At 70.2% G+C, this 55,350-nt stretch carries 57 protein-coding genes and 5 tRNA genes (1 of these 62 only partly in view); 26 read left to right on the forward strand and 36 right to left on the reverse strand.

The features are described 5' to 3' along the window. Positions 1-9: 9 nt before the first annotated feature. The 7 genes from RBL05_RS13360 to RBL05_RS13390 all read right to left on the reverse strand — a co-directional run bounded on the left by RBL05_RS13360 (position 10) and on the right by RBL05_RS13390 (position 5,811). Positions 10-1,683: a formate--tetrahydrofolate ligase gene (locus RBL05_RS13360; RefSeq protein ID WP_308741169.1), complete on the reverse strand. Its 1,674-nt coding sequence runs from the start codon at positions 1,681-1,683 to the stop codon at positions 10-12. Positions 1,684-2,025: 342 nt separating this feature from the next. Further along, positions 2,026-2,658 carry a maleylpyruvate isomerase family mycothiol-dependent enzyme gene (locus tag RBL05_RS13365; protein ID WP_308739056.1) on the reverse strand — a complete coding sequence of 211 codons (633 nt, stop codon included), beginning with the start codon at positions 2,656-2,658 and terminating at the stop codon, positions 2,026-2,028. Positions 2,659-2,957: 299 nt separating this feature from the next. Then, the gene (locus RBL05_RS13370) at positions 2,958-4,046 is read right to left on the reverse strand and encodes a type I restriction endonuclease (RefSeq protein ID WP_308739055.1); all 1,089 of its coding nucleotides are present in this window, start codon (positions 4,044-4,046) and stop codon (positions 2,958-2,960) included. Positions 4,047-4,269: 223 nt separating this feature from the next. Beyond that, positions 4,270-4,345 (reverse strand) — tRNA-Phe (locus RBL05_RS13375). A 115-nt stretch (positions 4,346-4,460) separates the two neighbouring features. Next, on the reverse strand, positions 4,461-5,483 hold the full coding sequence (locus tag RBL05_RS13380) for an NADP-dependent oxidoreductase (RefSeq protein ID WP_308739054.1): 1,023 nt from the start codon (positions 5,481-5,483) through the stop codon (positions 4,461-4,463). Positions 5,484-5,557: 74 nt separating this feature from the next. Continuing rightward, positions 5,558-5,631 (reverse strand) — tRNA-Asp (locus RBL05_RS13385). A gap of 107 nt (positions 5,632-5,738) precedes the next feature. After that, a tRNA-Glu gene (locus RBL05_RS13390) sits at positions 5,739-5,811 on the reverse strand. Positions 5,812-5,955: 144 nt separating this feature from the next. Here RBL05_RS13390 and RBL05_RS13395 point away from each other — a divergent pair. Continuing rightward, positions 5,956-6,321: a metallopeptidase family protein gene (locus tag RBL05_RS13395; RefSeq protein WP_263310922.1), complete on the forward strand. Its 366-nt coding sequence runs from the start codon at positions 5,956-5,958 to the stop codon at positions 6,319-6,321. Between the two features lie 187 nt (positions 6,322-6,508). Here the strand turns inward: RBL05_RS13395 and RBL05_RS13400 are convergent, their stop codons facing one another. Further along, positions 6,509-7,192, reverse strand: coding sequence for a response regulator (locus RBL05_RS13400; RefSeq protein WP_010550476.1), 684 nt, complete (start codon positions 7,190-7,192; stop codon positions 6,509-6,511). Next, a complete protein-coding gene (locus tag RBL05_RS13405; RefSeq protein WP_263310920.1) occupies positions 7,174-8,307 on the reverse strand; it encodes a sensor histidine kinase in 1,134 nt (377 codons plus the stop codon). The genes RBL05_RS13400 and RBL05_RS13405 overlap by 19 nt, the downstream gene beginning before the upstream one ends. Before the next feature lie 156 nt (positions 8,308-8,463). Here RBL05_RS13405 and RBL05_RS13410 point away from each other — a divergent pair, with 156 nt between their 5' ends. From RBL05_RS13410 to RBL05_RS13435, 6 genes are all read left to right on the forward strand, one after another. After that, positions 8,464-9,399, forward strand: coding sequence for an ABC transporter ATP-binding protein (locus tag RBL05_RS13410; protein WP_263310919.1), 936 nt, complete (start codon positions 8,464-8,466; stop codon positions 9,397-9,399). A 30-nt stretch (positions 9,400-9,429) separates the two neighbouring features. After that, on the forward strand, positions 9,430-10,164 hold the full coding sequence (locus RBL05_RS13415; protein ID WP_308739053.1) for an ABC transporter permease: 735 nt from the start codon (positions 9,430-9,432) through the stop codon (positions 10,162-10,164). Positions 10,165-10,293: 129 nt separating this feature from the next. Next, entirely contained in the window at positions 10,294-11,931 is a 1,638-nt protein-coding gene (locus tag RBL05_RS13420) for an alpha/beta hydrolase (RefSeq protein ID WP_308739052.1), read from the forward strand. Positions 11,932-12,073: 142 nt separating this feature from the next. Continuing rightward, a tRNA-Thr gene (locus RBL05_RS13425) sits at positions 12,074-12,146 on the forward strand. Between the two features lie 124 nt (positions 12,147-12,270). Then, positions 12,271-12,705, forward strand: coding sequence for a Fur family transcriptional regulator (locus RBL05_RS13430; RefSeq protein WP_263310912.1), 435 nt, complete (start codon positions 12,271-12,273; stop codon positions 12,703-12,705). 98 nt (positions 12,706-12,803) lie between these two features. Continuing rightward, positions 12,804-14,315, forward strand: coding sequence for a catalase (locus RBL05_RS13435; protein WP_308739051.1), 1,512 nt, complete (start codon positions 12,804-12,806; stop codon positions 14,313-14,315). Positions 14,316-14,477: 162 nt separating this feature from the next. On the opposite strand, the gene RBL05_RS13440 is transcribed toward RBL05_RS13435, so the two are convergent. Together RBL05_RS13440 and RBL05_RS13445 are read right to left on the reverse strand one after the other, a co-directional pair. After that, on the reverse strand, positions 14,478-14,861 hold the full coding sequence (locus RBL05_RS13440) for a universal stress protein (protein WP_308739050.1): 384 nt from the start codon (positions 14,859-14,861) through the stop codon (positions 14,478-14,480). A 65-nt stretch (positions 14,862-14,926) separates the two neighbouring features. Then, positions 14,927-15,598: a lysophospholipid acyltransferase family protein gene (locus tag RBL05_RS13445; protein WP_308739049.1), complete on the reverse strand. Its 672-nt coding sequence runs from the start codon at positions 15,596-15,598 to the stop codon at positions 14,927-14,929. A gap of 208 nt (positions 15,599-15,806) precedes the next feature. Between RBL05_RS13445 and RBL05_RS13450 the strand changes: the two genes are divergently transcribed. The 4 genes from RBL05_RS13450 (at position 15,807) to nrdE (ending at position 20,759) form a co-directional block, all read left to right on the forward strand. Beyond that, entirely contained in the window at positions 15,807-17,306 is a 1,500-nt protein-coding gene (locus tag RBL05_RS13450) for a Gfo/Idh/MocA family oxidoreductase (RefSeq protein WP_308739048.1), read from the forward strand. Positions 17,307-17,944: 638 nt separating this feature from the next. Next, positions 17,945-18,202: a glutaredoxin-like protein NrdH gene (gene nrdH / locus RBL05_RS13455; protein ID WP_308739047.1), complete on the forward strand. Its 258-nt coding sequence runs from the start codon at positions 17,945-17,947 to the stop codon at positions 18,200-18,202. 20 nt (positions 18,203-18,222) lie between these two features. Further along, on the forward strand, positions 18,223-18,621 hold the full coding sequence (gene nrdI, locus RBL05_RS13460) for a class Ib ribonucleoside-diphosphate reductase assembly flavoprotein NrdI (RefSeq protein ID WP_308739046.1): 399 nt from the start codon (positions 18,223-18,225) through the stop codon (positions 18,619-18,621). A gap of 5 nt (positions 18,622-18,626) precedes the next feature. Beyond that, positions 18,627-20,759, forward strand: coding sequence for a class 1b ribonucleoside-diphosphate reductase subunit alpha (gene nrdE, locus RBL05_RS13465; RefSeq protein ID WP_308739045.1), 2,133 nt, complete (start codon positions 18,627-18,629; stop codon positions 20,757-20,759). 94 nt (positions 20,760-20,853) lie between these two features. On the opposite strand, the gene RBL05_RS13470 is transcribed toward nrdE, so the two are convergent. From RBL05_RS13470 to RBL05_RS13490, 5 genes are all read right to left on the reverse strand, one after another. Then, complete coding sequence (locus RBL05_RS13470; RefSeq protein ID WP_308739044.1) at positions 20,854-21,528, reverse strand: hypothetical protein; 675 nt, start codon at positions 21,526-21,528, stop codon at positions 20,854-20,856. After that, a complete protein-coding gene (locus RBL05_RS13475; RefSeq protein WP_308739043.1) occupies positions 21,515-22,048 on the reverse strand; it encodes a hypothetical protein in 534 nt (177 codons plus the stop codon). The genes RBL05_RS13470 and RBL05_RS13475 overlap by 14 nt, the downstream gene beginning before the upstream one ends. Before the next feature lie 9 nt (positions 22,049-22,057). Next, a complete protein-coding gene (locus RBL05_RS13480) occupies positions 22,058-23,026 on the reverse strand; it encodes an IS481 family transposase (protein ID WP_308739042.1) in 969 nt (322 codons plus the stop codon). Positions 23,027-23,063: 37 nt separating this feature from the next. Next, a complete protein-coding gene (locus RBL05_RS13485) occupies positions 23,064-24,314 on the reverse strand; it encodes an IS256 family transposase (protein WP_122940988.1) in 1,251 nt (416 codons plus the stop codon). Between the two features lie 318 nt (positions 24,315-24,632). After that, positions 24,633-25,541, reverse strand: a complete 909-nt coding sequence (locus RBL05_RS13490) for a WXG100 family type VII secretion target (RefSeq protein WP_308739041.1) — start codon at positions 25,539-25,541, stop codon at positions 24,633-24,635. A 140-nt stretch (positions 25,542-25,681) separates the two neighbouring features. Here RBL05_RS13490 and RBL05_RS13495 point away from each other — a divergent pair, with 140 nt between their 5' ends. Next, positions 25,682-26,104: a hypothetical protein gene (locus RBL05_RS13495; protein ID WP_308739040.1), complete on the forward strand. Its 423-nt coding sequence runs from the start codon at positions 25,682-25,684 to the stop codon at positions 26,102-26,104. A gap of 69 nt (positions 26,105-26,173) precedes the next feature. Further along, positions 26,174-26,605: a hypothetical protein gene (locus RBL05_RS13500; protein ID WP_318603744.1), complete on the forward strand. Its 432-nt coding sequence runs from the start codon at positions 26,174-26,176 to the stop codon at positions 26,603-26,605. Positions 26,606-26,745: 140 nt separating this feature from the next. Here the strand turns inward: RBL05_RS13500 and RBL05_RS13505 are convergent, their stop codons facing one another. Both RBL05_RS13505 and RBL05_RS13510 read right to left on the reverse strand, forming a co-directional pair. Then, on the reverse strand, positions 26,746-27,762 hold the full coding sequence (locus tag RBL05_RS13505; protein ID WP_308739038.1) for a permease prefix domain 1-containing protein: 1,017 nt from the start codon (positions 27,760-27,762) through the stop codon (positions 26,746-26,748). Beyond that, a complete protein-coding gene (locus RBL05_RS13510; RefSeq protein ID WP_191457506.1) occupies positions 27,759-28,094 on the reverse strand; it encodes a PadR family transcriptional regulator in 336 nt (111 codons plus the stop codon). Before RBL05_RS13510 ends, RBL05_RS13505 begins: the two co-directional genes overlap by 4 nt. 219 nt (positions 28,095-28,313) lie before the next feature. Between RBL05_RS13510 and RBL05_RS13515 the strand changes: the two genes are divergently transcribed. Both RBL05_RS13515 and RBL05_RS13520 read left to right on the forward strand, forming a co-directional pair. After that, entirely contained in the window at positions 28,314-28,745 is a 432-nt protein-coding gene (locus RBL05_RS13515; RefSeq protein ID WP_308739037.1) for a hypothetical protein, read from the forward strand. Between the two features lie 60 nt (positions 28,746-28,805). Then, positions 28,806-29,246 (forward strand): hypothetical protein, encoded by a 441-nt coding sequence (locus RBL05_RS13520; RefSeq protein ID WP_308739036.1) that lies wholly within the window; start codon positions 28,806-28,808, stop codon positions 29,244-29,246. Between the two features lie 13 nt (positions 29,247-29,259). Here RBL05_RS13520 and RBL05_RS13525 read toward each other — a convergent pair whose 3' ends face one another. Together RBL05_RS13525 and RBL05_RS13530 are read right to left on the reverse strand one after the other, a co-directional pair. Further along, positions 29,260-29,508: a DUF418 domain-containing protein gene (locus RBL05_RS13525; protein WP_318603747.1), complete on the reverse strand. Its 249-nt coding sequence runs from the start codon at positions 29,506-29,508 to the stop codon at positions 29,260-29,262. Continuing rightward, positions 29,490-30,650, reverse strand: coding sequence for a DUF418 domain-containing protein (locus RBL05_RS13530; RefSeq protein WP_318603749.1), 1,161 nt, complete (start codon positions 30,648-30,650; stop codon positions 29,490-29,492). The genes RBL05_RS13525 and RBL05_RS13530 overlap by 19 nt, the downstream gene beginning before the upstream one ends. 206 nt (positions 30,651-30,856) lie before the next feature. On the opposite strand from RBL05_RS13530, the gene nrdF reads away from it, so the two are divergent. Both nrdF and RBL05_RS13540 read left to right on the forward strand, forming a co-directional pair. After that, a complete protein-coding gene (gene nrdF, locus RBL05_RS13535) occupies positions 30,857-31,825 on the forward strand; it encodes a class 1b ribonucleoside-diphosphate reductase subunit beta (protein ID WP_053917064.1) in 969 nt (322 codons plus the stop codon). Positions 31,826-31,902: 77 nt separating this feature from the next. After that, positions 31,903-32,529, forward strand: a complete 627-nt coding sequence (locus tag RBL05_RS13540; RefSeq protein WP_308739034.1) for a 4'-phosphopantetheinyl transferase family protein — start codon at positions 31,903-31,905, stop codon at positions 32,527-32,529. Between the two features lie 55 nt (positions 32,530-32,584). Here RBL05_RS13540 and RBL05_RS13545 read toward each other — a convergent pair whose 3' ends face one another. Further along, a complete protein-coding gene (locus tag RBL05_RS13545) occupies positions 32,585-33,907 on the reverse strand; it encodes a M1 family metallopeptidase (protein WP_308739033.1) in 1,323 nt (440 codons plus the stop codon). After that, the gene (locus RBL05_RS13550) at positions 33,904-37,869 is read right to left on the reverse strand and encodes a Pls/PosA family non-ribosomal peptide synthetase (RefSeq protein ID WP_308739032.1); all 3,966 of its coding nucleotides are present in this window, start codon (positions 37,867-37,869) and stop codon (positions 33,904-33,906) included. The genes RBL05_RS13545 and RBL05_RS13550 overlap by 4 nt, the downstream gene beginning before the upstream one ends. A gap of 439 nt (positions 37,870-38,308) precedes the next feature. On the opposite strand from RBL05_RS13550, the gene RBL05_RS13555 reads away from it, so the two are divergent. Together RBL05_RS13555 and RBL05_RS13560 are read left to right on the forward strand one after the other, a co-directional pair. Then, positions 38,309-38,593, forward strand: coding sequence for a GlsB/YeaQ/YmgE family stress response membrane protein (locus RBL05_RS13555; RefSeq protein ID WP_263310902.1), 285 nt, complete (start codon positions 38,309-38,311; stop codon positions 38,591-38,593). A 205-nt stretch (positions 38,594-38,798) separates the two neighbouring features. Further along, on the forward strand, positions 38,799-39,140 hold the full coding sequence (locus tag RBL05_RS13560) for a hypothetical protein (RefSeq protein WP_259883840.1): 342 nt from the start codon (positions 38,799-38,801) through the stop codon (positions 39,138-39,140). 19 nt (positions 39,141-39,159) lie between these two features. Here RBL05_RS13560 and RBL05_RS13565 read toward each other — a convergent pair whose 3' ends face one another. Further along, positions 39,160-39,813, reverse strand: a complete 654-nt coding sequence (locus tag RBL05_RS13565; protein ID WP_308739031.1) for an IMPACT family protein — start codon at positions 39,811-39,813, stop codon at positions 39,160-39,162. A gap of 137 nt (positions 39,814-39,950) precedes the next feature. On the opposite strand from RBL05_RS13565, the gene RBL05_RS13570 reads away from it, so the two are divergent. Continuing rightward, positions 39,951-40,583, forward strand: coding sequence for a hypothetical protein (locus tag RBL05_RS13570; protein ID WP_308739030.1), 633 nt, complete (start codon positions 39,951-39,953; stop codon positions 40,581-40,583). 161 nt (positions 40,584-40,744) lie between these two features. Here the strand turns inward: RBL05_RS13570 and RBL05_RS13575 are convergent, their stop codons facing one another. From RBL05_RS13575 to ectA, 3 genes are all read right to left on the reverse strand, one after another. Then, a complete protein-coding gene (locus RBL05_RS13575; RefSeq protein ID WP_062947514.1) occupies positions 40,745-41,137 on the reverse strand; it encodes an ectoine synthase in 393 nt (130 codons plus the stop codon). A gap of 195 nt (positions 41,138-41,332) precedes the next feature. Then, positions 41,333-42,655: a diaminobutyrate--2-oxoglutarate transaminase gene (gene ectB, locus RBL05_RS13580; protein ID WP_308739029.1), complete on the reverse strand. Its 1,323-nt coding sequence runs from the start codon at positions 42,653-42,655 to the stop codon at positions 41,333-41,335. 95 nt (positions 42,656-42,750) lie between these two features. Then, a complete protein-coding gene (ectA, locus tag RBL05_RS13585; RefSeq protein WP_412523766.1) occupies positions 42,751-43,191 on the reverse strand; it encodes a diaminobutyrate acetyltransferase in 441 nt (146 codons plus the stop codon). Positions 43,192-43,632: 441 nt separating this feature from the next. Here ectA and RBL05_RS13590 point away from each other — a divergent pair, with 441 nt between their 5' ends. The 3 genes from RBL05_RS13590 (at position 43,633) to RBL05_RS13600 (ending at position 46,062) form a co-directional block, all read left to right on the forward strand. Next, entirely contained in the window at positions 43,633-45,144 is a 1,512-nt protein-coding gene (locus tag RBL05_RS13590) for an alanine/glycine:cation symporter family protein (protein WP_308739028.1), read from the forward strand. A gap of 99 nt (positions 45,145-45,243) precedes the next feature. Further along, complete coding sequence (locus tag RBL05_RS13595) at positions 45,244-45,810, forward strand: acyltransferase family protein (protein WP_308739027.1); 567 nt, start codon at positions 45,244-45,246, stop codon at positions 45,808-45,810. A gap of 179 nt (positions 45,811-45,989) precedes the next feature. Beyond that, a tRNA-Lys gene (locus RBL05_RS13600) sits at positions 45,990-46,062 on the forward strand. Between the two features lie 83 nt (positions 46,063-46,145). On the opposite strand, the gene RBL05_RS13605 is transcribed toward RBL05_RS13600, so the two are convergent. Next, positions 46,146-46,643, reverse strand: a complete 498-nt coding sequence (locus RBL05_RS13605; protein WP_308739026.1) for an HNH endonuclease signature motif containing protein — start codon at positions 46,641-46,643, stop codon at positions 46,146-46,148. 187 nt (positions 46,644-46,830) lie between these two features. Between RBL05_RS13605 and RBL05_RS13610 the strand changes: the two genes are divergently transcribed. The 3 genes from RBL05_RS13610 (at position 46,831) to RBL05_RS13620 (ending at position 48,217) form a co-directional block, all read left to right on the forward strand. Further along, positions 46,831-47,181, forward strand: a complete 351-nt coding sequence (locus RBL05_RS13610; RefSeq protein ID WP_308739025.1) for a hypothetical protein — start codon at positions 46,831-46,833, stop codon at positions 47,179-47,181. A 254-nt stretch (positions 47,182-47,435) separates the two neighbouring features. After that, positions 47,436-47,732 carry a hypothetical protein gene (locus tag RBL05_RS13615; protein WP_308739024.1) on the forward strand — a complete coding sequence of 99 codons (297 nt, stop codon included), beginning with the start codon at positions 47,436-47,438 and terminating at the stop codon, positions 47,730-47,732. A 266-nt stretch (positions 47,733-47,998) separates the two neighbouring features. Continuing rightward, entirely contained in the window at positions 47,999-48,217 is a 219-nt protein-coding gene (locus RBL05_RS13620) for a hypothetical protein (protein WP_308739023.1), read from the forward strand. Between the two features lie 176 nt (positions 48,218-48,393). On the opposite strand, the gene RBL05_RS13625 is transcribed toward RBL05_RS13620, so the two are convergent. From RBL05_RS13625 to RBL05_RS13665, 9 genes are all read right to left on the reverse strand, one after another. Beyond that, positions 48,394-48,864, reverse strand: coding sequence for a hypothetical protein (locus RBL05_RS13625; protein WP_308739022.1), 471 nt, complete (start codon positions 48,862-48,864; stop codon positions 48,394-48,396). Next, positions 48,861-49,286 (reverse strand): hypothetical protein, encoded by a 426-nt coding sequence (locus RBL05_RS13630; protein WP_308739021.1) that lies wholly within the window; start codon positions 49,284-49,286, stop codon positions 48,861-48,863. Before RBL05_RS13630 ends, RBL05_RS13625 begins: the two co-directional genes overlap by 4 nt. Next, positions 49,279-49,713 (reverse strand): hypothetical protein, encoded by a 435-nt coding sequence (locus RBL05_RS13635; protein ID WP_308739020.1) that lies wholly within the window; start codon positions 49,711-49,713, stop codon positions 49,279-49,281. Before RBL05_RS13635 ends, RBL05_RS13630 begins: the two co-directional genes overlap by 8 nt. Before the next feature lies 1 nt (position 49,714). Then, the gene (locus RBL05_RS13640; RefSeq protein ID WP_308739019.1) at positions 49,715-51,445 is read right to left on the reverse strand and encodes a peptidoglycan-binding protein; all 1,731 of its coding nucleotides are present in this window, start codon (positions 51,443-51,445) and stop codon (positions 49,715-49,717) included. Positions 51,446-51,526: 81 nt separating this feature from the next. Further along, positions 51,527-52,663 carry an SGNH/GDSL hydrolase family protein gene (locus RBL05_RS13645; RefSeq protein WP_318603764.1) on the reverse strand — a complete coding sequence of 379 codons (1,137 nt, stop codon included), beginning with the start codon at positions 52,661-52,663 and terminating at the stop codon, positions 51,527-51,529. Positions 52,664-52,727: 64 nt separating this feature from the next. Further along, complete coding sequence (locus tag RBL05_RS13650; RefSeq protein WP_308739017.1) at positions 52,728-53,507, reverse strand: hypothetical protein; 780 nt, start codon at positions 53,505-53,507, stop codon at positions 52,728-52,730. Next, positions 53,507-53,884 carry a hypothetical protein gene (locus RBL05_RS13655; protein WP_308739016.1) on the reverse strand — a complete coding sequence of 126 codons (378 nt, stop codon included), beginning with the start codon at positions 53,882-53,884 and terminating at the stop codon, positions 53,507-53,509. The genes RBL05_RS13650 and RBL05_RS13655 overlap by 1 nt, the downstream gene beginning before the upstream one ends. Next, positions 53,884-54,804: a hypothetical protein gene (locus RBL05_RS13660; RefSeq protein WP_318603768.1), complete on the reverse strand. Its 921-nt coding sequence runs from the start codon at positions 54,802-54,804 to the stop codon at positions 53,884-53,886. Before RBL05_RS13660 ends, RBL05_RS13655 begins: the two co-directional genes overlap by 1 nt. 35 nt (positions 54,805-54,839) lie before the next feature. Next, positions 54,840-55,350 carry the 3' end of a Gp37-like protein gene (locus RBL05_RS13665; protein WP_308739014.1) on the reverse strand. It continues 602 nt past the right edge of the window, so the window shows 511 of its 1,113 coding nt (coding positions 603-1,113); its start codon lies beyond the right edge, outside the window; the stop codon is at positions 54,840-54,842.

Here is a 55,350-nt window from a genome sequence, read left to right on the forward strand (position 1 = left end):
CGGCCCGGCTCAGAACAGACCGATGGACTCCCCGGTCTCGGTCACGCCCATGCGCAGGGCGGCCGGCTCCTTGGGCAGTCCGGGCATCGTCATGATCGCCCCGGTGAGCGCGACGACGAAGCCCGCCCCGATCTTCGGCACCAGGTCGCGTACGTGCAGCACGTGCCCGGTCGGGGCGCCGAGCGCGGAGGGATCGTCGGAGAACGAGTACTGCGTCTTCGCCACGCAGACCGGCAGGGTGTCCCAGCCGTTGCGCCTCAGCATCCGCAGCTGCGCCAGCGCACGGTCCTCGAGGACCACGTCCTTCGCGCCGTAGACCTCGCGGGCGAGGGTGCGCAGGGACTCCTCGATCCCGTCGGCGGGATCGTAGAGGTGGTGGAAGTCGGGCTCGTCCTGCTCGATCGCGGCGAGGACCTGCTCGGCGACGGCGCGGCCGCCCTCGCCGCCCTTCGCCCACACCTCGGACAGCGCGGCGCGGAAGCCCTGCTGCTTCGCCCAGTCGAGCACCGCCTCGAGCTCGGCCTCGGTGTCGGTGGGGAAGCGGTTCAGCGCGATCACCGGCTCGAGGCCGAACTTGCGCAGGTTCTCGACGTGGCGGGCGAGGTTCTCGGTGCCGCGCAGCGCGGCCTCGATGTCCTCGGTCGCCAGGTCGGTCCTGGCGAGGCCGCCGTGCATCTTCAGCGCGCGCACCGTGCCGACCACGACCGCGGCGTCGGGGGCGAGGTCGCCCACCCGCGCCTTGACGTCCAGGAACTTCTCCGCCCCGAGGTCGGAGCCGAAGCCCGCCTCGGTGACGGTGATGTCCGCGAGCGAGAGCGCGAGCCGGGTCGCGGCCAGCGAGTTGCAGCCGTGGGCGATGTTCGCGAAGGGGCCGCCGTGCACGAGCGCGGGGGTGCCGCCGAGGGTCTGGACCAGGTTCGGCAGCAGCGCGTCCTTCAGCAGCATCGTGATCGCGCCGCCCACCTCGAGGTCCTCGACGGTGACGGGCCTGCGGTCGTAGGTGAAGCCCACGACGATCCGGTCGATCCGCTCCTGCAGGTCCTTCAGGTCCGTGGCCAGGCACAGCACGGCCATGATCTCGGAGGCGACGACGATGTCGAAGCCGTCCTCGCGCGGGACGCCCTGGGTGGCGCCGCCCAGGCCGATCACGGTCCTGCGCAGGGCGCGGTCGTTGACATCGAGCACGCGCTTCCACTGGACGCGGCGCGGGTCGATGCCCAGAGCGTTGCCCTGGTGGATGTGGTTGTCCACGAGGGCGGCGAGGGTGTTGTTCGCGATCTGGATCGCGTGGAAGTCGCCGGTGAAGTGGAGGTTGATGTCCTCCATGGGCACCACCTGGGCGTGGCCGCCGCCGGTCGCGCCGCCCTTGATGCCCATGATCGGGCCGAGCGCGGGCTCGCGCAGCGCGACCATGGTGCGGTGGCCCATGAGCGAGAACGCGTCGGCCAGGCCCACGGTCGTGGTGGACTTGCCCTCGCCGGCCGGGGTCGGGGACATCGCCGAGACCAGCACCAGGCGCCCCTGCTTCCCGCTCGGGGTCATCTGGCGCACATCCACCTTGGCCTTGTAGGAGCCGTAGGGCACGAGCGCCTCCGTGGGCACGCCCGCGCGCTCGGCGATCTCCGTGATCGGCTCCAGGGTCGCCGCCTGGGCGATGGCGAGATCAGGGTTGTCGGCTGACATCATCGTCCTCCACTTCGTGGTCTCTCACCCGGGCATCGGCGTCCGGGCAGGGTCGTGGCCCACCTTACGGGGCAGATTCTGGGCATATGCCGCGCCTCGTCGGAGGGGCGGCGCCCGGTCGTCGCGCTCCCTCGTCGCCGCCGGCTGCGACCTCGCGAAGGACCGCGGGACCGGCGCCGGCCGGCAGGATCGTGGTCGGCCGCCGGCGCCACAGCGACCGCTATGCCCATATAGGCATAGCGGTACGCCATACGCCATCACATGACCATCGCGCCGTGCCGCTGCCGACATGGGGAGAGCCGGTGCCGGACTCCCGGAGCGCCTCCGGGGCGCCCGGACGGGTCAGGCAGAGGCTCCGAGCCGTTCGCGGAGGATGAGCGCACCCTCGCCGTCGAGACCGTCCGCAGCAGAGGGCCGACCGGCCATCGCCAGCACGAGGTCGATCGCCGCGCCGCGTACGACGGGACCGTCACCCAGGACCACGTCGAGATCCGTCGGGAGGAGTTGCATCCCCTTCACGAGCGTCGCGCTATTCACCGCGAAGTCCTTGCGGGCGAAGAGCTCCGCGACGATGCGCAGCGCGCCGGGCGAGGGATCGAGGCGCAGGCCGAGCGGGCGAGCGATGTCCTGACCGTGGACCACGACCTCGCCGAGTGCCGCGTCGAGCGCGCCGAACGGGGCGGTCGTCGAGAACATCGTCGCCCGGAACGAGGAGAGGGCGGCCGCAGGCGCGGGCTCGAGATGCCGGCGCATGAGGCGGTCGTTGTGGCGGTCCGTGTCGAATCTCGTGAGGACCATGTTCAGCATCCACGACGGCGTCGCGGTCGAGGCGGCGGCGGTGAGGTGGGCGACCGTCTCGCGCACGGACCAGGAGGCGCAGAGCGTGCTGTGCTCCCACTGGACGTCGTCGAGAGAGGCGAGGAGATCGGCGAGACGGGAGCGCTCGGTGCGGAGCAGGCGCGGCAGGTCGGACATGTCGCGATACTAGGGCCGGGAACGACGAAGCCCCCTGGCGGACCAGAGGGCTTCGTGGTGGTGGCTCCGACCGGCGTCGATCCGGTGACCTTAACCATCTCATCATCGACTCGTCTCTTCCGAGCTGGCTGGTTGCCTCTCTTCGAAGCGCTTATGGCGGGAGAGCATGAACACCCAGTCATCTCTTGTCGCCATCCGTCTCTCTGCGGAAACAGAGATGGCGGAACCCGGGCAGGCTATGAGCGGGTCGCTAGAGCGCTGTTGCGACGGCCCCCACAGAGGCGGCCGCTCGGCGTGAATCAGGCATAGCGCTGGACAGCCTCGCGAATCGCGTCTGCGTATCCGTAGATCTCGTCGAGCGAGTCGATCGGGTGGCGGGTCTCCTTCTTGTCCTCGTCGAGGAGCCCGAGGTACTTCTGCTTGGTGTTGAAATGCAGCCGTGCGATCGGCTTCCGATTGTTGTCGTCCAGGAGGATCGCGAAGTACGACTTCTGATCACGGTGGACGATGCGGTTCGGCTTGATCTCGCTGCACCCGATCGCCTTGACGATCTGGTAGCCCTCGAGCTCTTCCAGGGTCGTCTCGATCTCGGTGTCACGCTCGAGGTCTGCCTCTGCAGCGTGCTGGCTGGACACCTCGTCGACAGGGTCTGAGGGTGCCGGTGCCGTCACACCCACACCGAGAGCAGTCTTCAGCCGATCATTCACCTGCTCGGTGAGGAACTGCTTGGACGCCTTGTGCACCAGCTCCGTGAACTGCTCACGCACCTTGGCCGTGAAGCTTCCCTCATAGACGCGCGTGGTGAAGAACTTGGTCCACTCGTCCGACGGCTCTCGGAACTGCGCGGCGATCTCACGACGGATCGCGCCGACGTACTTGAGCTCCTCCGCAGCGTTGATGATCGAATCCAGGTCAAAGCTATCCTTGCTGAGCTTCTGGATCTCGGGGATCAGCGTCTCGTCGATGTCCAGCAGATCGAGGACCAGGAACGGCTTCGAGTCCATCTTGTTCGGTGCATCGAGGTCCGTGTAGAACTGCCAGACGACGCCGTTGGTGAGGACAGCAAGACGGGCATTCGTGGTTCCGAAGTAGCGGAAGAGCTGCGAGGCGTTCTCCAGCTTGAGAGTGCTCTGCGACGTCTTGCACTCGATCAGGATCTGCACCTCCCCATCGCGGACGATCGCGTAGTCAACCTTCTCGCCGCGCTTGACGCCGACGTCGGCGGTGAACTCTGGGATCACCTCCATCGGGTTGAAGACGTCGTATCCGAGGATCGACGCGATGAAGGGCATCACGAAGGCGTTCTTCGTTGCCTCCTCGGTGCCGATCGCCGAGGCCTGGTTCTGCACCTTGGTAGCCAGGGCTTCGAGCCGCTCGCTGAACTCCACAGTTTTCCTCCGTGTCTTGCCGTCATGTTGTTTTGAACATCAGCAATAGAATAGTCAACCAGCCTGACTTTCGGACGCGGGTGGCGCCATCGGGCGTCATGTCGGTCGTATGCCGCCGTGCCGAAGCGGAGCAGTCTCAAGGTGGAGAAGCTGGGGTGCGAGAGTCCCGGCGGACAGTACCGAGCAACGACGAAGCCCCCTGGCGGACCAGGGGGCTTCGTGGTGGTGGCTCCGACCGGCGTCGATCCGGTGACCTTTCGATTTTCAGTCGAACGCTCTACCAACTGAGCTACAGAGCCGTGGTCGTCGCGGCGACCGAGGACAAGCGTAACAGCCCCTGCGCGGTGGTGCGCACCGGATCCGCCTCGGTGAGAGGCAGACCACGGCGATCGGCACTGTGTCTCTGCGTGCGCGTCAGTCGAGCGTGATCAGCGCCTTGCCGAGGTTGTCGCCGCGCAGCATCCCGACGAACGCCTCCGGCGCCTTGTCCAGCCCGACAGTGACGTCCTCGTGACAACGCACCTCGCCGGCGGCGACCCAGGCGCCCATCTCGCGCTGGAAGTCCTCGAACATCGTCGGCGCGAACTCGCGCTGGATGAAACCGCGCAGGGTGAGGCTCTTGGCGAGAACCTGGCCCATCAGGGCGCCGCTGCGGTCGGGGCCCTCGGGCAGCGAGGTGGCGTTGTAGTTCGCGGCGAGCCCGCACACGGGCACGCGCGCGAACTCGTTCAGCAGCGGCAGCACTGCGTCCCACACCGCGCCGCCCACGTTCTCGAAGTACACGTCGATGCCGTCCGGCGCCGCCGCGGCAAGCCTGCCCGGCAGGTCCGGGGCGCGGTGGTCGAGCGCCACGTCGACGCCGAGCTCCTCGAGCAGCGCGATCTTCCGCTCGCCGCCGGCGATCGCGATCGTGCGGGCACCGCGCAGGCGGGCGATCTGCGCGACCGCGGAGCCGACGGGACCCGCCGCCGCGGCGACGGCGAGGGTCTCCCCGGGCTGCACCTTCCCGATCGCGGTGAGACCCGCATAGGCGGTGAAGCCGGGCATGCCGAGCACGCCGAGGGCCGTGGTGACCGGCGCGGCCGCGGGATCGAGGCGACGCAGCCCCGCGACCTCCTCGACGCTGTACTCCTGCCAGCCGCCGTAGCCGAGGACCACGTCGCCCGGGGCGAGGGAGTCGTCGGCGGACTCGACGACCTCCGAGACGGTCCCACCGACGATCACGTCACCGACCTCCATCGGAGCGGCATAGGACTTCGCATCGCTCATCCGGCCGCGCACGTACGGGTCCAGGGAGATGTGCAGGGTGCGCAGCAGCGCCTCGCCCGGACCAGGGGAGGGGACGGGGGCGGTGTCGTGGAGGAAGTCGGAGGGGACCGGCTCGCCGTGCGGGCGGGAGGCGAGGCGGATCCGGCGGTTCTGCAGGTCGGTGCTCATGCCTCGAGGGTACGCAGAGCGGCCGGGGGAACGCAGAAGGCCCCGGAGCGATGCTCCGGGGCCTTCTCGAGGGGCGACCCTGACCGGGCTTGAACCGGCGACCTCCGCCGTGACAGGGCGGCACTCTAACCAACTGAGCTACAGGGCCTCTTGTGTCTTCCGGCTTCTCGCCTTCCGACTCGGATAACTCTACCGGAGGTTTTCGGCTCTCACGACCGATATCGCTGTGAGCCGCCTCGCACCTCGGCGGAGCAGTACCCCCAACGGGATTCGAACCCGTGTCGCCGGCGTGAAAGGCCGGTGTCCTGGGCCTCTAGACGATGGGGGCCCTGGGCGGTCGGAACCGCCCGACCAGAGCATACCTGCGGCCCCGGCGTCGACGCTCGCGAGTTCGGGCGAGGTGCGTCCTATCCGACACCGCTGCGCCGCCGCACCGCCCCCGCAGCGCAGGCGGTCGTGGTTCGATGGCGGCATGATCCGCATCAGCCGCGAGGAGTTCGAGGAGGCGGTCGACGACGCCCTGGACTCGCTGCCGGACGAGGTCGCCCGCGCGATCGCGGAGGCGAACGTCGCGATCCTCATCGAGGAGGAGCCGACGCCCGAGCAGTCCCGCGGTGCCGAGCTGCTGGGCCTGTACGAGGGGGTGCCGCTGGATCGGCGCTCCGTGTTCGACGGCTTCCGCCAGCCGGACCGGATCTTCGTCTTCCGCGGACCGCTGCAGCGCCACGCCCGCTCCCGCGAGCACCTGGTCCGCGAGATCGCGGTGACCGTGCTGCACGAGCTCGGCCACCTCTTCGGCATCAGCGACGAGCGCCTCCACGAGCTGGGCTGGGGCTGATCGACGTACTGGCGAGGGACGAGCCGGTAGGAGATCAGCGCAGTGGGGAGAGCCTGATCGACGTACTGGCGAGGGACGAGCCGGTAGGGAATCAGCGCGGTGGGGAGCAGCCTGATCGACGTGCTGGCGAGGGACGAGCCGGTAGGGAATCAGCCGAGCGAGCTGGGGGTAGGCCCCGCCCCGCCCCTCAGAGCTGGTCGGCGTCGAGGTCCGTCAGCCCTGCCTCGTGGGCGATGATCGCGATCTGCACGCGGTTGGTGCAGTCGAGCTTCGCGAAGATCTTCGAGACGTGCGCCTTCACCGTCGCCTCGCTCATGAACAGCCGCATCCCGATCTGGGCGTTGGACAGCCCCGCCCCGACGGCGCCGAGCACCTCGGTCTCGCGCTCGGTGAGCTGGTCGAGGCCCGGGTGGCGCTCCTGCCGGGAGCCCGGGTTCGCGTCGGAGAAGTGAGAGAGCATCCGGCGGGTCACGGTGGGGGAGAGCATCGCCTCGCCGCCGGCGACCACGTGCACGGCCCGGGCGAGGTCCTGCGGCGGGGTGTCCTTGAGCAGGAACCCGCTGGCGCCGGCCTCGAGCGCCTGGAAGACGTACTCGTCCATGTCGAAGGTGGTCAGCATGATGATCTTCGGCGCGCCGGTCAGCGCGGTGACCGCCTTCGTCGCCGCGATCCCGTCCAGGGTGGGCATGCGCACGTCCATCAGCAGCACGTCGGGCCGGTGCTTCTGCACCAGCGGCACCGCCTCGGAGCCGTCGGCCCCCTGGCCCACCACCTCGATCCCCGGATCGGCGCCGAGGATCATGGCCAGCCCGGCCCGGACCAGGGAGTCGTCGTCGATCAGTCCCACGCGCGTCACGTCGCCGTCGGCCACGGGATCACCGCCCTCACTTCGAATCGTCCGTCGTCTGTCGGGCCCGAGGTGATGGACCCGCCCGCATGGGTCACCCGCGTCTCGATGCCGGACAGGCCCATCCTGGCCCCCGGCAGATCCGTCGTGAACCCCTTGGGGAGCACATTACTGACCTCGATCACGAGGTCGGTGCCGGGCTCGCCGATCAGCGCCACCCGGGCCCGGGTGTGCACGGCGTGCTTGTGGATGTTGGTCAGGCCCTCCTGGACCACGCGGAAGGCGGTGCGTGCCAGGGGGTCGGGGACCGGGTCGTCGATGAAGTCGAACAGGTCCACCGACACCCCCGCCTCCTGCGAGGTGGTCACCAGGCGCCGCACGTCCTCCCAGGTGGGCTGCGGGGCCAGCGGCGCCTGTTCCTCGTCCCCGCGCAGCACTCCCAGCACCTCCCGCAGCTCGGACAGCGCCGTGGTCGCGGTGCCGCGGATCAGGGAGGCGGACTGCTGGACCTGCTCGCGGCCCATGTCGGGGTTCACCTCGAGCGCCCCGGCCTGCAGGGCGACCAGCGAGATCTTGTGCGCGACGATGTCGTGCATCTCGCGGGCGATCCGGGTGCGCTCGGCGCGACGGGCCTGCTCCTCGGCCGCAGCCCGCCCGGACTCGGCCTGCTCGGCCCGCTCCCGCAGCTCCGCGAGCAGCGCGCGCCGCACCGCCGTGTAGAGGCCGATCGAGGTCGACGCCGCCACGACCAGCGTGGTCAGCACGATCGTCATCAGCGCCGCCTCGGGCTGGTCGCCCATCAGCAGCAGCGGGGTGAGCGTGGCGGTGCCCGCCGCCAGCAGCGCGAACAGCAGCGTCAGCGCGCGGTTCGGGCACCGGGTGGAGAAGGTGTACGTGGCGATGATCAGCACGGTGATCGAGCCCGAGAAGGCATTGGCGATCTGCACCAGGGGCAGCAGCCACGGCCAGTGCCGGTGGCGGGCGAGCAGCGCGATGCCCAGCAGCAGCGCGAGGACGCCCTGCCAGCGGTCGATCGCGGAGGTGGCGAGCAGCGCCGTCGCCGACGCCTCCGCGGCGACGGCGACGACGATCAGCCCTTCCTGCCAGCGACGACGAGCGGGCGCTCCTGGGTGGTCCACCCGGTCACTGTAGCGGCGCGCACATGCCGCGCCGCCGTACGGGACGGGGTCGGCGACCATCGTCGGACGGGGACCGCCCAGGAGCCGACGTTCGTCGCCCGCGCACGGACCCGTGGTCGCTGTCGCCGCGCCGCGGCGGGGGAGGAGCGTGGAGCCATGACCTCCACCACCGCCACCTCCCCGACCCTCGAGGTGCGTGCGCTGAGCAAGCGCTACGGCGCGCGCGCCGCCGTCGACGCCCTCTCCTTCTCCTGCAGCCCCGGCACGGTCACCGGCTTCCTCGGCCCCAACGGGGCGGGGAAGTCCACCACCCTGCGGATCCTCACCGGTCTCGCCGAGGCCGACGACGGCATGGCCCTGATCGGCGGCCGCCGCTACCGCGCGCTGGAGCATCCCGCCCGCACCGTCGGCGTGATGCTCGATGCGCGCGCCCTCCACGGCGGCCGCACCGGGATCGAGACCCTGCGCCTGACCGCCCGCACCCTCGGGATGCCCCGCGACCGCGCCGAGGAGGTGCTCGAGACCGTCGGCCTCGAGCAGGCCGCGACCAAGCGCGTGGGCGGCTACTCCTACGGCATGCGCCAGCGGCTCGGGATCGGCGTCGCGCTCATGGGCGACCCCTCGGTGCTCGTGCTCGATGAGCCCGCCAACGGCCTGGACCCCGAGGGGATCCGCTGGATGCGCCGCCTGCTGCGCTCCTTCGCCGACGCCGGCGGCACCGTGCTCCTCTCCAGCCACCAGCTGCGCGAGGTCGAGGCGACCGTGGACCGGCTGGTGGTGATCTCCGAGGGGCGCCTGGTGCGCGAGGGCCCTCTCGAGGAGCTCACCGCCGTGACCGGCACCCGCGTCGCCGCGCTGGACCAGGCGGCGCTGCGCCGCGCCCTGGACGCCCACGGCATCGCCTTCGAGCTGCGCGCCGGCGGCGAGCTCGCCGTCAGCCTCGCCCCCGAGGACATGGGCCGCCTCGCCCTGCGCGAGCAGCTCGTGCTCACCGCCCTCGGAGCGGGCGCCGGCACCGGCCTGGAGGAGGTGTTCTTCGCGCTGACCGGGCACGAGGAGCCCTCCGCCGACGCACCCGCCCCCGCCCTCTGACCTCCGCCCTCCGACCGCCAGGAGACCCCCGTGCGACCCGACATCGACCTGCGCGCCTTCCTCGACACCCGAGGCGCGAAGATCCTGCTGACCCTGTCCCTGCTCGCCGTGGCCGGCTTCGCCGCGCTCGGCGGCCTGATCCAGCCCGCGCTCGTCCCCGACCGCACCGCCGATCTCGAGACGACCTTCTTCGTGATCTCGCTGCCGCTGACCCTGATCATCCCCGCGCTGACCGTGTGGATCACGGCGGGGGAGTGGTCCGACGGCTCGATCCAGATCACCCTCCTGCAGCGCCCCGGACGCCTCGCCGTCCTGGCCTCCAAGGCGATCGCGGCGCTGGTGGTGTTCGTCGCGCTGGCGGCGGTGAGCATCGGCCTGGCCGCCGCGAGCACCTGGATCGGCGGGGAGCTGATCGGCGAGGGCGCGCTGCTCTCGAGCATCGAGGGGGTGCTGACCACGCAGCTCGCGAACCTCGGTGCGACCTTCCTGTTCTCCCTCGCGATGGGCATGCTGCTGCAGTCCACCGTGCTGGGCCTGGTCGCCGCGATCGGCATCCCCTTCGTCATCGGGACCGCCTCGAACCTGGCCATGGCCTTCGGCTCGCAGACCCTGGCGGACGTCATCGCCGCGGTGGACCTCTCCGCCGCCTCGCTCGCCCTGGCGGACGGGGAGGCCGGCGCGTTCGAGCTGCTGCCGCTGGTCCTGCTGGTCCTCCTCCCCGCCGCGCTCGGGACGCAGAGGTGGCGCCACCGCGAGATCGGCTGAGGGAGGACGCTCCGCCGGGGCCGGACGCCCTGCGGACGATGACGGGGCCCTGACGTCGGGAGATCGGCGGGGAAGCGTCCTAGGATGGCCGGGCCCCACGGATGCTTCCCCCATGGACAAGGACCCCGCATGACGCCCCTCCGCGACACTCGACGCCCCCTCGCCCGCCTCGCCGCCGCGGCGGCCGTCGCGACGATGCTCCTGGCGGGGTGCACGGAGGGAGCCGCTCCCGAGGAGGACTCCCCGGCCGGCAGCGAGGCGAGCGACGCCGGCGGCGCGGGCGAGGACTCCGCCGACGAGGGCCCGGCGCTCGAGGAGACCGGGACCTCCGAGGCCCTCGACCTGCCGACGGACCCCGCCGAGGACCCCGCCTACGAGGCCTACTACTCCCAGCAGATCGAGTGGGGCCCCTGCGAGGACGTGGACGCCGAGGGCGCCGAGTGCGGGACGATCACGGTGCCGCTGGTCTGGAACGACCCCGAGGCCGGGGACATCGAGATCGCCGTCGGCCGCCTCGCCGCCGACGGCGAGTCGAAGGGCTCGCTGGTGACCAACCCGGGCGGCCCCGGCGGCTCGGGCGTGAACTTCCTGCCGTCGGCGGAGATCCTGATCTCCCCCGAGGTGCGCGCGAGCTACGACGTCATCGGCTTCGACCCCCGCGGCGTGAACCGCTCGGAGGGGATCGAGTGCCTCGACGACGCGGAGACCGATGAGTACCTCGCCGCGACCGGGGACCCCGCCGCGGAGGATGCGAGCGCGCTCGCCGAGGAGTGGGGTGCGCGCGTGGCCGAGGCCTGCGAGGCGAACTCCGGCGACGTCCTGCCCTATCTCGACAGCTACTCCGCGGCCCGCGACATGGACGTGCTGCGCGCGGCGCTCGGCGACGAGGAGCTCGACTATCTCGGCTACTCCTACGGCACCTATCTCGGCGCGAGCTACGCCGAGCTGCACCCCGAGCGGGTGGGTCGCTTCGTCCTGGACGGCGCGATCGACCCCGACATGTCCATGGACGAGTTCTCCGCCGGCCAGGCCGAGGGCTTCGAGCACGCGACCGAGGTGTTCCTGGCCCGCTGCCTCGAGGCCGGCGACTCCTGCCCCTTCCGCGGCGACGAGGCCGAGGCGAAGGAGCAGCTGCTGAGCTTCTTCGAGAGCGTGGACGAGACCCCGCTGGACACCGGCGACCCCGAGCGGCCGCTGACCGGGGCCCTCGCCCGCTCCGCGGTGCTGACGCTGCTGTACGACGACGCGCAGTGGGAGTACGGGCGCGAGGCGCTCGCCGCCACGATGAACGGCGACGGCTCCCAGCTGCTGTACATCGCGGACCTCTCCTCCGAGCGCCGCTACGACGGGACCTACCGCACCAACGCCGCCTTCGCGATCACGGCCGTGAACTGCCTGGACCACCCCGGGGTCGCCGACGAGCAGTGGGTCGAGCAGGAGGCCGAGCGCCTCGCCGAGGAGTTCCCGACCTTCGGCCCGATGCTCGGCGGGGACGGCTGCGCCCAGTGGCCCGAGGAGCCCGTGCGCGAGCCCGCGCCGATCACCGCCGAGGGCGCCGGCCCGATCCTGGTCGTCGGCACCACCGGCGATCCCGCCACCCCCTACGCCTGGTCGGAGCAGCTCGCCTCCCAGCTCGACGATGCGACGCTGCTGACCTACGAGGGGGAGGGTCACACCGCCTACGGCCGCTCGGGCGGGTGCATCGAGGAGCAGGTCGACGCCTATCTCCTCGAGGGCACCGTCCCCGAGGACGGGCTGCGCTGCTGAAGCGCGCGCGGCGGTCGACGGCTCGGCGCTCCGCCGCGGACCGGCCGTGCCGACGAGCGTGACGCGGATCGCGCCGGGACGCTTTGCGCCTGGCCAGCCAGGTCACGTACAGTGAACCGGTCCGCCGCGCGTGCGCGGCGCCGCCGCCTTAGCTCAGTCGGTAGAGCGATTCACTCGTAATGAATAGGTCGCCGGTTCGATTCCGGCAGGCGGCTCCGGATCACGGGCCCGGCCCCCTTCGAGGGGCCGGGCCCGTTCTCGTCGGCGGGGGAGGAGCCGGCGTGGACGAGACCGCTCGTTTTCTTGAGATTGTCCAGTAAGCGGGCTAGGGTGGGGATCATGACGACCACCGACCACACCTCCGCCCTGCGGAGCGTCGGCCTGCGCGTGACCGCTCCGCGGCTCGCGGCCCTGGCCGCGGTCGAGGCCCACCCGCACTCCGATGCGGAGGCGATCGCCCAGGCCGTGCGCGAGGACCTCGGCACGGTCTCACGTCAGGCCGTCTACGACGTGCTCAACGCCCTCTCCGATGCCGAGCTGCTGCGACGCGTCTCCGTCGGCGGGCGCTCCATGCGCTACGAGATGCACCGCCACGACAACCACCACCACCTGGTGTGCCGCAGCTGTGGACGTCTCGAGGACGTCCCCTGCGCCGTCGGCGCCGCGCCCTGCCTGATCCCGCACGAGGATCACGGCTTCTCGATCGAGATGGCCGATGTCGTCTACCGCGGGACGTGCAGCGACTGCCGCGAGCGCGAGGCCGCCACCCCCTGAACCCCCTGACCCGGCCCCGGCCGGATCAGGGTCCTTGACCGCCCACGACTGTCAGAACGTTTCGTCACGACCTGTCAGAAAGACCCGAGGAGAACTCCATGACCCATCTGGATCCCACGGCCCATCACGATTCGACGATCGCGTCGACCACCGAGTCCGGTGCGCCGCGCGAGTCCGACGCGAACTCGCTGAGCGTCGGCACCGACGGCCCGCTGCTGCTCCATGACGTCGCCCTGGTCGAGAAGCTCGCGCGCTTCGACCGCGAGCGCATCCCGGAGCGCAGCCCCCACGCGAAGGGCTCCGGCGCCTTCGGCGAGCTCGAGATCACCGAGGACGTCTCGAAGTACACCAAGGCGGGGCTCTTCCAGAAGGGCGCCAGGACCCCGATGCTGGCCCGCTTCTCCACCGTCGCCGGCGAGCTGGGCTCGCCCGACACCTGGCGGGACGTGCGCGGCTTCGCGCTGAAGTTCTACACCCAGGAGGGCAACTTCGACATCGTCGGCAACAACACCCCGGTGTTCTTCGTCCGCGATCCCATGAAGTTCCCCGACTTCATCCACTCCCAGAAGCGCACCCCCGACTCCGGCCTGCGCGACAACACCATGCAGTGGGACTTCTGGACCCTCTCCCCGGAGTCGGCCCACCAGGTCTCCTACCTCATGGGCGACCGCGGCCTGCCCAAGACCTGGCGCCACATGAACGGCTACTCCTCGCACACCTACATGTGGGTCAACGAGGCCGGCGAGAAGTTCTGGGTCAAGTACCACTTCCTCACCGAGCAGGGCCTGGAGTTCCTCACCAACGAGGAGGCCGACGAGATCGCCGGCACCGACGCGGACTACCACCGCCGCGACCTCTTCGAGTCGATCAAGAACGGCGACTTCCCGTCCTGGCGGCTCGAGGTGCAGATCATGCCCTACGAGGACGCGAAGACCTACCGCTTCAACCCCTTCGACCTCACCAAGATCTGGTCGAAGAAGGACTACCCGCGCATCCCCGTGGGCCGCTTCACCCTGAACCAGAACCCGGTCAACCACTACGCGCAGATCGAGCAGGCCGCCTTCAGCCCCTCGAACCTGGTGCCCGGCACCGGCGTCTCCCCGGACAAGATGCTGCTGGGCCGCGTCTTCTCCTACCCGGACGCGCAGCGCAACCGCCTGGGCACGAACTTCAACCAGCTGCCCGTGAACCGTCCGGTCATCGCCACCAACTCCTACGACAAGGAAGGCGCGATGAACTTCTTCCACAGCGGCGACGCGCCGGTGTACGCGCCGAACTCCTTCGGCCGCGCCTACCAGGACGAGCAGGGCCCGGTCGACAACGGCTGGGAGGCCGACGGCACGCTGGTGCGCGCCGCCTACTCCCTGCACTCCGAGGACGACGACTTCGGCCAGGCGCACACCCTGGTCCGCGAGGTCATGAGCGAGGACGAGCGCCAGCGCCTGATCGACACGGTCGCCGGCGGCCTGTCCACCGTGATCGAGCCGGTGCTCTCCAACGCCTTCCAGTACTGGAAGAACATCGACCAGGAGGTCGGCGAGGCCATCGAGGCGAAGGTCAAGGCCGGCCACGAGGAGCAGATCCCCGGCGCGGACCCCGTCTCGGAGTGATCCTCGCGCGAGCGACCGCCTGAGCGGCCCCGCACAGCGCAGCGGCCCGGTCCCTTCTCCGGAAGGGGCCGGGCCGCTGTCGTCGCCGTACGGGACGGCGTCGACGGGCGGGCTCGGGCCGAGCGGCGTCCGGGGCGGGCCGTGGGCGGCCCGAGCCGGGACTCAGACCACCAGTACGTCGCTGGGGGAGGAGAGCAGGAGCTTCTGCACGGTCAGGCCCAGCAGGTGGCGGGCGAGATCGTTCTGACGGCGCACGCCGAGCACGAGCAGCTCGGCCTTCTCCTCCTCGACCACCTGCAGCAGGACGTCGGCGATGTCGTCCTCCGTGGTCTCCTGGCGGAAGGCGACGCGCACGGTGGTGCGGCGGAGCTCGTCACGGGCGATCTCGAGCTGCTGCTCGTCCGCGTGGCGGGGATCCTCCTCGACGCCCGCGCGCAGCACGTTGACCACGACCAGCGGCCCGCCGCGCTGCTCGGCCTCCTCACGTGCCGCGGCCAGCGCCTTGAAGCCCACCTCGGTGGGGATGAATCCGACGACGACGGCCATCTGCTCTCCTGGCTGGGGTGCTCTCGGGCGACGGCCGCGACCTCGGTGTGCGGCCTGGTGCGATCCTACTGGTCCCGGGACCGTGCCGAGGGACCGTCGGCCCGGCGCTGACCGGACAGCGCCTGGATCTCATCCATGATCCGGGCGGTCAGGAGGCGTCGGCGCGCCCCTTTGGAGGCGGAGGGGTCGATCTCCTCGAGGGTGATCGGGGTGCCCACTCGGATCGTCATCTCGCCGCGGCGGGGGATCAGGGAGGAGAACATGTGCTGGGTGCCCTTGAGCCCGACCGGGATCACGGGGCAGCCCGACTCGAGCGCGAGCCAGGCCGCGCCCTGCTTGCCCGGGTGCAGCAGCCCGTCCTTGGAGCGGTGCCCCTCGGGGTAGACGGCGAAGCCCTCCCCGTTGCGCAGCACGTCGAGCCCGGCCTGCAGCGCGCCCTTGCCGGAGGAGAGCGCCTCGCGGTCCACCGGCACCGCGCCGACGGCGTCGAAGAACCAGCGCAGCACCGCGCCGTGCGGGCCCTTCTGCGTCCACAGCGACTCCTTGGCCACGAAGCGGATCGCTCGAGGCAGGACCACCGGGATCATGAAGCTGTCGATGTTGGCGAGGTGGTTCGAGGCGATCACGAAGCCGCCCTCGTGCGGCACGTTCTCCAACCCGCTGACCCGCGGGTTCCACAGCAGCCTCACGATCGGGCGCACGAATCCCCGCGCACCGGTGTAGAAGCGTCCGACCACGGGTCCTCCTCAGGGTTCGATCAGCGCCCCACGATAGCGCCGCGGGCGGGTGCGACGGAGCGGCGTCCCTGTGATCGTCGTCCCTGCCCGTGTGGTAGAACAGGCGTGCGATCGCGCCGGGTCCAGGTGCGATGCCGGAGACGGCCCGGCGCCCGTCGTCCCGGCGGTGCAGCCGCCTCTCCCTGCCGAGCCCCCGAGGAGCCTGTCGATGCCGAAGATCCTGAACATCGCCGTGGTCGGCGCCGGAACCGTGGCGCAGGCCGTGCACCTGCCGGTGCTGCGCCGGCGCTGGGACCGCTTCAGCGTGGCCGCGCTGGTGGACCACTCGCCCCGTCGGCGCCGCGAGGCCTCCGAGGTGTGGGGCATCGAGGAGGAGCGCCGCTACGAGACCGTCGCGGATCTCGTCGCCGCGGTGCGCGCGCGGACCCTCTCCCTGGACGGCGTGCTGCTGTCGACCGACGGGCTCCACGTCGACGACCTGCTCGCGATCGTGCGCCGCGGCATCCCGGTGATGGTCGAGCCGCCGCTGGGCTATTCCGAGGAGGAGGTCGCGAAGGTCGCCGAGTTCGAGCGGATCGCGGGAAGGCGCCTGGTGATGCTGGCCCATCCCCAGCAGTACGACGACTCCGTGGCCCGGATGTCCGAGCACATCGCGACCAAGGATCTGCGGATGGTGGATCACGAGGTCCTCATGCCCGCCAGCCAGCCCCTGTTCGGCCAGGCCCACGTCACCACCTCCTCCTACGACCTGCCCACGGAGCAGCGCACGGCGCGGCGCAAGGCTCTCCAGGCCGCCGTCGAGGCGGGCACCGGCGACGGCGCCACCCAGCGCGACCGGGACCTGTACGTCAAGGGTCTGCTCACCGGCGTCGCCCATCAGATGGCGGTCACCGAGGCGGCCTACGGACCGATCGAGAAGCTCGTCGCGGTGCGGCACTGGCCCAAGGGGGTGGTCCCCGGATCGATCGAGCTGCTCGGCGAGCTCGGCAGCGGGGCGCAGGTGCGCCTGGTGTGGCACTACCTCCCCTTCGCGCCCGAGTACTCCGAGACTCTGCAGGTGCTCTCCGCGCGGCGCCGCATGCGCCTGGACCTTCCCGCGCCCTCCCACGGCGACGCGCGCTCGACGGTCTCGCTGCGGGAGAAGAAGTCGGGCGTGGTCCAGGAGGTCGCGACCACCGCGCCGAAGGGCTCGGCCGAGCTGATGTGGGAGGCCTTCCACGCCTTCGTCGAGAAGGGCGAGGCGCCGCTGGCCGGCGCCGCCGAGGCGCTGCGCCAGGTGGTGCTGCTGCGCGAGGTGCTCGCCACCATCGTGGAGGCCGACGGCCGCAGCCTCGAGGCGGAGCCGGAGCAGGACTCCGGGACCGAGGAGGCGCCCGGGGCAGAGGAGGCGGCAGAGGCTGAGGAGCCGTCGGCCCAGCCGGAGGAGCCGTCGGCCCAGGCAGAGGAGCCGTCGGCCGAGGCGGCGACCGCGAACGCGGGACGCACGGACGAGGAGCCCGCCGACGGGGCGTCCGCCCCCTCCGCGACCGTCGAGGTCGAGCTGCCCGGCGCGGAGCCCGCGCCCGAGACCCTCGAGCAGCCTGCGGCGCCGAGCACCGAGGAGGTCGTCGACGCCTGGTCCGGCGGCGCCGAGGGCGCACCGGCCGCGGCCGAGGACGCACCGCCCGCGACCGCGGACCCCGCCGTCCCGGAGGACCCGCGCCGCTGAGACGCCCCGTCGGCGCTGCCGCACCGTCGGCCCCGGCGATCCGCAGACCGTCGCCGAGAGCCCCCGTCGTCCCCTGCCGGGGAGGGCGGGGCTCTCCGCGTCGGCTCCCTGCGTCCGGGCCCCGGACCGGTGGTCCGCGGCCCGGATCCGGCGCCCCGACGGGGGACGGGCGGGGGATGGACGGGGGACGGCGGGGGACACGCCGACGACACGCCCGCGACACGCCGGGGCGCGCGCGGGACACGCCGGGAGACACCTCACTCGGAGGCCTGTTCCGACCGCTCCGGCAGGGGTGCGGAGGGTGCCTGTCCACCGTCGTCGTCGGCCGCCCGGAGCGCCGTCCACAACGGGTTGTGCACGTATCAGCAGTGCTCGCACGGGAGGCGGCCGCTCCGTCCCCAGCGAGCACCCCTCCATCCACATGCTGTCAACAACGCATTGTGGATGACACTCCTGTAGTTCAGTACATCTTGTGGTCGTCGCGCCGAGTCACCACTAGGTGTAGTGTTGACGTTGTCGCGGCGCACAGGGCTCCTGCGGGAGTCCACAGCCTCGCGACACGGTCCTCGGACCTCCTGAACATCTCCTTCTCGCCCCTGTCCTGCGCCTCGGCGCGACGCTCCTGAAAGGCACTTCCCTTGGACATCACCGTGTACTCGAAGCCCCTCTGCGTGCAGTGCGATGCCACCAAGCGCGCGCTGAACAAGGCGGGCGTCGCCTACGACGTCGTCGACATCACCGAGGACGCCGACGCCCTCGCGAAGGTGAAGTCCCTCGGCTACGTCCAGGCGCCCGTCGTCATCACCGGCGAGGACCATTGGTCGGGCTTCCGCCCCGACAAGATCAAGGCGCTCGCGGGCGTCGGCGCCGAGCAGCGCCGCAGCGCCGCGATCTGAGCGACCGGGGAGGCGTCGGCGTGACCCGTCTCGTCTACTTCTCCTCGGTGTCCGGCAACACCAAGCGCTTCGTCGAGAAGCTCGGCCTGCCGGCCCATCGGATCCCGCTCTACCCCAAGGACGATCCCCTCGTCGTCGACGAGGACTTCGTCCTGCTGGTCCCGACCTACGGCGGGGGCAACGGCCGGGGCGCCGTTCCCAAGCAGGTCATCAAGTTCCTCAACGATGAACGCAACCGACGGCACATCCGCGGTGTGATCGGCGCGGGGAACACCAACTTCGGGGAGGCCTACTGCTTGGCCGGGGACATCATCTCCGCCAAGTGCCAGGTTCCCCACATGTACAAGTTCGAACTGTTCGGCACTCCGCGCGACGTGACGCGGGTCCACGACGGATTGGAAGAGTTTTGGCGACACTGACCGAGATGCCCCCGGTCGAGCACAACAGGCAGCTCGACTACCACGCGCTGAACGCGATGCTGAACCTGTACGGACCGGACGGCAGCATCCAGTTCGACAAGGACCGCGAGGCCGCGCGGGAGTACTTCCTGCAGCACGTGAACCCCAACACGGTGTTCTTCCACTCGCTGCGCGAGAAGATGGACTACCTCGTCGAGAACGACTACTACGAGCCGGAGGTGCTCGAGCAGTACGAGTTCTCCTTCATCGAGTCGCTCTCCGAGCAGGCCTTCGCGAAGAAGTTCCGCTTCCCCACCTTCCTCGGCGCGTTCAAGTACTACACCTCGTACACGCTGAAGACCTTCGACGGCAAGCGGTACCTCGAGCGCTTCGAGGACCGCGTGGTGATGGTCGCCCTGACCCTCGCGCGCGGCGACGAGCAGCTCGCCCGCAACCTCGTCGACGAGATCCTCGACGGCCGCTTCCAGCCGGCCACCCCCACCTTCCTCAACGCCGGCAAGGCCCAGCGCGGCGAGCTCGTCTCGTGCTTCCTGCTGCGCATCGAGGACAACATGGAGTCCATCGGCCGCTCCATCAACTCCGCGCTGCAGCTGTCCAAGCGCGGCGGCGGCGTCGCGCTGCTGCTGAGCAACCTGCGCGAGTACGGTGCGCCGATCAAGCACATCGAGAACCAGTCCAGCGGCGTCATCCCCGTGATGAAGCTGCTCGAGGACTCCTTCTCCTACGCCAACCAGCTCGGCGCGCGTCAGGGCGCCGGTGCGGTGTACCTCAACGCCCACCACCCCGACATCCTGCGCTTCCTGGACACCAAGCGCGAGAACGCCGACGAGAAGATCCGCATCAAGACCCTCTCCCTCGGCGTCGTCATCCCCGACATCACCTTCGAGCTCGCGAAGAAGAACGAGCCGATGTACCTGTTCTCCCCGTACGACGTGGAGCGCGAGTACGGCAAGCCCTTCGCGGACGTGAACGTCTCGGACGTCTACCACGAGATGGTCGACAACCCCCGCATCTCGAAGAAGAAGATCAAGGCCCGCGACTTCTTCCAGGTCCTCGCCGAGATCCAGTTCGAGTCCGGCTACCCGTACATCATGTTCGAGGACACCGTGAACCGCGCGAACCCCATCGCCGGCAAGGTCACCCACTCGAACCTGTGCTCCGAGATCCTGCAGGTCTCCACCCCCTCCACCATGAACGTCGACCTCACGTACGACGAGATGGGCCGGGACATCTCCTGCAACCTCGGCTCGCTGAACATCGCCAAGGCGATGGACTCCCTGGACTTCGCCCAGACCATCGAGACCGCGATCCGCGGCCTCACCGCGGTCTCGGACACCTCCGACATCGAGTCCGTGCCCACGATCGCCGAGGGCAACCGGAAGTCCCACGCCATCGGCCTCGGCCAGATGAACCTCCACGGCTACCTCGCCCGCGAGCGGGTGTTCTACGGCTCGGAGGAGGGCATCGACTTCACCAACATGTACTTCTACGCGGTCACCTATCACGCGATCCTCGCGTCGATGAAGCTCGCGAAGGAGCGCCAGGAGAAGTTCTACGACTTCGAGAACTCGAAGTACGCCACCGGCGAGTACTTCCAGAAGTACACCGAGCAGGTGTGGGAGCCGGCGACCGACAAAATCCGCGAGCTGTTCGCGAACTCGAACGTGCACCTGCCCACCCAGGACGACTGGAAGCAGCTGCAGGCCGAGGTCGCCGAGTACGGGATGTACAACGCCTACCTGCAGGCCGTGCCTCCCACCGGCTCGATCTCGTACATCAACCACTCCACCTCCTCGATCCACCCGATCGTCTCCAAGATCGAGATCCGGAAGGAGGGCAAGATCGGCCGGGTGTACTACCCCGCGCCGTACATGACCAACGACAACCTCGAGTACTACGAGGACGCGTACGAGATCGGCTACGAGAAGATCGTCGACACCTACGCCGCGGCCACGCAGCACGTGGACCAGGGCCTGTCGCTGACGCTGTTCTTCAAGGACACCGCCACCACGCGCGACGTCAACAAGGCGCAGATCTACGCATGGCGCAAGGGCATCAAGACCTTGTACTACATCCGCCTGCGCCAGATGGCGATCGAGGGCACCGAGGTCGAGGGCTGCGTCAGCTGCATGCTGTGACGGCCTGACCCGCGGCACACGGCCCGCTCCCGGAGAGTTCCGGGGCGGGCCGTTCGTCATGCTCGACCGAGACCGTCCGGTCAGGCGGCGATGCTCATGCCTGGGGTCGCAGCAGCCCGGTCAGCAGGCTGCGGGTCGCACCGGTGGGATCGGTGCCGCGCACAGCGTCGATACTGTCCTCGGCAGCGATCAGGTAGCGGCCGCGAAGCAGGAGTACCCGAGAGGTGCGGTCCCCCTCGGGTCGGCGGCGCACCAGCTGCGCCGCACGGGGCTCGGCCCGCTCGAACTCCGCGCGCTCTGCGTCGGGCAGGGTGTGCGAGGCCCGGATCGCGGCGCCCCAAGCGCTCTCGCGGAGCTCGCTTTCGGGGTGGAAGAGGCTCGTCAGGCTCCCCTCTGGCAGCTCGAGCACGGTGCCCGTGCCGAGCGGATCGACAGGCGCGATGCTCGTGAGCCTCAGCAGGGCGCCGGGGAGGGCGGACGTCGGGAAGGCGGCGATCTCGACGGTGTCCGACTGCCCCTGGCTGCGGCGCAGCGTCCCGCCGCGGGACAGGGTGAAGCGGTGCGTGCTATAGCTCAGCGGCCCGGAGAGGGTGACCTCGACGGTGCCCGACGCGGCGGCGACGATCTCGCCGATGCTCTGCACGAACGACGGATCCAGCGCCTCGGTACCCGCGGCGGGACGGCCGGCGGCCAAGGCCTCGACGAGGGCGTCGATCTCGGGGCCGGGGCCGCTCGCGATGACCCGCGAGCTCGCATCAGGCGTGATCATCGGCGCGCTCCTCCGTCGTGGGCTCCGTGATCGTCCAGGAGGCGGCGATCGCGTCGAACAGGTCCCCGTGCTCGGCATCGAGCAGGGGGAGCGTGGTGAGGGTGAGCGTCAGGCCGAGCCCGGGCACCAGGCGGTTCCAGCGACGGGTGAGCACGGTCGCCCCGTGCCGGTCCGTCATTACCGAGCAGTGGTACCACTGCTCGGCGCTCGTGTCGCCGCCGAGGGCCGGGAGTCGACGATCGTCGAGGACCTGCAGGTCCGGGAGTGCGGAGAGTTGACGGTCCCGCACGGTGATCTGCCAGTCCTCGAGCCCGATCCCTTCGGGCAGCGCGGCCCCGGTGAGGACGATGTTGGTCCCGTATGCCGGGCTCAGCGTGCCGTCGTCCATGAAGCCCGCGAGGACGGCGTCCGTGGCTGGGGTCGGCACCCAAGTGACCGGGACGTCCACGGCCATCGGTGGGACGAGGGAGTCCGGTCGAGGCAGGACCTCGGTGCGCAGAGGGGTCGTGGTGGAGGGCATGGAGTCAGCCTAGGTGTAGTTGGCCATGACGTTGTCGACGCTGGTGTGGAGGCGTGAGGCTGGGGGCTGATCGCTGCAGGCGGTGTGGGGGCGATGGTAGTCATAGTGATGGACCCAGACCGCGATCGCGTCTCTCCGCTCGTTCTCGGAGTTGTAGGCGCGGGCGTAGAGGCACTCGTCGGTCATGATCCGCTGGTAGCGCTCGACCTTCCCGTTGTGCCGGGGCGTGTAGATCCGCGTGTACTGGTGCCGGCCGATGAACGCTCTGGTTGATCGCCGGAAGGCCTTGGCGGTGTAGTTGCTGCCGTTGTCGGTCACCAGGCGGGAGATCCTGGTGATGCCGTGTGCGGTGAAGAACGCCCGGGCTCGGTGGAAGAACGCGATGGTCGTGGCGGCTTTCTCGTCCTCGAGCGCTTCGGTGTAGGCCAGGCGGGAGAACCCATCGATGATCGAGTGGAGGTAGGTGTAGCCGATCCGCTGGGAGTGCTTCTTCTTGTCCTGCACGGAACCTCGCCCATGCGCCCACCAGCCCCCGCCATCGCGGAGCTTGCCGATCTTCTTCACGTCCATGTGGACCATGTGCCCGGGATAGCGGGCGATGATCTTCCCAGGTGAGCGGGTATTCTCGCCGTCCGGGGCGATGTCTCGGATCCGGTTCAAGCCCAGCCGATCTAACCAGCGAGTCACGGTCCGCACGCAGCAGCGGTACTGGTGAGCGTCGGCGAGTTCGCGGGCGATCCGGCGCGCGGACCACTTCTTCTTCCGGCGCCAGAGCTCGATCAGCTCGAGCACCCAGACCGGGAGCCGTGTAGGTCGGTTCGCTGGCGCGCTGGAGTGGTCCTGCAAGCCGAGCTCGCCATGCTCGTGGTAGCGGCCGACCCACTTCGACAGGGTCGAGCGGGCGATGTGGAACTCCGCAGCGACGTGCGCGATTGGCCGACCACGCTCGATCACCTGGGCGACGGCTCGCTGGGTCAAGTCCCTGGAAGTGGTGTAGCGATCCTTCGCTGATTGGTCAGGCGGTGAGGGCGGGCAGGGCGTCGGTGGCGACCTCCTCGGGGCTGGTGTCGGGGACGATGCTGAGGCGGCAGCGGGCGAGGACGTCGAGGCCGAGGTAGCGGCGTCCTTCGGCCCACTCGTCGGTCTGTTCGGCCAGGACCGCGCCGACGAGGCGGACGATCGCTTCGCGGGTCGGGAAGATCCCCACGGAGTCGGTGCGGCGGCGGATCTCCTTGTTCAGCCGTTCGGTGGGGTTGTTCGACCAGATCTGGACCCACACGTCTTTCGGGAACGCCGTGAACGCGAGGAGATCGGCGCGGGCCGCGTCGAGGTGGTCGGCCACGGCCGGGAGCTTCTCGCTGACGTAGTCCAGCAGCCGCTCGAACTGGCCGTTCACCGCTGCTGCGTCGGGCTGGTCATAGACGCTGTGCAGCATCGCTTTCACCGCCGGCCACATGCTCTTCGGCGTCACGGCCATGAGGTTCGCGGCGTAGTGGGTGCGGCACCGCTGCCAGGCCGCGCCAGGCAGGTGCGCAGCGATCGCCTCGACTAGGCCGGCGTGCGCGTCGCTGGTGACCAGGCGGACTCCGGCGAGGCCGCGAGCGACGAGGTCAGCGAAGAAGCTGTTCCAGGCCGCTCCGGTCTCGCTGGTCGCGACCCTCATTCCCAGGACCTCGCGGTGCCCGTCTCCGTTGACGCCGGTGGCGAGCAGGACGACGGCGTTGGTCACGCGCCCGCCCTCACGCACTTTCATGGTCAGGGCGTCGGCGGAGACGAACGTGAACGGCCCGGCCTCGTCCAGGGGGCGGTGGCGGAACTGCTCGACGTGCTCGTCCAACGACTCCGCCATCCTGCTGACCTGCGACTTCGAGAGCGAGTTGATGCCGAGAGTCTTCACGAGCTTGTCCATGCGGCGGGTGGAGACGCCGGCGAGGTAGCAGTCTGCAACGACCGTGATCAGCGCGGACTCGGCGCGTTTGCGCCGCTCGAGCAGCCAGTCGGGGAAGTAGGTGCCGGTGCGGAGCTTGGGGACTGCGACGTCGATCGTGCCAACTCGGGTGTCGAGGTCGCGGTGGCGGTAGCCGTTGCGCTGCGCGACCCGGCCGCTGCTGGGGCGGCCGTACTCCGCGCCGGCAACGGCATCAGCGTCCGCGGAGAGCAGGGTATTGATCACGTCCTGGAGCAGGCTGCGCATCAGATCCGGGGACGCCTCGGCCAGGGCTTCACCAAGCAGGCCGGAAGGGTCGACAATATGGGGTGCGGTCATCGTGATGACTCCGTTCGAGAGTGCTGTGGAAGGTTCACTCGAAGGATCACACGGTGGCCGCGCCCACGTCCGAGACGATCACGGGGCCACCGCGCTACACCACTATGCGGGACTCAACTGCTCGCTGTCTTCCGAGCACGGTCAGCGGGGCATTACGGTGGGTCACGGAACGGGTCTCTTCCTGCGAGATGGACGGCTTCAGCACCACCCATCGTGCCGGTCAGGGACCCGTTCCTTCATCCCCGGCCAGCGTCCACAACGTCATGACCCGCAACACCTAGGGGGGGGAGGGGCAGTGGCTCGAGGGCTGTACGGGGCTCAGTCGAGGATGGCGTCGATGCCGGCATCCGCGAGGCGTCCGCCGAAGTAGCTTCCGATGAAGTCGCCGGCGTAGCCGCCGATGGCCCCACCGACGGCGGCGCCGCCGCCACCGCCTGCGGCGCCGCCCACGGCGGCACCGGGACCGGTCGGGGAGGTCGCCACGGCCCCGCCGCCGCCACCGATCAGTCCGCCCAGGAAGCCGCCGGCCGCGGTCCCGGCGGCGGTCCCGAGGAGACCGCCGCCGAGGGATCCGGCAAAGTTGGCCCCGCCGTCCAGTGCGGCGCGACCCAGCCGTTCCCCGAAGCCCATGTCCAGGTGGTTCTCGCCGTCCTGCTGCCACCGCTCGACGCCTGCGACGATCCCGGTGTAGGCATCGCCGACGTACGGGACGGCCGAGCCCAGGAGCCGCTTCCCCGTGTTCTTGCCGAGATCGGGGGCGTGCTTGAGCGCGTCGTCGATGCCGTTCTTGATCGCGTTCCCGACATCCCCGAGGCCCTTGCTGATGACGTCATGGACGGTGGGGAGGATGTCGTCGGTGAGGTGGTTCCATGCGTCCTCGAGGAAGGAGCCGACGGTGTCGATCGCGTCGCCCAGCGCCGAGAAGACTCCCTCGAGGAAGCCGCCCTCGGAGCCGTCGGAGGCGGAGTCCTGCTCCTCGACGTGGCCGCGGAGCTCGTCGATCCGGCGCTGGAGCTGATTGAGGGCGGTCCGCACCGTCGTCATGACCTCGTTGCTGTAGCGATCGCCGAACGCGTCGGCATCGGGGCCCACCCACTGCGAGCCCACGATCGCGCGGACGACTCCCTCGAGCGTGCTGAAGCGGTCCTCGATCGTGCCCGTTCGATCCGTCAGAAGGCCGCCGTAGTCCTCGACCTGTGCGGTGTCCATCCCCTGGAAGCCGGTCATCGTCCATCCCCTCGTTCGGCGCCCCCACGTGAGCGTCCGACAGTCGTCGCGTGACGTCGAATCTAGGGGAGCGCGCCGCCGGTGGCGATGGGGAGAACTCCCCAGCGGTCCCGGCGGGGACGAGATGGGAGTATGGACCGATGGATTACGGAGCCCTCCTCGCCGCCGTGCTCTGCTTCCTCGTGAGCGGGGCGATACTGATGCTCGCCGCGTGGTTCCGCTGGGGCAGGTCCGGGGCCGCCCGCTGGTGGGTGCGGCGACAGCCCGTGGACCGCATGATGTTCATGCACGCCGCCGGGGAGGGCGTGGCGCTGGGGCTCGTGCCCTATCTCGGCCAGCTGATGGCGGCGATCGGGGTCGTCCTCCTGCTCGCGGTGCACCCGGGGGTGCGCGATGTGCTCCATGCCCCGGTGATGTGGACCGTGGTGGCTCTCGAGATCGTCCTCGCGATCGTCATGATGATGCTCGTGAGCAATCGGCAGATCCTCGCCCTGTTCGTCTACCCCGGATGGCTGCGGCCGCAGCGCCGCGCCGAGCGGCGATGGCTGGACGGTCACCGGTGACTCGCACGCCCGTCGTGGGGCGAGGACGACATGGGGAGAGGCCCCATGCGGTGAGAGGAGGATCGACGCTTGGATCTCTCGCTCGCCCTGGTCGCGCTGGCACTGTTCCTCTTCGGCGGTGCCCTGACGGCCCTCGCGATGCTGTGTCGTGCCGGTCGAGGGCGGGTCTTCCGCGCATGGGTCGACACACACGGCGCGGGGCCGGGCCGTGGGTTCGCCTACGCGGAGACCACCGTGCTCGTGCTGCTGCCGATGTGCGCGCAGACCGTCTTCGTGGCCGGCGGGGTGGGGGGGCTTGCCTCCGTCGACGTGCTGCGAGAGGCGATGGCATCGGTCCTGGTGCCGGCAGCGGTGATCCTCGAAGTGCTGATCTGGGTCGTGCTGCTCCTCCTGATCGGCTACCGCTCCGTTCTTCCGCTGTGGATATACCCGGCCTGGTTGCGGGAGACCCGTCGCGCTGAGGTCGAGCATCTCAGGGCGCAGCGGGGCCGTCGCCTCTGAGCCGCAGGCATGACTCCCGCGAAACACGGACTCGGCGAGTCGCCGGCGATGCGGCCGAGGGTCATGTCAGCTGCATGAGTAGAGAGCCTGACCCATTGCCGGCGGCCCGCCCAGGGAGAGGTCCCGGGGCGGGCCGTTCGTCATGCTCGACGGGTGCGCGAGCGGGTGTCGTCCGCCGCCGAGCCGAGCGCCGCGCTCGCCGACCAGAGGCCCGCGTAGAGAACGCCGGCGATCGGCCAGACGACCCAGGTGATCCCCCACTCGCCGCTGAGGAAGCTCCAGGCCAGGTAGATCGCTGCGGCGACGGGCCAGTACACCGCGGCGACCACCCGGATCGCGGGGGAGGTGCTGGTGGCGGAGAGGTCGTCCTCGTCCTCCTCCTGCAGGAGCGCCGCCGCGGCGGTGTCCGACCAGGCCGAGCGCAGCAGGATCCACAGCCCGAGCGCGACCATCGCCAGCGTCGCGCACACCCCGTACAGCGGGGCCAGCGACCCGGCGTCGGTCAGGACGCCCATGAGGATCACCGGCACCGCGGCGAGGATCCACAGCATGATCGCGGCGCCCGTGGCGAGGGTGCGCTCACGGCGGTGCTCCCGGCGCAGGTCGCGGGCGATCTCCCGCACCGCCGGGGTGGGGGAGAAGCGTGCCTCGTCGATGTCCTCGAACTCCTCCATCCGGCTGCCCTGGAGCACCAGGAGCACCACGCCGACGGCGACGAGGATCAGCAGCGCGGTGAGCCCCGCGCCGAGCGCCCAGCCCGACGGCTCCTCGCCGCCGACGGCGATCAGGAGCAGCAGCGGGAGCGCGGAGAGGACGAACAGGGGGATCGCGACGGCGGGGATCCACCGTCCGCGGCGTACTGCCTCCACGTACTCCTCGGCGCGCTCGGTGCTGAGCATCGCCGGTGCCGTGGTGCCCGTGCCGACCGCGGTGCCGTCCAGCTCCGCGGTGATGCCGAGCTCGGCGGCGACCTCGTCGAGGCTGCCGAACTCCGCGATCACGGCGCCGACGGCCTGGGACTCGGTGCGGCCGGCGTCCATCAGCGCCTGCTGCTGGTCCTCCATCAGTGCTCGCAGCTCGGTGCGGGCCTCGCGCAGACGGGGCGAGTCCGGGTAGGGGGCGAAGAGGGTGTCGAGATAGGAGTCGATGACGGTCACGAGGTGTCCTTCCCGTCCGTGAAGCGGTCGACGAGGGCCCGCGTGCTGCGCCATTCGGTGCGCTTGACGTCGAGCTGCTCGAGGCCGGCGGCGGTGAGCTTGTAGTAGGTGCGTGGCTTGCCCGAGGTGGAGACGTCCTCGTAGCTGTCCAGGAGCCCCTGGGACTGGAGTCGCTTGACCGCGGTGTAGAGGGTGGTCTGCTTGATCAGGTACTCGCCGCGGGAGCCGTCGGTGATGGTCTTGGAGAGTTCGTAGGCGTAGGAGGGGCGGTCCTCGAGGATCGACAACAGGATCAGGTCGATGTGCCCGCGGATGGCATCGGCTCCGATCACATCGGGTCCCTGCCTCTCGTCGTGGTGCTGTGGTGCGTCCTCCGGAAAAAATACTACGGCAGGCGTAGTACGGCAAGAGGGGTACGGCGTGTCCTCCCGCGATCACGCCCGCGGGAGAGCTGAGACGTGTGTGTGAGCAGGCGGAGCAGGTGCCCTCGGGAGACGGAGGGCGGCGAACGGCGTCGCCGGTAGGGCAGTCCCGCGTGCCACCATGAGGTCATGACCAGCGACATCCTGGCCGGGCTCGTGATCGGCGTCGTGCTGTTCCTCGCCGCCGCACTGCTCGCCTCGGTGTGCCTGTGGTGGAGGGTCGGCACCAGCGCGTCGGCGCGGTGGTGGGTGCGGCGTGAGCCGATCGAGCACCGGAGGACGTACCCGTTCTCCGAAGGGATAGCGCGGGTGCTCCTGCCGGTGATGGCCGAGACCCTCGCGATGCTAGGCATCGTGGCAGTCCTCGGGCCGGTGGTCGCCCCGGTCGAAGGGATCGCACTCGTCGCGGCGCTGGGAGCCGTGCTGTTCCAGGCGGCCCTCTACGTCATCGCGCACGGGGCGACCTGGCAGCGGTGGATCCTGCCGCTGTGGGCGTACCCCGCCTGGCTGTGCGAGACCCGTCGCCGGGAACGGGCCCTGCTCGCCCCGGGGGAGCGCTGAGCGGACGCGGGAGATGACGCGCCGAGGGCGTCGATCCTCGGCGCGTGCCACTATGGGACCGTGTCGATGGACGTCGCGGTCGCCCTGGTGGTAGGCCTTCTCGTCGCAGGGGCAGGTGCCGCGCTGCTGCTCCTGGCCGCGTGGTGCCGTCGCGGACGTTCGGCGGCGTCCCGCTGGTGGGTGCGCCGCGGCGGGCTCGAGCATGCCTCCCTCTACCTCACGCGCGAGACCTTCGCTCTGGCCTGGGTGCCGATGCTCGCGCAGACCCTGCTCCTCGCGGGGCCGGCGATCCCCCTGGTCGCCCTGCTCGGCAGCGGCACGGCCGCAGGGAGCACCACGATCGGGATGCTGGTGGTCGTCGAGCTGGTCCTCTGGATGGCCGTGCTCCTCATGACGGGCTACCGCTGGGTCCTGCCCCTGTGGATGTATCCGGACTGGCTGCGTGAGATCCGCCGTGGCGAGGTCGAGCAGATGCGGGCGACCCCGAGCGGCCGCCTCTGAGCCGCCGGCGGGCTCAGCGCGTCCGCGGCGCCGGGTCGATCCGCCCGTAGGTCATCCGCCGCAGCAGCCTCTCGGCCGGTCCGCGGATCCCGCGCGCGCCCATCCAGGCCGCGATCGGCAGGGACACCAGCCACACCGCGAAGGCGATCGCGAGCGCCGGGGCGGTGGAGAGCGTCCCGCCGAGCCCGAGGCCCCAGGCGGCCATCAGCGGCGCGAGCAGCAGCGACTGGAACAGGTAGAAGGTCAGCGAGCGCTGCCCCACCGCGGCGAGGGTCCGCTCGAGGACGCCGAGGTCGCGGCTGCGGTCCGGTGCGCTCTCCTCGCGGGGCACGCCGTAGGCGCGCTCGGCGGGGAGAGGTCCCGGTCGGCCGACGTGTCCGGGCGCGGGGCGTCGTCGGCGGGCGCCCTGCCCTCGAGCCGGAGCGCGAGCAGCCCGAACAGGGCCGCGTAGCCGATGCCGCAGGCGATGCCGGTGAGCGAGGTGAGCCCCGTCAGCATCCACGGCGCCGCGGCGGGAAGCTCGTAGAGGCCGAGGATCGCGAGCGCCTCCGGCACGCCGCCGAGCCAGCCGATCGCGATGCCGATCACCGCGGTGCGCCGCAGCAGGCGCACGTGACGCCACGGCTCGTCGAGGATTCGTCGGCGGGCCGCGAGCCAGCCCAGCAGGATCGGCAGCGGCGCCCCCATCAGCGCTGCGAAGGGCAGCGACACCGCCCACAGCCCGAGCCGGTACAGCACCGAGACGAGATAGGGGGTGTCGTAGGCGAGCGGGCGGGTGAAGCCGGTGCCCATGTCGGTCGCGGCCATCTCGGCGGTCACCTCGGCCGGTACGAAGTACGTCAGCGCCACGCCGCTGACGATGCTGAACAGCGCGAACAGCGCCATCACCGCCGCGAGCACGATCACCCAGATGCGCAGGGTGCGGGAGCGTCGGCCGAAGAACCACCACACCAGCACCAGCGCGCTGACCGCGTACACCCCGAGGATGTCGCCGTAGAACAGCAGCGCCGCGTGCAGCGCGCCCAGCAGCAGCATCGCCCAGTGGCGACGGCGCATCATCACCCGCACCGCGCCGGGGGCGAGGCCGCGGTCGATCCTCGAGCGGTAGAACTGCACCATCCCGTAGCCGAACAGGAACGCGAACAGCGGCATCGCCCGGTGGTCCACCGCGATCGTCATCACCGCCTGCGCGATGGTGTCCAGCGGCCCGTCGGCCGGGATGTGCGGGGTGCCGCCGACGGACTCCGTCGAGCGCCACAGGTACCAGGAGACGTTGGCCACCGCGATCAGCGCGAGCATCAGCCCGCGCGCGACATCGGGGGCGAGGGAGCGGGGCGGCGCGACCGCAGCGGCCGATGCGGACGAGGGGTCGGGAGCGTGCGCGGAGACGGGAGCGGAGGTCACGGCGGGGCCTTCCGGAGCGGCGGACGTCGTGCCCGTCACGCTAGTGCGCCGGCGCCCGCACGCCCCACGACGAAAGTCATGGATCGTGCTCTCGATCGGTGGTGGGAAGCACCTCTCCGCGGCGGGCCGGAGGGCCCCGTGCGAGCCTTCGATGCCTAGACTGGAGGGCACACGACGACGACCCTTGAGGAGCAAGTGAGGCTGCGGTGAACGACCACCTGAAGACGACGGTCCAGGCGATCAACTGGAACCGGATCCCGGACCCGAAGGACCAGGAGGTCTGGGACCGCCTGACCGGCAACTTCTGGCTTCCCGAGAAGGTGCCGCTGTCCAACGACGTCCAGTCCTGGAACCGTCTGCCCGAGTCCGAGCAGCAGCTGGTGATGCGCGTGTTCACGGGCCTGACCCTGCTGGACACGGTGCAGGGCACCGTGGGCGCGGTCTCCCTGATCCCCGACGCGATCACGCCCCACGAGGAGGCGGTGTACACCAACATCGCGTTCATGGAGTCGGTGCACGCGAAGTCGTACTCCCAGATCTTCTCGACGCTGTCGAACACCAAGCAGATCGACGAGGCCTTCCGCTGGAGCGAGTTCAACGAGCCGCTGCAGAAGAAGGCGAACATCGTCATGGACTACTACCAGGGCGACGACCCGGAGAAGCGCAAGGTCGCCTCGACCCTGCTGGAGTCCTTCCTGTTCTACTCCGGCTTCTACCTGCCGATGCACTACTCCAGCCGCGGCGAGCTGACGAACACGGCGGACATCATCCGCCTGATCATCCGCGACGAGGCCGTGCACGGCTACTACATCGGCTACAAGTTCCAGAAGGCCGTGGAGAAGGCCGATGCGGCCCGCCAGGCGGAGCTGAAGGAGTACACCTTCTCGCTGCTCATGGAGCTGTACGACAACGAGGAGGAGTACACCGAGGACCTCTACGACCCGGTCGGCTGGACCGAGGAGGTCAAGACCTTCCTGCGCTACAACGCGAACAAGGCGCTGATGAACCTCGGCTACGAGGCCCTGTTCCCGCAGGACCAGGTCGAGGTGAACCCCGCGATCCTCGCCTCGCTCTCCCCGAACGCGGACGAGAACCACGACTTCTTCTCCGGCTCCGGCTCGAGCTACGTCATGGGCAAGGCCGTCGAGACCGAGGACGACGACTGGGACTTCTGAGCCCTTGTCGCAGAGGAGGCCCGGGGACGCAGCACGCTGCCTCCCCGGGCCTCCTGCCGTCCGTCTACGCTGAGTCCGTGGCATCCCGTCGGCACCCCGCCGAGCTCGAGGAGCGCGAGGATCTCGCGCCGCGCTCCGGGGCGGACCTGCGCCTCCACCCCGTCACGGCCGACGCCGACCGGGCCCTCGCCGCCCACGTCGCCGACGTGGTGGGCGTGCAGCCCGACGAGCTCAGGGTGGGGCGGCACTGCCCGGCGTGCGGGTCCTCCGCCCATGGCCGGCCCTGGGCGCGGGTCGTGGGCACAGCCGACGGGGGCGCGGGGACCTGGGGCAGGGCGGACGGGCGGGCGACCGCAGGGCGAGGTGCTGCCACGAGCCCGCGTCCGGTGCTCGGCGTGAGCCTCTCCCGCTCGGGCCCGCATCTGCTCACCGCCGTGCGCCTCGGCGGCGGGCTCGGGGTGGACCTCGAGGAGATCGCGGCGGTCGACCGCGGCTGGGACCCCTCCCTCGTGCTGCACCCGGCCGAAGCAGGTCAGGACCGCAGCGCCGAGGAGCGGGCGCGCCTCTGGGCCGGCAAGGAGGCGGTGCTCAAGCTCCTCGGCACCGGGCTGCGCACCCCGATGCCCGAGGTGCGCCTCGCGGATCATGACCTGCGCGAGGCCGAGGCGCCCGAGGGGTTCGTGATCCTGGTGGCGCAGGGCTGACCGCGCCGGACCGTCAGCCGCGCGAGAACAGGGACCGCAGCCCCCGATGGGTGGGCTATCGAGCGGCGGGCTGATCGGGCAGGTCCGGCAGCTCCTCGTCGTGGAGCCACGCGGCGAACAGGTCCGTGAGGTCCTCGCCGCTCTCGCGCGCGGCATGCTCCTCGAACATCTCGGTGGTCACCGAGCCGCCGAGGTTCTGCGCCAGCCACGACCGGATCAACGGGAAGAACGTCTCGTCGCCCACGCGGCGGCGCAGGGCGTGCAGGGCCAGGGCGCCGCGCTTGTACAGCCGGTCGTCGAACATCAGCTCCGGACCGGGATCGGCCACCAGCAGGTCCTCGGGCAGCTCCGCGAGCGCCGCATGGTGGTGGCGGGCCTCGTCCTCGAGGGTGGAGCGGCCGGTCTCCTCCGCCCACAGCCACTCGCTGTAGCAGGCGAAGCCCTCGTGCAGCCAGATGTCCTGCCACCGCTTCAGGGTCACGGCGTTGCCGAACCACTGGTGGGACAGCTCATGGGCGATCAGCCGCTCCGCCTCCCAGTCCTCGGCCAGGTGGTTGCGGCCGAAGGTGGACAGCGCCTGGGACTCCAGCGGGATCTCCAGCTCGTCCTCGGTGATCACCGCGGTGTAGGAGGGGAAGGGGTAGGGCCCGTACAGGCGCGTGAACAGCTCGAGCATCTCGGGCTGCCGGGCGAAGCCCGGCGCGAGCACCTTCGCGCCCACCCCGGCGGGCACCAGGGAGCGCACCGGCACCGACGCCCCGCGATGCGGCACCTCGGTGTACCGGCCGATCTGGACCGTCGCGAGATAGGTCGGCATCGGCACGTCCTGGCGGTAGCTCCAGGTGGTGGAGTTGCCCTTGCGGCGCTTCCCCTCCAGCTCGCCGGAGACGGCGACGTGATAGGCGGGGTTCGCGGCCAGGCTGATCTCGTAGACCGCCTTGTCGTCCGGGCGATCGTTGCAGGGGAACCAGGAGGGGGCGCCGTGCGGCTGGGCGGCGACGATCACCCCGTCCTCCAGCTCCTCCCAGCCGGTGGGCCCGTGCAGGCGCGAGCGGACCGGGCGCGGCTTGCCGCCGTAGCGCACCTCGATCGTCGCCTCCTGCCCCGCGGTGAACGAGGACTTCACGGTGAGGACGCCGCCGTGGTGGCTGTGCTTGATCGGCTCCCCGTCGAGCTTCACGGAGGAGACCTGCAGGCCGTAGAGGTCCAGGTGCAGCGCGCCTGTGTCCTCGTGCACCCGGCAGCTCAGGGTCGCGGTGCCGTCCAGGCGGTTCGTCTCGACCTTGTAGGCGAGGTCGAGCGCGTACCGCTGCACGGAGTAGGAGGCGTCGCCGTGCCCCGGGAGATAGGGGTCGCTGCCCGGTCGGGTGGTGCTCATGCGCGCTCCTCCATGTGCTCGCGCTCGCGCGCGTCGTCCTCGTCGTCGTGCTCGTCGGCGGTGCCGCCCGGCGGGGCGTCGTCGTCGGCCCAGGGGCCGATCGGGTTGCCGGTCCAGCGGGTCCCGGGCGGCACGCGCTCGCCGCGCATCACCAGGGACACGGGGCCGACGGTCGCGTGGCGGTCGATCTCCGCGGCGGGCAGGATCACGCTGCCCGGCCCCAGGGTCGCACCCTCGCCGAGGGCCACGGCGTCCATGCTCAGCACGCGGTCCTGGAACAGATGGGTCTGCACCACGCAGCCGCGGTTCACGGTCGCGCCGTCGCCGAGGGTGACCAGGTCCGTCTCCGGCAGCCAGTACGAGTCGCACCACACGCCCGCGCCGACCCTCGCGCCGAGCGCCCGCAGCCACAGGTTCAGCGCCACGGTGCCGGCGGTCGAGTTCGCGAACCAGGGCGCGGCGAGCACCTCGGTGAAGGTGTCGGCCAGCTCGGAGCGCCACACGTAGACGGTGAACAGGGCGTGCTCGCCCGGGCGATGCCGGCCGATGATCAACCACTTCGCGATCACGGTGATCGTCGCGGCGACGATGCCGGCCAGCAGCAGCACGACCCCGCCGAGCAGGACGGCGAGGAGGATCCAGGGCCCGCCCTGCAGCAGCAGCGCGTAGACCGCGCCCCACACCGCCACGGGCAACAGCAGCGCGATCAGCAGCGGCACCAGGCGCGCGGTCTCGACCAGGCCGCGCCGGACCAGCAGGTGCTTCGGCGGGTCGTAGGTGAGGGCGGCGTCGTGCTCCTCCTCGGCGCGGCGCAGCGTCCTCGGCGGGGAGCCGAGGTAGGAGGTGCCGGACTTCGCGGACTTGCGGCGTGGGGCGGCGGAGAGCACCGCGACCAGGGACTGCTTGGGCACCTTGCGGCCCGCGGCGAGCATGCCGGAGTTGCCGACGAAGGCGCGCTTGCCGACCTTCACCCGCTCCACGCGGATCCAGCCGCCGCCGAGCTCGTAGGGCCCCACCAGCGTGTCGTCGGCGAGGAAGGAGTGGTCGCCGACGGTGACGAGGCTCGGGATCAGCAGGGCGGTGGAGATCTCCGAGCCCCGGCCGACCTTCGCACCGAGCATCCGCATCCAGATCGGGGTGAGCCCGCCGGCGTACAGCGGGAACAGCCAGGTGCGGGCCTCGTCCAGCAGGCGCAGCGTCGCCCAGATCGACACGCCCGCCGCGGAGCGCATCGGATGGTGCCCGGGGGAGATGGCGAGGGCGAGCAGGCGGGTGAGCACCAGCACCGCGAGCGCCACGGCCGCGAATCCGGCGAGCGCCGCGAGCGGCAGCCACGGCAGGGCCGCGAGCACGGCCTGCCCGAAGGTGTCCGCGCCACGCAGGGCGGGGAGCAGCACCGCCCCGCCCACCAGCACGCCGAGGCCGGGCAGCGCGGCGATCAGCAGCGACAGCGCCCCGTAGACGATCTCCCACTGCGGCCTGCGCGGCGGGGCCTCGTCGGACCAGGGGCCGCGCGCCGCGGCGCGACGGGCGGCGGGGGAGCCGGACCAGAACTCGCCTGAGGGCACCTTCCCGAGCACGGCAGAGCCGGGCGCGACCTCGGCGTCCTTCCCGATGCGGGCGCCGGGGCCGAGGGTGCTGCGGGCGCCGATGCGGGCCCGCTTGCCGATGCGGACGGGGCCGATGTGCAGCACGTCCCCGTCGATCCAGTAGCCGGCCAGGTCGACCTCGGGCTCGATCGAGGCGCCGTCGCCGATCTCGAGCATCCCGGTGACGGGCGGCAGGGCGTGCAGGTCCGCGCCCTTGCCGAGCCTCACGCCGAGCAGCCGCGCGTACCAGGGGAACCACACGGCGCCGGAGAGGGAGGTCGCCCCGAGCTCGTCCTGGACGTGCTCGGCGATCCACAGTGCGAGATGCACCCTCCCGCCGCGGGGATGGGTGCCGGGGGTGATGCCGCGCAGCAGCAGCCGGGCGAGGAGGGCGGCGAGGGCCATCCGTCCCGGGGGCAGGACGAGCACGATCGCCATCGGGATCACCAGCCACAGCGGGAACGCGATGATCCACGGCACGTCCGTGACCGCTGCGAGCACGGTGGAGACGAGCATCAGCCAGGTGATGCCGCGCAGCGCGGCGAGGCCGCGCAGCGGCAGCAGCGCCAGCAGCTGGGCGAGCTGGGTGCGGCGGCGCAGCGGAGCGACGGTGCGGTCGCTGCGCACGGCGGTGGAGCCCATCGCATCCAGGTGCGCGGCGAGCGCCGCGACGGAGGACTGCTGGTACACGTCGCCGACGGTCAGCTCGGGGTGCTGCTCGCGCAGCCGGCTGACCACCTGCGCGGCGGTGAGGGAGCCCCCGCCGAGGTCGAAGAAGTCGTCCCTGACGGAGGTGACCTCGGCGCCGAGCACGTCGGCCCAGATCTCCGCGATCCAGGCGGCGGTGCCGGAGAGCTCGGCGCTGCGCTCGGAGGAGCCGGGCAGCGGCCAGGGCAGCGCGTCGCGGTCGACCTTGCCGGAGGTGCGGGTGGGGAGGTCCTCGACGACGGCCAGTCGCGGCACGAGCGCGGCGGGCATCCGCCGGCGCAGCAGGTCGCGGGCGATCTCGGCGTCGTAGGAGTCCTCGACGGTCAGGTAGCCGACCAGGAGCTTGTTGCCCGAGCGGCTGGAGCGCACGGCGGTCGCGGCGCCGACCACGCCGGGCAGGCGCAGCAGCTGGTCGTCGATCTCACCGAGCTCGATGCGGCGCCCGCCGAGCTTGATCTGGTCGTCGGCGCGGCTGGCGAAGAGGAGCCCATCGGGATCGTTGACCACGATGTCTCCGGAGCGGTAGGCGCGCTCCCAGCCGAGCGTGGGCATGGGCGCGTACTTCTCGGCGTCCTTGGCGGGGTCGAGATAGCGGGCCAGGCCCACGCCGCCGATGATCAGCTCGCCGCTCTCGCCCGGGGCGACGGGGTTCCCTTCGCCGTCCACGACGGCGAGGTCCCAGCCGGCCAGGGGCAGGCCGATCCGCACCGGTGCGCTGCCGTCGAGCATCGCGCCGCAGGCGACGACGGTCGCCTCGGTGGGGCCGTAGGTGTTCCACACCTCGCGCCCCGGCGCCTGGAGGCGGGCGGCGAGCTCGGGCGGGCAGGCCTCGCCGCCCATGATCAGCAGCCGCACCTCGCGCAGCGCCGAGTCGGGCCAGAGGGAGACGAGGGTGGGGACGGTGGAGACGATAGAGATCCGGTTCGCCTCGAGCCAGGGGCCGACGTCCACGCCGGAGCGCACGAGCGAGCGCGGCGCCGGCACCAGGCAGGCGCCGTACGCCCAGGCCAGCCACATCTCCTCGCAGCTCGCGTCGAAGGCGACGGACAGCCCCGCCATCACCCGGTCGCCCGGCCCGATCGGCGCCGACTGCAGGAACAGCCGCGACTCCGCCTCGACGAAGGCGGCGGCGCTGCGGTGGGAGACGGCGACGCCCTTGGGCCTGCCGGTGGAGCCGGAGGTGAAGATGACCCAGGCGTCGTCGCCAGGGGAGGGGTCCTGCGGCGCGGCGTGCGCATCCGGTGCCGCGGGCATCCCGGCCCCGGTGGGGGTGATGACGAGGTCGTCGCCGATCACGGCGAGGGCGGCCGACTCCTCGAAGACGACGCGGGCGCGCTCGTCGGGGTCGTCGGCGTCGACCGGGACGTAGGCCGCGCCGGCCAGCAGGATCCCGAGGATTGCGACATAGAGGTCGGTGGTGCCGGAGCTGATCCGCACCCCGATCTTCGTGCCGGGCCCGGTGCCGATCGCGGCGAGCCGGCCGGCGACCACGGAGGCCGCCTCGGCGAGCGCGGTGTAGGAGAGGACCTCGGCGCCCGCGTGGACGGCGGGCGCGTCGCCGTGCGCCTCCACGACGTGGCGGAAGATCTCGACGAGCGTGCTGGGCGAGGGGGCGCGATCCCCGGCGAGGAGCGAGGGGAGCAGTGCGGGGTGGGAGGCGGTCACGTCCTAATCATCCCCTACAGCCCTGTCGGTCGCGGCGAGGCGGTAAGTGGGGCAGAGCGACTTCGGTGGCCCTGTGACCTGCGTCGACGAGGTCTCTCATGGACAACCTCCCAGTTCGTGTCCGGACCGGTCCCGGCGCCGCCCCGGCCCCGCCCCGGCCCCGCCCCTGCGTCGTTCCCGAGCTGTTCCCCGGCTGTTCCCGCCGTGATCCCGCGGTGTTCCCTCTCCGATCCCGCAACGCTCCCTCCGCTGAGGGGCGGACGCGCGCGGACCAGCGGAGAGCCGAGCGGCAGGGACGATTCATGAGAGGCGGCCGGACCGGGAAGGCAGTACCGGACCACCGCTCCGACCGAAGGGTCGGTCGCGAATGCCGGAACATGAACGCATAAAGCGTTACATTGAATGTGCACACCCTTCCCCGATCTCAAGGAGTTTCACCATGGGACTCATCGGTCTGATCATCTCCTGGCTCATCATCGGCGCGATCATCGGGCTCCTCGCCCGCGCCGTCATGCCCGGTAAGCAGGGCATGGGCCTGGGCATGACCATCGTCCTCGGCGTCATCGGCGCGATCGTCGGCGGCTTCATCGGCAGCCTCTTCGGCGGCGACGGCATCTCGGGAATCATGAACAACCCGTGGAGCATCGGCACGATCCTGCTCGCCGTGATCGGCGCGATCGTCGTGATGGTGATCTACGGGCTCGCGACCAAGAACCGCGTCTGACCCCAGAGGGCCGCGGCCTGTCCGCGCCCGACCTCCGCCGCGCCGTCCCGGGTCCCCCGGGGCGGCGCTGCGCCGTTCACGGAGGCGTTCGCAGAGGGTCGTCCTCGGGCGGCGGGGCCGAGGAGTTCGGCCTCTGCCTCCGTGTGGGACTCCGCGGAATGCGGGAACGCTGGAAATCCCCGCACCGATGGGCGAGGCTGGGGTCATGACCTCCACCGACCCGCAGGCCACCGCATCCCCGCTGATCACCGCCGATCTCGCGCGCGCCGGTCGCGCCCTCGCCCAGGTCTCCGTCGCCGTGATCGCGGCGCGCACGGGGCTGGAGGCCGAGGACGTCCGCGCCTTCGAGCGAGGCGTCCAGGATCTCGACGAGGAGCGGAGCCGTGTGCTGCGCGCCGGCCTCGAGGAGCTCGGCGTCGAGTTCCTCCCGGCCGACGACGAGGCCGGCGTCGGCCACGGCGTGCGCCAGAAGTTCAACCCTCGCACCGTCAAGCGCATCGAGAACTGGGAGAACGAGGGCGGCCCGGCGCTCGAGGACGACATCTGACCCGCCCGGCGGGAGGCCGTCACAGCGGCACGTCGGCCGTGCGACGGCCGATGACCTCCACCGTGCGCCGCCCCGCGGACCAGCGGGCCGTGTCCTCGCGCAGGTCCTCGAGGTCCGAGGGGTCCACGAGCACGGTGAGCAGCGCCGCGCGCGCCCCGTACTCGGTGGGCTCCACCGCCGCGCCGCGGGATGCGGCCCAGACCCGCACGGCGTTCTCCGCGATCCCCACCTCGGCCGGCGGCACCTCGATCCGCGCCTCCAGCAGCTCCGTGCGCCGCAGCAGCGTCGCCGCGGCGACGGCCTGCTCGACGCCGGCGGTGTAGGCGCGCACCAGCCCGCCCGCACCGAGCTTCACCCCGCCGAAGTAGCGGATCACGATCGCGAAGACGTCCACGAGGTCCGCGTGCAGCAGCGACTGCAGCATCGGCATGCCCGCGGTGCCGGAGGGCTCCCCGTCGTCGTTGCTGCGATGGACCTCGGCCCGCTCGGCCGTCTCCTCGAGCACGAGGGCGGTGCAGTGGTGACGGGCACCGGGATGCTCGGCGCGGGCGGCGCGCAGCAGGGCGTCGGCCTGCCCGACCTCGCTGACCCCGTGCAGCCGGGTGAGGAAGCGGGACTTCTTCTCCACCAGCTCGGTCTCGACATCGGCGGCGAGGACGAGGGGAGAGGTCATGGAGGCGAGTCTAGGCGTGCCGGTCACGGCATGTGCCTGCCGGTCGGGGCCTCCGCCGGATAGCCTGTCGGTGTCGTCGGGGGTCGGCATCCGCTCCTCGTGACCGTCCCACTGCGCGACCCCTTCAGGAGCATCCCGTGACACAGCCGCCCTCATCCTCCGGTCCGCTCGCCCCGCCGCCCGGCGGAGGCTGGAACCAGCCCGGCCCGCAGCCCGGTGGCGCGCCCCATCCCGGCGGCTGGAACCAGTCCGCGGCCGCCCCGGCGAAGAAGCCGTCGAAGGCGCCCAAGGTCCTGATCATCCTCGGCGCCGTGATCATCGGGCTCAGCCTCGTGATCGGGATCGTGACGGCCGTGATCGGGTTCGGCCAGGTCGCCGGCGGCGCCGAGAAGTATCAGATCCTCGAGAGCGGCTCCGGCACATACACCGCCGAGGCCGACGAGACGGTGCAGCTGTACGCCGAGGAGGGCACGCCCGCCCCGCAGTGCACGATCGACGGCCCCGCCGTCGGCGAGGGCACCATCCAGACCAGCGGCTTCGGCAACGAGGGACGGGAATGGGACTCCTTCGACTCCTTCACCGCCGAGGAGGCCGGCGACTACACGATCGACTGCGGCGGCACGCCCGTGATGATCGGCCCGCCCGTCTCGATCGGCGGCATCTTCGCCGGCCTCGGCGGGATCCTCCTGGCCATCGGCGGCGGCGTGCTCGGCTTCCTGCTGCTGATGGTCGGCGTGATCATCCTGCTCGTGCGCCGCGGCCGCGACTGAGCCGGACCGGCGCGTCCGCACAGCGTCGGCGAGACCGCTGCGGACGGGCGCCCGCCGGCCCGCGGCCGCCGCACGCCGGGGATGCATGACGGGCCCGGCAGGAGCGATGCTCCTGCCGGGCCCGTCGGTCGCTCAGCCCAGGGGCTGCGCGGGCGGGACGCTCAGGCGTCCTCGGTGATCAGCGGGTACACGCCGTTCTCGTCGTGCACCTCGCGCCCGGTCACGGGCGGGTTGAACACGCACACGCACTTGATCTCGGTGCGGGGGCGCACCTTGTGCTTGTCGTGGTCGTTGAGCAGGTACAGCGTGCCGGGGGCCAGCTCGTGGATCTCACCGGTGGCGAGGTCTTCGATGGTGCCCTCGCCCTGCGTGATGAAGACGGCCTCGATGTGGTTGGCGTACCAGAAGAAGCTCTCGGTGCCGGCGTAGAGAGTGGTCTCGTGGACGGAGAAGCCCACGCCCTCCTTGGCCAGGATGATGCGCTTGGAGCGCCAGTTCTCCGACTTGATGTCGGCGTCGGTGTCCTCGACCTCGGCGAGAGTGCGGACGAGCATGTTTCGTGGTCCTTCCGGTGGGGATCTTCTGGTCGTGGTCCGCGGGCGCGCACAGCGGCCCGCGGGCGTCGGCCCGTCGCGCGTGGCGACGGGCCGACGGGGAGCGGGGTCTGAGGTGCGGCACCGAGACCGACGGGGCTGCGTCTGTCTGCGACGCCGGCGGCCTCGGGCAACCGCACCTCGGGCTGTGGAGCCTCAGGCGGCGGCGAGGGCCTCGTCGACGGCGGCCTCGATGATGTCCAGGCCCTTCTCGAGCAGCTCCTCGGGAATGGTGAGCGCGGGCAGCAGCTTCACGACCTCGTCGTCCGGGCCGGAGGTCTCCACCAGCAGGCCCTCCTCGAAGGAGCGCGCGGCGATGGCGCCGGCGATCTCGCCGGAGGGCATCTGCAGGCCGCGGGCGAGACCGCGGCCCTTGACCACGAGCTCGTGGTCGGCGTGACGGGCGGCGATCCGGTTGAAGCGCGACTCGATGTAGGCGCCCTTGGCCTCGGTGGACCGCTGCAGCTCGTCATCGCTCCAGAACAGCTCGATGGCCTTGGTGGCGGTGGCGAAGGCGGGGCCGAAGCCGCGGAAGGTGCCGTTGTGCTCCCCGGGCTCCCAGATGTCCAGCTCGGGCTTGATCAGGGTGAGCGCGAGCGGGTGGCCGTAGCCGCTGATCGACTTCGACAGGGTGACCATGTCGGGCTCGATCCCGGCCTCCTCGAAGCTGAAGAACCCGCCGGTGCGGCCGCAGCCCATCTGGATGTCGTCGACGATCAGCAGGATCTCGTGCTCCTTGCACAGATCCGCGAGGCCGCGCAGCCACTCGGCGCGGGCGGCGTTGATCCCGCCCTCGCCCTGCACCGTCTCGACGATCACGGCGGCGGGCTTGTTCAGCCCGGAGCCGCCGTCGGTGAGCAGGCGCTCGAGGTACATGAAGTCGGGGACGACCTGGCCGAAGTAGTCGTCGAAGGGCATCGGGGTGGAGTGCACCAGCGGGATGCCGGCGCCGCCGCGCTTCATCGAGTTGCCGGTGACGGACAGCGCGCCGAGGGTCATGCCGTGGAAGCCGTTGGTGAAGCTCACGACGGACTCGCGCCCGGTGACCTTGCGGGCCAGCTTCAGCGCGGCCTCGACCGCGTTGGTGCCGCCGGGGCCGGGGAAGGCGACCTTGTAGTCCAGGCCGCGGGGCTTCAGGATCTTCTCGTCGAAGGTCTGGAGGAACTCGCGGCGCACGTCGGTGAACATGTCCAGGCCGTGCACCACGCGGTCCTCGAGGTAGTGGTCGATGACGACCTTCTTGAGCTCGGGGTGGTTGTGGCCGTAGTTCAGGGTGCCGGCGCCGGCGAAGAAGTCGATGTACTCCGTGCCGTCCTCGGCGGTCAGCACGGAGCCCTTGGCGTGGGTGAACACGGCGGGCCAGCCGCGGGAGTAGGAGCGGACGCCGGACTCGAGCTCGGTCGGGTCGGCGACAGGGGCGCCGGCCTGGTCGGCCGGCTGGGGCTTCGCGGTGGTCTCGGTCGGGGCGGTCGTGGTCATGCCATCTCCTCGGGTGGGGGTGGTGCGGTGGTCTGCGGAGGGCAGGAGGGCGCGCGAAGGCGCCCCTGCCCGGCGGTGGGGCACGGGTGGGGAGCTCAGCTCCCGGCGTGCAGGGGGCTGATCGTGTGGAGCAGCTCCGCGCCGTGGCCGGCGTCCGGGAAGTGCTCCTCGGTGATCAGCTCGGTGATCTCCTCGCTCGCGCCGTGACGGCGGGCGAAGGAGGCGAAGAGCCGCTGCGAGGCGGTGTTGTCCTCCGTGATGGTGGTCTCGAGCCGCCTGACCTGCGGGAGGTCCTCGAGCAGGGCGTCGAGCATGCGGCCGGCGACCTGCTTGCCGCGCTGGGAGGCGTCCACCGCGATCTGCCAGACGAAGAGCGTCTCGGGCGCGGTGGGGCGGAGGTACCCGAGCACGAAGCCCACGCCCTCCGCGTCCCACACGGCGAGGCGGGAGGTGGCCGCGAAGTCGCGGGCCAGCAGGAGGTAGGCGTAGGAGGTGTTCAGGTCGAGCGTCCCGCTGTCGCGGGCCAGGCGCCACATGGCGGCGCCGTCGGCCAGGGACGGAGGCCGGATCTGAAGGCCGGGGCTGTCTCCCGCGGCCTGATCGGTAGGTGAAGGGTTATCTGCGCTGTGCGTCGTCAACGGGCCCATATCGCCGTCCACGCTAGCCCGGTGACGCGTCGATCGGGACCCCTCGGTCGGGCCGTGGAGGGGGTTCCTCGGTGTGTCGTGACGCAATCGTGACGATCTGACGTCCGCTCCGCGGATTGTCCGACAACCCCGTTCGATGTGTAGCGACCTGCGGTGTTGTCCTGCAGGTCGGTGCGCGGATCCGGGGTTTGCGAGACTGGACGTGGTGTGCATCACGTGTCCGTGCACTGGGACACGGCCTACGCGCGCGGGGATCTAGAGGACTCCTTCGCCCTGCCCGTCGGGCGGAGACCCCGGGGAGGGCCCGCCCCTCCCGCTACCGTCGAGCCCATGAATCCCCTCGAATCCCTCAACGAGGTCCTCGGCAACGCCGAGGGCTGGCTGTGGACCTGGGCAGGGATGCCCGTGGTCATCCTCCTCGGCCTCTACTTCACCGTCCGCACCGGCGTGGTGCAGCTGCGGATGATCCCCGCGATGCTCTCCGCGATCGCGCAGAAGCCCGTGCAGGAGGAGGTCGAGGGCCCCGGCAACGACGCGAAGCGCTCGAAGTCCCTCAGCGCCTTCCAGGCCTTCTCCGTCTCCGCCGCGGCCCGCGTGGGCACCGGCAACATCTCCGGCGTGGCCGGCGCGATCTTCCTCGGCGGCCCCGGCGCGGTGCTGTGGATGTGGGTGATGTGCGTGCTCACCGGCGCTGCGAGCTTCATCGAGTCGACCCTCGCCCAGCTGTGGAAGACCCGCGCGGACGACACCTACAAGGGCGGCCCCGCCTTCTACATCCACCGCGGCCTCGGCTCGCGCGGCTTCGGCGCCTTCTTCGCAGTGCTGTTCATCTTCTGCTTCGCCTTCGCCTTCACCTCGCTGCAGGCCAACACCATCGTGGACGCGGTCACCGGCGCAGTCGCCCTCTACGCCGACCCCGAGGGCCTGTCCTGGCTCGCGCCGGCGCTCGGGATCCTGCTCGCGGCGCTCACCGCCGGGATCATCTTCGGCGGCATGCGCCGCGTGGCGACCGTCGCCCAGAACATGGTCCCGATCATGGCCGGGCTCTACCTGCTGATCGGCATCGTCATCGTCGGGCTGCACCTGGGCGAGGTGCCCCGCGTGCTCGCCCAGATCGTCTCCGAGGCGGTGTCCCCGCAGGCCGCGATCGGCGGCGGGATCGGCGCCGTGATCGTCAACGGCGTCCAGCGCGGCATGCTCTCGAACGAGGCCGGCATGGGCTCGGTGCCGAACGTCGCCGCGACCGCCTCGGTCAGCCACCCGGTCAAGCAGGGCCTCGTCCAGACGCTCGGCGTCTATTTCGACACCCTGCTGATCTGCTCGATCACCGCGTTCATCGTGCTGGTCTCCTTCCCCGACGTCTCCACCGGCGGTGAGGGACTGATGATGGTCCAGCAGTCGCTGTCCTCGACTCTCGGGCCGTGGGCCGCGGTCCTGCTGGCGGCGATTATGTTCCTGCTCGCCTTCACCTCGGTGCTGGGCAACTTCTCCTACGGCGAGGCGAACATGCACTTCCTGACCTCGAAGCGGGGCTGGCACATCGCCTTCGGCGTCGCCGTCGTGGCGCTGGTGCTGATGGGCTCCGTGATCGCGGTCGACCTCGCCTGGACCATCGCGGGCGTCTCGATGGTGTTCATCGCGCTGATCAACCTCGTGGTGATCGCGCTGCTGGCCCCGACGGCGGTGAAACTGCTGAAGCACTACAACGCCCAGCGCGCCCAGGGCCTGGACCCGATCTTCCTGGCCTCCGACCTGCCCGAGATCAAGAACGTCGAGGTCTGGGTCGACGAGGACGTGTGCGACTACCAGGACGCCCGCGAGGAGGCGGCCGCCGCCCGCTGACCTGCGGGATGCGGCGGGGCGGCGGGCCGACGGGCTCGTCGTCCCCTGTCCGAAGGGCGTCGACCCCGCCTCGGAGGCTCGCTGTGGTGGCTGAACGGGATGTACACCTGGTTCCTCGCCACGCTGTTCTCCTACTTCGGCCTGCTGACCCGCCGGATCCATCCCGGCTGGATCGCGCTCGCCTCGGTGGTGGCGTGGACGGCGCTGCCGCTGCTCGGGAGCGCGCACGGCATGGTCGGGCCGCGCCCGGACAAGTTCGTGTTCTACGCAGTCTTCTTCTTCGCCGGCGCCGCGCTGCGACCGGTGCTCACCCGCGGGCCGGTGCCCTGGGCGGTGACGGTCCCCGCGCTCGCGGTCGCGGCGGCCTGGGCGCTGCACGCCGCCCGGACCGACGCCGAGCCGCAGGTGCCCATGCTCACCCAGGTCGTGGTGCTACTGGCCGTGGTGGGAGAAGTGGGCGTGTTGCAGCGGCTTCCGCGCCTGCGCGCGCTGCGCCCCGTGGAATGGCTGGGCCGCAACTCGATCGTCCCGTATCTGGTGCACCTGCCGGTGATCGAGCTGCTCGGCCGGCACAGCGACCTGCCCGCCGGTCCGGGGACGTTCGCGCTGTACTACGCGGTGACCACATCGCCGTCTGCGTGCTCGCGGTGCTGCTGCGGCCCGTGACGGGGTTCCTCTCTGCCTTCCCGGCGCGGAAGGCCGCGGCGGCGCCCGCTGCGGAAGCTGACGACGCGGTCTCGCAGGCCGGCCGTCGCCGCGATGCCTGCGGCAGGCGCCGCCCCCGTGGGCGAGGCCGCCCCTGCCTGCACGCGCCGGTAGGATGGGTTGGCCCGCTCGGCGGGCACGGGCCTGTAGCTCAGTTGGCAGAGCATCGGACTTTTAATCCGCGGGTCGTGGGATCGAAGCCCACCGGGCCCACTGGTCAGCAGGTGTTTCGGACAGAACGAAGGGCCCAGATGGTGCCGAGTTGGTGCCATCTGGGCCCTTCATCGTTCTGCAGGTCAGGCGACGTCGTACCTGCTGCGCCGCCTGCGCGGGACACCATTGCGCTCGAGCCGCTTGCGGTACTCCTCACGCTGGCGGGCGAGCTTGCATTCTCGACAGATCCGCTCGATCCGCCCATGCTTCCGCTCGTAGATGATTGTGTTCTCCTCGGTCATCTCGTGCCCCTGGGGGCAGTGCGATCGAGGCCGGCGAGAGCGGATGGCGCGGCGCATGTTCTGTGACGCCGTAACGGCTTCGAGGTGGAGTGGGTTGATGCAGCGGCGATGCTTGCATGTGGTGCCGCCCGGACAGTTCTGATCGGCGTTGTGGCAGGCGTGGTCGATCTGCGCGCTCTCCGGGATTGGTCCGTTCTTCTCCTGCCACGCGGCACGGTGGGCCAGTGTCGAGCCGCCTTCTCCGTCGGCGACCACGGCATAGCCGCGGTTGTTGAGTGCGCCCTGCCAGAGCCAGCACTCAGAGATGGGGTCCGCGCTGTAGCGGGTAAGGTTGATCATGATCGACTCCCTTGCAGTCGGTCCATGTCCCCGGACGGTTGCCGCCGTTGCGGGGACGCTCTATTAGGTTGTTGCGGCACCCAGTCTACAGCATCGCCGCAGGTCACGACCGCTTTCCGTCCAGTCTCAGCCCAGGTGTAGCCCAGACCTAGCAGAGGTGTCGGAGTGCGCTGGCACACTCCCTCCCATGGACACCACCGGGCACGAGCTCTACTTCGCGCACCAGCGCGCCGTGCAGACGATCCACGGCATCGCGATCCGGTACCGCCTCGCGCTCATCGGCCCGCGCGTCGACGTCGCCCACGCCGAGCTCGACCCGACCCTCCCCGAGCACTCGATCCGGGTCCGCGCCGGCGACGCCGAGCTGCTGATCGACTCCGCGGACTGGGTCGGGCGACGCGCAGAGCTCGAAGAGCACGTCCTCGCGTGGCTGCTCGAGCACGTCGACCTCCGTACCGCGCGGCCCCGCCCCGCCGCGCGCCGGTACGACGAGGTGTGGATGCTGGCATGGAGGGAAGCGAACCCCGGCCGACGCTAGGGTCGTGCTGTGGATAACTACATGCATGTAGTTCTGGCAGACGACACCACCAGGATGTGCATCGGTAGGCTGTGGAGGTGGTCGCCGCCGCGCCAACTGGAACGTTCGTGCAGGTGGCGGGCTCGCTGGGAGGCCTACCACATATGGCCGACGAGCACCCCGCTTCGTGTGGCACACTAACGGGACGGTGTGGATGCCGGAAGCGTCCTTGTGGATAACCGCCCACATCGCCGAAGCTACAAAAGGAGCTGTTGATGTCCAACGATGCTCAGAATCTCATCGACTCGATCGGGACGATGGTTGAGCATGCCTTCAGCCGGTCGACCTTCCGGGATCTTTCGGCGTCGATCAACCAGGACACGCACGAAGTCGTCTTCGACATCGACCTGCTGAACGATTCGCGCTCCTCCCAGCACGAAGTCATCCGCACGATGATGAGCAACGTCTACCCGATGTTCGAGAAGGAAGATGTGTCCTTCACGTTCATCTTCTCGGAGCACGAGGAAGCACGCGCCCTGGCTGAGGCGCAGTTCGATCTCGCTGTCGTATGACGGGCCCGCCGCTCACGATCTCTGAGCACGTCGAGCGTTCCCGATACCACAAGCGTGTCGGCGATGCGCTGCACTCGAGCGGGCCGGACAGCTGGGGAGCGGTCTGCTACTTCTACTCGGCCTTCCACCTTGTGCGAGCAGCACTCACTCGTGACCCGATCTTCAGCGACCTGTCGCAGCTGAAGAAGGCGCATCCAGGCCTGATCCCAGACGATCGGGGCGCAACTGCGCATCAAGCGAGAAGGGGGAGTGAGCGTCGGTTCGGGGTGAACGACCTCGTCCGAATCCTCCACCCGGACATCTTCCCGGCGTACTACCGCCTCCACGGGGCCAGTGTCGGTGTCCGGTATGAGAAGGGCATCAGCTCCGGCCTCGACGGGTTCCTAGAAGACCTCGAGGATATCGAGGAGCACTTCGCTACGAGTGACGCGTGCGAGAGGCTTGAAGACCTCCGAGAGCTCCTGCAGGCTCGCGCCGAGAAGTAGTCCTTGACGCACGAAAGCGCCCCCACCCGGCCGTGTAGGCCAGGTGGGGGCGTTCTCATCGTCGTCATCTCGCTCGGCGCGCGTCCCGGTCTTCGGCTCGGTCGATCCGCTCGCACTCGTCTCGGGCGTGCTCGGACGCCCACAGGGTGGTGCACTCCCGGCACTGCCAGTGCAGGTCAGGCATCGGGGGTGTCCTTCCCGTCCGGCACGCCGTCGCGGTCAGCGCGGCGACCGTGCCGCAGCTGCTCGGCGTTGAGGGCTCGGGCGATCGCCTCGGGGTCCTCGGTGGCGTTGACGGTCACGTGCACGTCGCCGGATGCTGCCGGCGGTTCGGGGCGTCCGTCGGGGATCGCGTAGCCGAGGCCCTTGTAGAGGGCCTGGCCGAGCACGGCGACCGCGGCGATGGACAGCAGGATCGTGGAGACGATCTGGACCACGGAGTCGGGGATGCCGGTGATCATGCCGAGCACGATCGCGGCCGCGAGGCCGAGCACGGCGGCGACGATCGCGGAGACGCGCTGCGCCCGGGCCTTCGACCAGGAGCGGTCCTTGGCGATCTGGACGATGGCGACCTGCGCGAGTGCGGCGAGGACGAGCACCGCACCGATGGGGGTGAGCTCGGTGGCGGTCGTGATGGCGTCGTTCATAGGGAGTCCTTTCCGGACGGGATGATGATGTGGTCGGCGAGGGAGTCCGGCGGGACGGGGATCGAGACGCCGGGGAGCCGGCGGGCGATCAGCGCGACGAGATCACGGGCGTACTGCACCGCCGCCCAGCGCGTGGACCGCTCGACGGAAAGCTCGGACTCGATCCGCTTGAAGCGGGTCTCGTTCTCCTGGTCCTTGGCGCGCATGTCGGCGCGGAGCTCGGCCATGTCCGCCTTGTACTGGACGAGGTCTTGCCGGCGCTCCTCGGCGAGATCCTTGTAGCCCTGAAGCGCGTTCTGGTCCTCGGCGACGTCCTGCTCGCGCACGCCCTTGCGCCACGATGCGACCGCGCCGATGATCGCGGCGATGCCACCGCCGGACATCGCCGCGATGATCAGGGCGACGATCGGGTTGTCAGCCATCTGCCGCCTCTCCCTGTCGTTCCTTGCGCGCCCGCGCCTGGTAGTCGACGTAGACCAGCAGAACCAGGCGGGTCAGGAGGAAGCACAGCAGCCAGCCGAGGAGCAGGGCCCGCGGCCCCGATCCCGGCGAGTCGCCGAACGTTTGCTCCCACGAGAGGTAGACGTAGGTGAGGATGCCGCCGAGCGCGAAGGCAAGACCTGGTAGCTCCACCTGGTGCACGCGGATGAGGTGCGCGACGAGGATCAGGAGCGAGCCGACGATCAGCATCGTGCCCCACGCGAACGTGAGCGCGAGGCCGATCCCCTCGTAGGAGCGGGGCGGGGACACGAGCACCCACGTCCCCGCACCGAGGCCCTGCAACGCGCCGAGCAGCATCGGGACGGTCCAGGCCGTGAGCCGAGGGACGGGGTACGGGGAGGAGAGCATGTCAGCTCACCAGCCAGAGCCCGTACCACGTCACGGGGCCGAGCTGGCCGTCGACCTTGAGGCCGGCCTTCTTCTGGACGGCCTTGACCTTCGCCTTGGTCTTCGCCCCGAACCGGCCGTCGGCCGTGATGCCGGCCTTCGCCTGCCAGCGCTTCAGGCCCTGCGCGCCGGACGACTTGCCGGACCCGACGATCTCGCCGGGGACAAGGCTGTTGGGCACCTTCCCGGACACGGACTCCTGCTTGTCCTCGTCGCCGTAGTAGCACAGGTGGTCGGGGGTGCGGAGGAGGGGGAAGTCTGGGCAGTCGGTGAGCTTCACGAAGAGCTCCTTTCCTTCGGGCAGCTTCCCGCCCGTCGAGGGGGTGGAGGGGGATGGAACGATCGGGGCCGGGACGCCGCCTCGCGCCGCCGCGAGCACGTCGGCGATGGGAATGTCCCCGGGGTCGCCGTGGTCGTTCTCCGGGGCGTGCTGGTGGCCCAGCCAGCCGGTGTACTCCTCCCACTGCTTGCCGGACAGGCGCTGCCCGGCCTTCTCCCCGTAGGAACCCGGGTACGCCTTCCAGGAGACCGACGTCGTCAGCGGGATGTCCAGGGACTCCGCGACCGCGGCGAGGACCCCTGCGAGCGCGTCGCGCGCCCATACCTCGTCTAGGAGGTCGGGGAGGAACGGGTAGCCGTGCCTCGTGGCGAAGTCACGGTCACAGGAGCCGATCAGCTCGATCTGGAACACGCGGGCGTTGTTGGTCTGGACGCCGCCGGCCTTGTTCACGAGCGCCCGGGAGGGGCGAGTGGTGGAGAAGTGCTGCCGCGCCGAGATCGTCCGCGCCTTCGGGTCGAACCGGACCGTGAGGTGCGGGGCGGACGAGCCAGCCCCGTAGCCGGGCCAGGTGCCGGTCTCGGTGGAGTGCATCAGCCCGATCGGCTTCCCGCCAGCGTAGGTCTGGGTCGGGTACTTGCTGTCCCAGAACTGGGTGGTGGAGTCGGCCCACGGGAAGACGCCGTCGTCGGCCGGGCCGAGGTGGGCGCGCTCGGGTGCAGGGGCGTTGGTGCCGCCCTCGGGCGCCGCCGGGGCGGCCGGAGCGGCGTCACCTTTTCCCAGCATCGCCTTCTTCGTGCCGGGGCCGACGATGCCGTCCGCCTCGAGGCCGTGAGCCTTCTGCCAGGCCTTGATCAGCTTGACGGTGCCGGTGCCGATCTTCCCGTCCACGTCCGCGCCGACGACCTTCTGCACCCAGGCGTGATCGAGCCAGCCCCGAGAGGCGTAGCGGTTCCCGCCGACGTAGACGAAGTGCCACGACTCGCCGTTCTCCTGGCCCTCCTCCCAGGACCAGCCCCAGGCGGGCCCGTCGCTCTTGAAGATCTCCTGGATCGGGCCGGGATGGATGTCGACCGCGAGGCCGGAGCCGTGGTTGGACCATCCGGGCGAGGCAGTGCTCGGGCGGCCGGGACGCCGCTCCCACGTCGACCCGTCCCACGTCCGATCCGACGACTTCGACCTCGCGCGGGAGACGCGGCGATAGTTCCGCTGCAGCATCGCGATCTGCTCCTCGATCGGGCGCAGCGCGTCGTACAGCTGGAAGTTCGCGCCGCTCTTCGCGACGGCGAGGGCGATCAGGTTGGAGAACGACTCCGCTGCCTCGCGCTGTAGCTGCTCGTGACGGCCCGCGTTCGACCAGGAGGTGGGGAGGTCGACCAGGCGCTTGTCGTTGCGGGAGAGTGTCAGCAGGGCCATGTGGCGCTCCTGTTCCGCCCGGTGTGCGGGCATGAGAAAAGCCCCTGCCGTGTGGCGAGGGGCTAGGAGAGGGGTAGGGGGTCAGCACGCCGAGATATGCACGGCGAGATTCCCCCAGTCCGGGTTGGTCGTGTAATAGGCGGCGTCATTCACGGCGTGGATTACCTGCACGGTCATCTCCTCGTGCGCTGGGACAACGACCCGGTGGACAAGCGGCGGGGAGATTCCGTCGATGCTGGCATCAGCCGGGATTGTGGGGCGGACGACCAGTGTTTCGCTGCCGACCTTGAGGCGCATCTCGGACCCCGCTGCGCGCTTCCGCGCAAAGACCGTTCCCTGGACAATCCCCTGGCGCGGGTACGGCCTCGCGGGGACTGTGGCCGACAAGATCACGTCGCCGCTGTTCCTGTTCGCCCCGCCTATGAGGGTGCCCCCGTACAACTCGGCCGCGCCGGACGGCGTGGGGATGCCAAGGTGCTCGGCGAGCCAGTCGGCGAGAACCTTGTAGGACCCGTCGGTGAGGTGGATGCCGTCGCTATGGAGCCACCCCCACGGGTCCGCGCCGGGAATGCCGATCACGGCGTACCGGGGCCACAGGTCAAGGAACTCGACACGCCCGGGATCCTCCTCGGCGAGGGTGCGGAGAGCCGCCGTGTAGTCCTCCCACGGGTGCGAGCCGGTCGCCGGGCTGTTCCGCTGATGCTGCCCGACCAGGAGGTGCACCGTGTCCGGGGACGCGGCCTTGAGCGCGGAGAGGTGGCTACGCATCGACGTCTCATACTGCGCCGGGGTTCGGCTGCCGGACCAGTCATTGGAGCCGACCATGTGCACCATGAGAACCGGCTTAATCGACCCAACCGCCGTGTAGTGCGCCGAAGTGAGGTAGTTGGCGCTCGTGGAGCCGCCGATGCCCCAAGCCCACACCTGCACCCCGTTTGTCGGGGCGCTACCGGATACGGCGGTCTGGGCGGGGCGAGAGGTGAGGTAGCTGCTGATCCTCTGCGCGGGGCGGCGGTCCGTGGATGTGGCCTGGTGGCCCTGGATGGTGGACGACCCGGCAAAGATCACGCTGACGCCGGTAGTGCGCTGCTGTCTGAGCGCACCTTGCAGCGCACGTCGGGACAGGGGCGTGGTGGACAGGCGGGCAAGGTCCTGCACTGCCTGCGCGGTCATCATGCCGCGCTGGCCGGTGGTCGCGTCGGGGATAGTCGCGGCCACTCCGTCAAGCGCGGCCTGCGCCCGGGGGACGGGGTGCCGTCGGGGTCGAATGCGTGAATCTCGGTCACGCGACCACCTCCTCGACAGTGAAGACACCGGGTGCGGTGCGGGTAATGGATGCGCCAGCGGGTCCGCGCAAGCCCTGCTCACCCCGGTCCCCTTTCTGGCCTCGGGGGAGGACTGCGTGCAGTTCGCGCGCCTGGGGTGTGCCGGTCATCCACATGTCGGCAGTGGCGCCAGCGGTGACCGACCCCATCGTGATAGTTGCGGAAACGCCGTCAGCGCCACTGTCGCCCTTCTCGCCGCGCTCACCCTGGATGCCCTGTTCGCCGTTGGGGATGCCAACCCACTGCGTAAACGTGCCGTCTGACAGCTCGAACCGCATGTGGCCAGCGTCATCAACCTCGGCGTCCACGATGGACGCGCCCTCAATGACCTGGTAGGGCTGGGACTTGATCGGGATGAGGTCGGCGGTGAGGTTGACGGTTGTGTCGCGGGGTGCGCGGAACGTGAGCGGCGCGAGCGTGAACCCGTCCAGGTCGAACTTTGCCGTCCACGCCCAATCAGAGACCCCGATAGGTGCGTCCGTGGCGAGGAGACGCACGGGACGCGGGTCCTCTTCCGAGACAATGATACTGCCCTCGAAAATCTGTGCCGTGACCGGCTGGATGCCCAGCCACGCCCCGTCGACACGCGCCGCCTCAGTCGTCGCCGTGAATGTGACCGTGCCGTTAGCGACAACGACATCGGGGGAATCGTCATCGTCCGGGCCGTCAGCATTGATGAACCCGAAATAGCCGTCAATCGTCGCGCTGGGAAGGTTGAACTCATCAAACCATGCCATTAGCGGACCTCCTTCCATGCCTGCGGGTACGCGAGAGGCGACCACACGACTGCGTTGATTACGGCCTCGTACACGCGGCCCTGGAAAGTGACGCGATCCCCGACCCGGTATGCGTCGTGCGCGCCAGTCGGCTGCTTGTATTCGGGCGCGTCAGGGATCGGCTCCGGCTCGGGCTCGTCGGGCACCTGCACACCCTCAGGCACGAGTGCCCGCCACGCCGCGAGAACACTCACGCCACGCAACGCCGCGTACTCCTCCACAGCAGCCACAACCGTCGCCCGCGCCTCGACCTCAGCCTCGCGACGGCTAATCTCGGCCCGCATCTCTTCGCACGCCGCCCGCAAATCGTCAGTCGTCATGTCGTCAAAGCTCGTCATCAGTCCACGTCCCAACTGATCTGACCCATGTCGATTCGTCCACACGTGCCCCTGGTCATGTAGAGGCGGATATCGTTGTTCGTTGCCGAAACAACGATATAACCGGCAGCGTCAACGCCATTACCAGTGCTCTGCTCGACAGGGACGATGGGGAACCGCATGCCGCGCTTCGGGAGGTCCGCTGCATCCAAGTGCGCCACGGTATAGCCTCCACCCGATGCGCTGTACGCGGTGTGGGAGCCATTAGAGCGATAGAACTGGCCTCGCAAATAACGAGTGGTCCCCACTCGGCGGAACTGCTTCGGGCTCCCAGAGAAGTTGGTGGTGTTCGCTAGGTCGGGAAGTGTCTGCCACTTCCCCGACAGGAGCGACACCCACGCGACCGGCTGGCCCGCGTCCTGCTTCGCAATCCTGATGTCCGGGTAGTCGCCGTGAACCACCGCGACCGTGCCGCGAATGACGGTCTCAGGCTCCGGCAGCTCCGACCCGTCCCGCACCTGCAACGTCGGCGCGATACGAGGCTTCACGGAAAGGAACACCGCATTCGTCAGCAACTCGTTCGGCTTCCGGGAAATCTTGTGGAGAACGAGGTACTGCTTCCCCTGCGACTGGTCCAGAGCCGTCACGACCTTCAACTGGACAGGCGGCTTCGACGTTTCCAGCCGAAGAGGCGAGTATTCCAGCATGATCCAATAGGTCGTAGCAGCGGTCACCGCAGGGATATCGAGCACGACCGGTGCGTCGATGCGGTGATAGAACCCGGCCACAATCGCCTGCGCCAAACCCGTCTGGGTCGAAACATTGACCGTGACCTGGTTCGTGGCGTTGTTGATGTTCGTGAGCCGGTACGGGTCGCCGCCCTCATTCAACACTCCGCTACCGATGCCGAGCGTGACCTGCTTCCACTGCTCGTCAGTCATCGGCTTATCCCGCATGGGGAAAGACTCTTCAGCCATCACCGCACCTCCAATCTACGCGTACGCGCGTCAAGCTTCTTGATTTTCTTAACCCACTTAGGGGTGCGGTCGTCCGCCGAATCGTGATCCCCCAAAGACAGGGCCGCAGTCCGCCCGTGCCCGTCCCACGTCAACTCGACCTGCCGCACAGGCTCAGACACCGTTGCCGAGTCGAACTCGACCGTCACGGTGTCGCCGAGCCAGTAGTCCGTGCCGAAGCGGAGCCCAGGCACTTCCTGCGCTGTGATCGACGCGGACGCACCCTCACGCCCTTCATCCAGCAACTCGTCCGCTGCCTGCTTGATCTCCGGGTCGTCATCCGTGGACGTCTGGTCCACGAACTCCTCGACCCGCCGGCCCCACCACGTGGACCGGAGGTACTCGCGTCGGTTGAGGTAGGTCCCCGTGCCCTGCCCTGCCGCCATCGCCGCGTTCACGGTCGGGGCAGACATGACGTAGGACCCCTCGTCGAGGCCACCGTTCTGCTCCGTGAACCGCACGCTGCGGGAC

The sequence above is a fragment of the Brachybacterium sp. GU-2 genome, from assembly GCF_030866705.2.
GTDB lineage: Bacteria > Actinomycetota > Actinomycetes > Actinomycetales > Dermabacteraceae > Brachybacterium > Brachybacterium conglomeratum.

Excerpts from the sequence above, each read along its gene's own strand:
- RBL05_RS13440 (WP_308739050.1), bottom strand. The coding sequence starts at position 14,861 with ATGGCCGTCGTCGTCGGATTCATCCCCACCGAGGTGGGCTTCAAGGCG.
- RBL05_RS13380 (WP_308739054.1), bottom strand. The coding sequence starts at position 5,483 with ATGAGCACCGACCTGCAGAACCGCCGGATCCGCCTCGCCTCCCGCCCG.
- nrdE (WP_308739045.1), top strand. The coding sequence starts at position 18,627 with ATGCCCCCGGTCGAGCACAACAGGCAGCTCGACTACCACGCGCTGAAC.
- RBL05_RS13365 (WP_308739056.1), bottom strand. The coding sequence starts at position 2,658 with ATGTCCGACCTGCCGCGCCTGCTCCGCACCGAGCGCTCCCGTCTCGCC.
- RBL05_RS13575 (WP_062947514.1), bottom strand. The coding sequence starts at position 41,137 with ATGCTCGTCCGCACTCTCGCCGAGGTCGAGGACACCGACGCCGACATC.
- RBL05_RS13490 (WP_308739041.1), bottom strand. The coding sequence starts at position 25,541 with ATGACCGGCTTCCAGGGGATGGACACCGCACAGGTCGAGGACTACGGC.
- RBL05_RS13420 (WP_308739052.1), top strand. The coding sequence starts at position 10,294 with ATGACGCCCCTCCGCGACACTCGACGCCCCCTCGCCCGCCTCGCCGCC.
- RBL05_RS13430 (WP_263310912.1), top strand. The coding sequence starts at position 12,271 with ATGACGACCACCGACCACACCTCCGCCCTGCGGAGCGTCGGCCTGCGC.
- RBL05_RS13450 (WP_308739048.1), top strand. The coding sequence starts at position 15,807 with ATGCCGAAGATCCTGAACATCGCCGTGGTCGGCGCCGGAACCGTGGCG.
- RBL05_RS13635 (WP_308739020.1), bottom strand. The coding sequence starts at position 49,713 with ATGCTCTCCTCCCCGTACCCCGTCCCTCGGCTCACGGCCTGGACCGTC.
- RBL05_RS13470 (WP_308739044.1), bottom strand. The coding sequence starts at position 21,528 with ATGATCACGCCTGATGCGAGCTCGCGGGTCATCGCGAGCGGCCCCGGC.
- RBL05_RS13640 (WP_308739019.1), bottom strand. The coding sequence starts at position 51,445 with ATGGCCCTGCTGACACTCTCCCGCAACGACAAGCGCCTGGTCGACCTC.
- ectA (WP_412523766.1), bottom strand. The coding sequence starts at position 43,191 with ATGTGGCGCCTGGCCCGCGACAGCGGGACGCTCGACCTGAACACCTCC.
- RBL05_RS13475 (WP_308739043.1), bottom strand. The coding sequence starts at position 22,048 with ATGCCCTCCACCACGACCCCTCTGCGCACCGAGGTCCTGCCTCGACCG.
- RBL05_RS13625 (WP_308739022.1), bottom strand. The coding sequence starts at position 48,864 with ATGAACGACGCCATCACGACCGCCACCGAGCTCACCCCCATCGGTGCG.
- RBL05_RS13395 (WP_263310922.1), top strand. The coding sequence starts at position 5,956 with ATGATCCGCATCAGCCGCGAGGAGTTCGAGGAGGCGGTCGACGACGCC.
- RBL05_RS13495 (WP_308739040.1), top strand. The coding sequence starts at position 25,682 with ATGGATTACGGAGCCCTCCTCGCCGCCGTGCTCTGCTTCCTCGTGAGC.
- RBL05_RS13630 (WP_308739021.1), bottom strand. The coding sequence starts at position 49,286 with ATGGCTGACAACCCGATCGTCGCCCTGATCATCGCGGCGATGTCCGGC.
- RBL05_RS13595 (WP_308739027.1), top strand. The coding sequence starts at position 45,244 with ATGTACACCTGGTTCCTCGCCACGCTGTTCTCCTACTTCGGCCTGCTG.
- RBL05_RS13650 (WP_308739017.1), bottom strand. The coding sequence starts at position 53,507 with ATGGCATGGTTTGATGAGTTCAACCTTCCCAGCGCGACGATTGACGGC.
- RBL05_RS13590 (WP_308739028.1), top strand. The coding sequence starts at position 43,633 with ATGAATCCCCTCGAATCCCTCAACGAGGTCCTCGGCAACGCCGAGGGC.
- RBL05_RS13610 (WP_308739025.1), top strand. The coding sequence starts at position 46,831 with ATGGACACCACCGGGCACGAGCTCTACTTCGCGCACCAGCGCGCCGTG.
- RBL05_RS13360 (WP_308741169.1), bottom strand. The coding sequence starts at position 1,683 with ATGTCAGCCGACAACCCTGATCTCGCCATCGCCCAGGCGGCGACCCTG.
- RBL05_RS13605 (WP_308739026.1), bottom strand. The coding sequence starts at position 46,643 with ATGATCAACCTTACCCGCTACAGCGCGGACCCCATCTCTGAGTGCTGG.
- RBL05_RS13545 (WP_308739033.1), bottom strand. The coding sequence starts at position 33,907 with ATGAGCACCACCCGACCGGGCAGCGACCCCTATCTCCCGGGGCACGGC.
- RBL05_RS13485 (WP_122940988.1), bottom strand. The coding sequence starts at position 24,314 with ATGACCGCACCCCATATTGTCGACCCTTCCGGCCTGCTTGGTGAAGCC.
- RBL05_RS13560 (WP_259883840.1), top strand. The coding sequence starts at position 38,799 with ATGACCTCCACCGACCCGCAGGCCACCGCATCCCCGCTGATCACCGCC.
- RBL05_RS13555 (WP_263310902.1), top strand. The coding sequence starts at position 38,309 with ATGGGACTCATCGGTCTGATCATCTCCTGGCTCATCATCGGCGCGATC.
- RBL05_RS13515 (WP_308739037.1), top strand. The coding sequence starts at position 28,314 with ATGACCAGCGACATCCTGGCCGGGCTCGTGATCGGCGTCGTGCTGTTC.
- RBL05_RS13655 (WP_308739016.1), bottom strand. The coding sequence starts at position 53,884 with ATGACGAGCTTTGACGACATGACGACTGACGATTTGCGGGCGGCGTGC.
- RBL05_RS13615 (WP_308739024.1), top strand. The coding sequence starts at position 47,436 with ATGTCCAACGATGCTCAGAATCTCATCGACTCGATCGGGACGATGGTT.
- RBL05_RS13565 (WP_308739031.1), bottom strand. The coding sequence starts at position 39,813 with ATGACCTCTCCCCTCGTCCTCGCCGCCGATGTCGAGACCGAGCTGGTG.
- ectB (WP_308739029.1), bottom strand. The coding sequence starts at position 42,655 with ATGACCACGACCGCCCCGACCGAGACCACCGCGAAGCCCCAGCCGGCC.
- RBL05_RS13660 (WP_318603768.1), bottom strand. The coding sequence starts at position 54,804 with ATGACTGACGAGCAGTGGAAGCAGGTCACGCTCGGCATCGGTAGCGGA.
- RBL05_RS13435 (WP_308739051.1), top strand. The coding sequence starts at position 12,804 with ATGACCCATCTGGATCCCACGGCCCATCACGATTCGACGATCGCGTCG.
- RBL05_RS13410 (WP_263310919.1), top strand. The coding sequence starts at position 8,464 with ATGACCTCCACCACCGCCACCTCCCCGACCCTCGAGGTGCGTGCGCTG.